Annotated in this window: 55 protein-coding genes and 1 pseudogene (1 of these 56 only partly in view); 20 read left to right on the plus strand and 36 right to left on the minus strand. The window is 71.4% G+C overall.

Features of this window, described 5'->3' with window-relative positions; translation table 11 throughout:
• Positions 1-120: 120 nt before the first annotated feature.
• From ABZ385_RS24130 to ABZ385_RS24200, 15 genes are all read right to left on the minus strand, one after another.
• Positions 121-792: a response regulator transcription factor gene (locus ABZ385_RS24130; protein ID WP_358913105.1), complete on the minus strand. Its 672-nt coding sequence runs from the start codon at positions 790-792 to the stop codon at positions 121-123.
• Positions 789-2,135: a histidine kinase gene (locus ABZ385_RS24135; RefSeq protein ID WP_358913107.1), complete on the minus strand. Its 1,347-nt coding sequence runs from the start codon at positions 2,133-2,135 to the stop codon at positions 789-791. Before ABZ385_RS24135 ends, ABZ385_RS24130 begins: the two co-directional genes overlap by 4 nt.
• Positions 2,136-2,196: 61 nt before the next feature.
• Positions 2,197-3,012, minus strand: coding sequence for an ABC transporter permease (locus ABZ385_RS24140; protein ID WP_358913108.1), 816 nt, complete (start codon positions 3,010-3,012; stop codon positions 2,197-2,199).
• Positions 3,009-3,956 carry an ATP-binding cassette domain-containing protein gene (locus ABZ385_RS24145; RefSeq protein WP_358585008.1) on the minus strand — a complete coding sequence of 316 codons (948 nt, stop codon included), beginning with the start codon at positions 3,954-3,956 and terminating at the stop codon, positions 3,009-3,011. Before ABZ385_RS24145 ends, ABZ385_RS24140 begins: the two co-directional genes overlap by 4 nt.
• A gap of 141 nt (positions 3,957-4,097) precedes the next feature.
• Positions 4,098-5,912 (minus strand): type VI secretion protein, encoded by a 1,815-nt coding sequence (locus ABZ385_RS24150; RefSeq protein WP_358913110.1) that lies wholly within the window; start codon positions 5,910-5,912, stop codon positions 4,098-4,100.
• The gene (locus ABZ385_RS24155) at positions 5,902-7,305 is read right to left on the minus strand and encodes an ATP-binding protein (protein ID WP_358913112.1); all 1,404 of its coding nucleotides are present in this window, start codon (positions 7,303-7,305) and stop codon (positions 5,902-5,904) included. The genes ABZ385_RS24150 and ABZ385_RS24155 overlap by 11 nt, the downstream gene beginning before the upstream one ends.
• A 46-nt stretch (positions 7,306-7,351) precedes the next feature.
• On the minus strand, positions 7,352-8,911 hold the full coding sequence (locus tag ABZ385_RS24160; RefSeq protein WP_358913113.1) for an SCO6880 family protein: 1,560 nt from the start codon (positions 8,909-8,911) through the stop codon (positions 7,352-7,354).
• Complete coding sequence (locus ABZ385_RS24165) at positions 8,908-10,278, minus strand: hypothetical protein (protein WP_358913115.1); 1,371 nt, start codon at positions 10,276-10,278, stop codon at positions 8,908-8,910. Before ABZ385_RS24165 ends, ABZ385_RS24160 begins: the two co-directional genes overlap by 4 nt.
• On the minus strand, positions 10,268-11,113 hold the full coding sequence (locus ABZ385_RS24170; protein ID WP_358913117.1) for a hypothetical protein: 846 nt from the start codon (positions 11,111-11,113) through the stop codon (positions 10,268-10,270). The genes ABZ385_RS24165 and ABZ385_RS24170 overlap by 11 nt, the downstream gene beginning before the upstream one ends.
• A gap of 233 nt (positions 11,114-11,346) precedes the next feature.
• Positions 11,347-11,655: a hypothetical protein gene (locus tag ABZ385_RS24175; RefSeq protein WP_055570172.1), complete on the minus strand. Its 309-nt coding sequence runs from the start codon at positions 11,653-11,655 to the stop codon at positions 11,347-11,349.
• A gap of 297 nt (positions 11,656-11,952) precedes the next feature.
• Positions 11,953-13,413: a hypothetical protein gene (locus tag ABZ385_RS24180; protein WP_358585017.1), complete on the minus strand. Its 1,461-nt coding sequence runs from the start codon at positions 13,411-13,413 to the stop codon at positions 11,953-11,955.
• 831 nt (positions 13,414-14,244) lie between these two features.
• On the minus strand, positions 14,245-14,937 hold the full coding sequence (locus tag ABZ385_RS24185; protein ID WP_358585019.1) for a DUF4232 domain-containing protein: 693 nt from the start codon (positions 14,935-14,937) through the stop codon (positions 14,245-14,247).
• 195 nt (positions 14,938-15,132) lie between these two features.
• Complete coding sequence (locus tag ABZ385_RS24190) at positions 15,133-15,813, minus strand: hypothetical protein (RefSeq protein WP_358913119.1); 681 nt, start codon at positions 15,811-15,813, stop codon at positions 15,133-15,135.
• A gap of 85 nt (positions 15,814-15,898) precedes the next feature.
• Positions 15,899-16,942, minus strand: coding sequence for a hypothetical protein (locus ABZ385_RS24195; protein WP_358913121.1), 1,044 nt, complete (start codon positions 16,940-16,942; stop codon positions 15,899-15,901).
• Positions 16,939-17,598: a hypothetical protein gene (locus ABZ385_RS24200; protein WP_358913123.1), complete on the minus strand. Its 660-nt coding sequence runs from the start codon at positions 17,596-17,598 to the stop codon at positions 16,939-16,941. Before ABZ385_RS24200 ends, ABZ385_RS24195 begins: the two co-directional genes overlap by 4 nt.
• Positions 17,599-17,890: 292 nt before the next feature.
• On the opposite strand from ABZ385_RS24200, the gene ABZ385_RS24205 reads away from it, so the two are divergent.
• Both ABZ385_RS24205 and ABZ385_RS24210 read left to right on the plus strand, forming a co-directional pair.
• Positions 17,891-18,880: a bifunctional lytic transglycosylase/C40 family peptidase gene (locus ABZ385_RS24205; RefSeq protein ID WP_358698731.1), complete on the plus strand. Its 990-nt coding sequence runs from the start codon at positions 17,891-17,893 to the stop codon at positions 18,878-18,880.
• 279 nt (positions 18,881-19,159) lie between these two features.
• On the plus strand, positions 19,160-19,873 hold the full coding sequence (locus ABZ385_RS24210; RefSeq protein WP_358913124.1) for a phosphatase PAP2 family protein: 714 nt from the start codon (positions 19,160-19,162) through the stop codon (positions 19,871-19,873).
• 100 nt (positions 19,874-19,973) lie between these two features.
• On the opposite strand, the gene ABZ385_RS24215 is transcribed toward ABZ385_RS24210, so the two are convergent.
• Positions 19,974-21,548, minus strand: coding sequence for an FAD-binding oxidoreductase (locus tag ABZ385_RS24215; protein WP_358913126.1), 1,575 nt, complete (start codon positions 21,546-21,548; stop codon positions 19,974-19,976).
• An 88-nt stretch (positions 21,549-21,636) separates the two neighbouring features.
• A complete protein-coding gene (locus ABZ385_RS24220) occupies positions 21,637-21,792 on the minus strand; it encodes a hypothetical protein (RefSeq protein WP_358585032.1) in 156 nt (51 codons plus the stop codon).
• A gap of 152 nt (positions 21,793-21,944) precedes the next feature.
• Here ABZ385_RS24220 and ABZ385_RS24225 point away from each other — a divergent pair, with 152 nt between their 5' ends.
• A complete protein-coding gene (locus ABZ385_RS24225) occupies positions 21,945-22,769 on the plus strand; it encodes a hypothetical protein (RefSeq protein ID WP_358585034.1) in 825 nt (274 codons plus the stop codon).
• Positions 22,770-22,864: 95 nt separating this feature from the next.
• Complete coding sequence (locus tag ABZ385_RS24230) at positions 22,865-23,056, plus strand: hypothetical protein (RefSeq protein WP_358585036.1); 192 nt, start codon at positions 22,865-22,867, stop codon at positions 23,054-23,056.
• A gap of 430 nt (positions 23,057-23,486) precedes the next feature.
• Here the strand turns inward: ABZ385_RS24230 and ABZ385_RS24235 are convergent, their stop codons facing one another.
• Positions 23,487-23,846 (minus strand): metal-sensitive transcriptional regulator, encoded by a 360-nt coding sequence (locus ABZ385_RS24235; RefSeq protein ID WP_358913128.1) that lies wholly within the window; start codon positions 23,844-23,846, stop codon positions 23,487-23,489.
• 198 nt (positions 23,847-24,044) lie between these two features.
• On the opposite strand from ABZ385_RS24235, the gene ABZ385_RS24240 reads away from it, so the two are divergent.
• Together ABZ385_RS24240 and ABZ385_RS24245 are read left to right on the plus strand one after the other, a co-directional pair.
• Positions 24,045-24,665: a DUF47 family protein gene (locus ABZ385_RS24240; protein ID WP_358585040.1), complete on the plus strand. Its 621-nt coding sequence runs from the start codon at positions 24,045-24,047 to the stop codon at positions 24,663-24,665.
• Positions 24,666-24,672: 7 nt separating this feature from the next.
• Complete coding sequence (locus tag ABZ385_RS24245) at positions 24,673-25,671, plus strand: inorganic phosphate transporter (RefSeq protein WP_358585042.1); 999 nt, start codon at positions 24,673-24,675, stop codon at positions 25,669-25,671.
• Between the two features lie 116 nt (positions 25,672-25,787).
• On the opposite strand, the gene pstB is transcribed toward ABZ385_RS24245, so the two are convergent.
• From pstB to mshD, 11 genes are all read right to left on the minus strand, one after another.
• Complete coding sequence (pstB, locus tag ABZ385_RS24250) at positions 25,788-26,564, minus strand: phosphate ABC transporter ATP-binding protein PstB (protein ID WP_358585043.1); 777 nt, start codon at positions 26,562-26,564, stop codon at positions 25,788-25,790.
• A gap of 54 nt (positions 26,565-26,618) precedes the next feature.
• Positions 26,619-27,692: a phosphate ABC transporter permease PstA gene (gene pstA, locus ABZ385_RS24255; protein WP_358585045.1), complete on the minus strand. Its 1,074-nt coding sequence runs from the start codon at positions 27,690-27,692 to the stop codon at positions 26,619-26,621.
• On the minus strand, positions 27,689-28,711 hold the full coding sequence (gene pstC, locus ABZ385_RS24260) for a phosphate ABC transporter permease subunit PstC (protein WP_358913130.1): 1,023 nt from the start codon (positions 28,709-28,711) through the stop codon (positions 27,689-27,691). Before pstC ends, pstA begins: the two co-directional genes overlap by 4 nt.
• A gap of 112 nt (positions 28,712-28,823) precedes the next feature.
• Positions 28,824-29,951 carry a phosphate ABC transporter substrate-binding protein PstS gene (gene pstS / locus ABZ385_RS24265; RefSeq protein ID WP_358585049.1) on the minus strand — a complete coding sequence of 376 codons (1,128 nt, stop codon included), beginning with the start codon at positions 29,949-29,951 and terminating at the stop codon, positions 28,824-28,826.
• Between the two features lie 177 nt (positions 29,952-30,128).
• Positions 30,129-30,584 (minus strand): NUDIX hydrolase, encoded by a 456-nt coding sequence (locus ABZ385_RS24270; protein ID WP_358913132.1) that lies wholly within the window; start codon positions 30,582-30,584, stop codon positions 30,129-30,131.
• The gene (locus tag ABZ385_RS24275; RefSeq protein WP_358913196.1) at positions 30,581-31,591 is read right to left on the minus strand and encodes a CHAD domain-containing protein; all 1,011 of its coding nucleotides are present in this window, start codon (positions 31,589-31,591) and stop codon (positions 30,581-30,583) included. Before ABZ385_RS24275 ends, ABZ385_RS24270 begins: the two co-directional genes overlap by 4 nt.
• Position 31,592: 1 nt before the next feature.
• Positions 31,593-33,839: an RNA degradosome polyphosphate kinase gene (locus ABZ385_RS24280; protein WP_358590177.1), complete on the minus strand. Its 2,247-nt coding sequence runs from the start codon at positions 33,837-33,839 to the stop codon at positions 31,593-31,595.
• 233 nt (positions 33,840-34,072) lie between these two features.
• On the minus strand, positions 34,073-35,086 hold the full coding sequence (locus ABZ385_RS24285) for a hypothetical protein (protein ID WP_358913133.1): 1,014 nt from the start codon (positions 35,084-35,086) through the stop codon (positions 34,073-34,075).
• Complete coding sequence (locus ABZ385_RS24290) at positions 35,083-35,982, minus strand: ABC transporter ATP-binding protein (RefSeq protein WP_358913135.1); 900 nt, start codon at positions 35,980-35,982, stop codon at positions 35,083-35,085. The genes ABZ385_RS24285 and ABZ385_RS24290 overlap by 4 nt, the downstream gene beginning before the upstream one ends.
• Positions 35,979-36,470 carry a GntR family transcriptional regulator gene (locus tag ABZ385_RS24295; RefSeq protein ID WP_358913137.1) on the minus strand — a complete coding sequence of 164 codons (492 nt, stop codon included), beginning with the start codon at positions 36,468-36,470 and terminating at the stop codon, positions 35,979-35,981. The genes ABZ385_RS24290 and ABZ385_RS24295 overlap by 4 nt, the downstream gene beginning before the upstream one ends.
• Positions 36,471-36,579: 109 nt before the next feature.
• Complete coding sequence (gene mshD / locus ABZ385_RS24300; protein ID WP_358913139.1) at positions 36,580-37,509, minus strand: mycothiol synthase; 930 nt, start codon at positions 37,507-37,509, stop codon at positions 36,580-36,582.
• Positions 37,510-37,755: 246 nt separating this feature from the next.
• Between mshD and ABZ385_RS24305 the strand changes: the two genes are divergently transcribed.
• Both ABZ385_RS24305 and ABZ385_RS24310 read left to right on the plus strand, forming a co-directional pair.
• Complete coding sequence (locus ABZ385_RS24305) at positions 37,756-39,594, plus strand: bifunctional metallophosphatase/5'-nucleotidase (RefSeq protein ID WP_358913140.1); 1,839 nt, start codon at positions 37,756-37,758, stop codon at positions 39,592-39,594.
• A 67-nt stretch (positions 39,595-39,661) separates the two neighbouring features.
• Positions 39,662-41,011, plus strand: a complete 1,350-nt coding sequence (locus tag ABZ385_RS24310) for a DUF2993 domain-containing protein (RefSeq protein ID WP_358699343.1) — start codon at positions 39,662-39,664, stop codon at positions 41,009-41,011.
• 73 nt (positions 41,012-41,084) lie between these two features.
• On the opposite strand, the gene ABZ385_RS24315 is transcribed toward ABZ385_RS24310, so the two are convergent.
• The 5 genes from ABZ385_RS24315 to ABZ385_RS24335 form a co-directional block, all read right to left on the minus strand.
• On the minus strand, positions 41,085-42,500 hold the full coding sequence (locus tag ABZ385_RS24315; RefSeq protein ID WP_358913142.1) for a HAMP domain-containing sensor histidine kinase: 1,416 nt from the start codon (positions 42,498-42,500) through the stop codon (positions 41,085-41,087).
• A complete protein-coding gene (locus ABZ385_RS24320) occupies positions 42,497-43,234 on the minus strand; it encodes a response regulator transcription factor (RefSeq protein ID WP_358584807.1) in 738 nt (245 codons plus the stop codon). The genes ABZ385_RS24315 and ABZ385_RS24320 overlap by 4 nt, the downstream gene beginning before the upstream one ends.
• Before the next feature lie 71 nt (positions 43,235-43,305).
• Positions 43,306-44,331 (minus strand): trypsin-like peptidase domain-containing protein, encoded by a 1,026-nt coding sequence (locus ABZ385_RS24325; RefSeq protein WP_358913143.1) that lies wholly within the window; start codon positions 44,329-44,331, stop codon positions 43,306-43,308.
• A gap of 146 nt (positions 44,332-44,477) precedes the next feature.
• Positions 44,478-45,500: a LacI family DNA-binding transcriptional regulator gene (locus ABZ385_RS24330; RefSeq protein ID WP_320590568.1), complete on the minus strand. Its 1,023-nt coding sequence runs from the start codon at positions 45,498-45,500 to the stop codon at positions 44,478-44,480.
• A 53-nt stretch (positions 45,501-45,553) separates the two neighbouring features.
• Positions 45,554-46,318, minus strand: coding sequence for a response regulator transcription factor (locus tag ABZ385_RS24335; protein ID WP_358584810.1), 765 nt, complete (start codon positions 46,316-46,318; stop codon positions 45,554-45,556).
• A 264-nt stretch (positions 46,319-46,582) separates the two neighbouring features.
• Between ABZ385_RS24335 and ABZ385_RS24340 the strand changes: the two are divergent.
• From ABZ385_RS24340 to ABZ385_RS24375, 8 genes and pseudogenes are all read left to right on the plus strand, one after another.
• Positions 46,583-47,427: pseudogene (locus ABZ385_RS24340) on the plus strand (alpha/beta fold hydrolase).
• Between the two features lie 13 nt (positions 47,428-47,440).
• Positions 47,441-47,695 carry a MoaD/ThiS family protein gene (locus ABZ385_RS24345; protein ID WP_358584814.1) on the plus strand — a complete coding sequence of 85 codons (255 nt, stop codon included), beginning with the start codon at positions 47,441-47,443 and terminating at the stop codon, positions 47,693-47,695.
• 5 nt (positions 47,696-47,700) lie between these two features.
• A complete protein-coding gene (locus ABZ385_RS24350) occupies positions 47,701-48,972 on the plus strand; it encodes a hypothetical protein (RefSeq protein WP_358913145.1) in 1,272 nt (423 codons plus the stop codon).
• 131 nt (positions 48,973-49,103) lie between these two features.
• Positions 49,104-49,856 (plus strand): DUF2993 domain-containing protein, encoded by a 753-nt coding sequence (locus ABZ385_RS24355; RefSeq protein ID WP_358698813.1) that lies wholly within the window; start codon positions 49,104-49,106, stop codon positions 49,854-49,856.
• A gap of 199 nt (positions 49,857-50,055) precedes the next feature.
• Positions 50,056-50,136 carry an Ms5788A family Cys-rich leader peptide gene (locus tag ABZ385_RS24360; protein ID WP_351229977.1) on the plus strand — a complete coding sequence of 27 codons (81 nt, stop codon included), beginning with the start codon at positions 50,056-50,058 and terminating at the stop codon, positions 50,134-50,136.
• A gap of 155 nt (positions 50,137-50,291) precedes the next feature.
• A complete protein-coding gene (locus ABZ385_RS24365) occupies positions 50,292-51,137 on the plus strand; it encodes a sulfurtransferase (RefSeq protein ID WP_358584820.1) in 846 nt (281 codons plus the stop codon).
• A gap of 65 nt (positions 51,138-51,202) precedes the next feature.
• Complete coding sequence (locus tag ABZ385_RS24370; RefSeq protein WP_358913147.1) at positions 51,203-51,490, plus strand: DUF1416 domain-containing protein; 288 nt, start codon at positions 51,203-51,205, stop codon at positions 51,488-51,490.
• Positions 51,491-51,592: 102 nt separating this feature from the next.
• Complete coding sequence (locus tag ABZ385_RS24375; RefSeq protein WP_205036447.1) at positions 51,593-51,853, plus strand: DUF3099 domain-containing protein; 261 nt, start codon at positions 51,593-51,595, stop codon at positions 51,851-51,853.
• 37 nt (positions 51,854-51,890) lie between these two features.
• Here ABZ385_RS24375 and ABZ385_RS24380 read toward each other — a convergent pair whose 3' ends face one another.
• A complete protein-coding gene (locus tag ABZ385_RS24380) occupies positions 51,891-52,253 on the minus strand; it encodes a DsrE family protein (protein ID WP_358584823.1) in 363 nt (120 codons plus the stop codon).
• 244 nt (positions 52,254-52,497) lie between these two features.
• On the opposite strand from ABZ385_RS24380, the gene ABZ385_RS24385 reads away from it, so the two are divergent.
• From ABZ385_RS24385 to ABZ385_RS24395, 3 genes are read left to right on the plus strand one after another with little or no spacing between them, the layout of a single operon-like run.
• On the plus strand, positions 52,498-53,070 hold the full coding sequence (locus tag ABZ385_RS24385; RefSeq protein WP_358913149.1) for an FABP family protein: 573 nt from the start codon (positions 52,498-52,500) through the stop codon (positions 53,068-53,070).
• 16 nt (positions 53,071-53,086) lie between these two features.
• Positions 53,087-53,512 (plus strand): transcriptional repressor, encoded by a 426-nt coding sequence (locus tag ABZ385_RS24390; protein WP_358584826.1) that lies wholly within the window; start codon positions 53,087-53,089, stop codon positions 53,510-53,512.
• Positions 53,513-53,568: 56 nt separating this feature from the next.
• Positions 53,569-54,534: a folate-binding protein gene (locus tag ABZ385_RS24395; RefSeq protein WP_358584828.1), complete on the plus strand. Its 966-nt coding sequence runs from the start codon at positions 53,569-53,571 to the stop codon at positions 54,532-54,534.
• A 54-nt stretch (positions 54,535-54,588) separates the two neighbouring features.
• Here the strand turns inward: ABZ385_RS24395 and dtd are convergent, their stop codons facing one another.
• Positions 54,589-55,026, minus strand: a complete 438-nt coding sequence (dtd, locus tag ABZ385_RS24400) for a D-aminoacyl-tRNA deacylase (RefSeq protein WP_358584830.1) — start codon at positions 55,024-55,026, stop codon at positions 54,589-54,591.
• Between the two features lie 171 nt (positions 55,027-55,197).
• On the opposite strand from dtd, the gene ABZ385_RS24405 reads away from it, so the two are divergent.
• Positions 55,198-55,656 carry the 5' portion of an ABC transporter substrate-binding protein gene (locus ABZ385_RS24405; RefSeq protein WP_358584832.1) on the plus strand. Its footprint extends 144 nt past the window's final position, so the window shows 459 of its 603 coding nt (coding positions 1-459); it begins with the start codon at positions 55,198-55,200; its stop codon lies beyond the right edge, outside the window.

The following is a 55,656-nucleotide window of genomic DNA, read 5'->3' on the forward strand; positions in this document are numbered from 1 at the left end:
CTGCAGGGGGGACCCTGTGGGAGAGTAGGACGCCGCCGAACTAATTTTGATAAAGCCTCAGGCCCTGGACATTGTCCGGGGCCTGAGGCTTTTTTTGCGTTCAAGGGGTTTCTCGTGTGCTCAGGCCGGGGTCACCAATTTCGTGTCGTACGCGAGAATCACCGCCTGCACTCTGTCCCGCGCGCCCGTTTTCGCGAGGATGCGGCCCACATGGGTCTTCACCGTGGATTCCGCGAGGTGCAGACGGACCGCTATTTCGGTGTTCGTCCAGCCCTGGCCGATGACAGTGAGGATCTCGCGTTCCCGATCCGTGAGAGAGATCAGCCGCGGATGGGACGCGGGATCCGCAGGCCCTGAGCCGGCTGCGGGGAGATGCTCCGCGAAGGTGTCCAGGAGGCGACGGGTCAGGCTGGGGGCGACCACCGCGTCGCCCGAGGCGACCGCGCGGATTCCGGAGAGGAGTTCCTCGGGCAGGGCGTCCTTGATGAGGAACCCCGAGGCGCCCGCGCGCAGACCGTCGTACGCGTACTCGTCGAGGTCGAACGTGGTGAGGATCAGGACGCGGGTGCGGTCGCCGGACGCGACGATGCGGCGCGTGGCCTCGATGCCGTCCAGGCCCGGCATGCGGATGTCCATCAGGACCACGTCGGGGTGGAGTTCGGCGGTCATGCGGACCGCCTCGCTGCCGTTGCCGGCCTCGCCCGCCACCGTCATGTCGTCCTGGCTCTCCAGGAGCATGCGGAAACCGAAGCGCTGCATGGGCTGGTCGTCCACGATGAGCACGTTCGTCACTGTGTGTCGCTGTCCTTCGGGAGACGGAGGTGGACCCGCCAGCCGCCCGGCGGGGAAGGGAGTGGACCTGCCTCAAGTGTGCCGTCGTACAACGCTGTTCGCTCCCGCATGCCGGTCAGGCCCCGGCCGCTGCCCGGGGACCGGGAAGGGGTGCCGCCCGTGCCGGTGTCCGTGACGGTCACCGTGACGGCGGTGTCGCTGCAGGAGACGTCGACGGTGGCGGTGGCGCCGGGGCCGGCGTGTTTCAGGGTGTTCGTGAGGGCTTCCTGCACCACGCGGTAGACGGTGAGCTGGCGGCCCGCGGTGATGGAGCCGGGGCGGCCGCGGACGGTGCTTCGTGTCGGCAGACCCGCGGCCCGTACGCCGTCGATGAGGCGGTCCAGGTCGGTGAGGGTGGGTTGCGGGGCGCGATCGGCCGCGGCGGGGGTGTCCTCGCGCAGGACGTCCAGGAGGCGCCGCAGCTCGGCGAGGGCCTGGCGGCTCGTGGTCCCGATGGCGTCGAGGGCCTGGGCGGCACGCTCGGGGGACTTGGCGGCCGCGTACGAACCGCCGTCCGCGAGGCCGGTGATGACGGACAGATTGTGTCCGATGATGTCGTGCATCTCGCGGGCGATACGGGTGCGTTCGGCCGCGGCGGCGAGCCGGGCCTGCTGGTCGCGTTCCACTTCGAGCCGCCGGGCGCGGTCGACGAGGGCCCGGGTGTGGTCCTGGCGGGAGCGGACGGCGACGCCCGCCAGTGAGACGAGGGCGAAGGACCAGACGTGCGGGACGACCAGCTCGTACCAGCCGCGGGACGGGTAGGTGAGGACGCAGACGGCCATGGGAAGCGCGATCATGGCGGCCGCTCGTCCGAGGGTCTTCAGGGGCAGGCGCAGGGCGATGTTGAAGACCACGACGAATTGGATCAGGGCTGCCTGGAGCCAGGCGCCCGTCCCATTGCTGACCAGCGTCGCCACCGTCATCACCGCGAGGGCGATCAGCGGACGGCGGCGGCGCCACAGCAGGGGGACGGAGAGGGCGAGGCTCATCAGGAGGACCTGGCCCTGCGGCACGTGCGGGTCGGCCGCGGTGGTGCGCCAGCCGCCCTGGCCGTCGGTGAGGGCGGCGATCACGAAGAACCCCGTCACCAGGAGGTCCCACACCAGAGGGCGGCGGCTGTCGAAGGCGCGCACCCGCTGGATGGAGCGCTGGACGAGCCGGGTGAGGGGATGCGGCTCGGTGGCGCTCTCCGGGTTGGTCACGCCCCCTGGCGCGGTCTCCGGGCCGGTCGCTGTCACCGGAGCGGTCGCGGGCGCCGTCTCGGTCGCGCCCGCCGGTTCAGTCGTCGGCTCGGCTTCGGGCATGCGCTCATCCTCGGGCACCGGCCTCATCCTCGTACACGGGTTTCTCGTGAGCCGGGTGCCGTCACACGTCCCGCCGCTTGAGCAGCGCCGTCGACGCCGCGAGGGCCACGGCGGACCAGAGGGCGAGGGTGAGCAGGGCGGTGCCGGGGGCGATGGTGTGCTCCACCCGGGAGACCGAGCCGAGGGCGCTCGCCGCCTGGGCCGGGAAGTACCGGATGGCGCTCTGGACGGCGTCGAAGGGCAGCATCGACAGCACCTCCGGCAGGATCAGCACGGAGCCGACGAACGCGCCGACGGCGCCGGGCACCGAGCGCAGCAGGGCGCCGAGGCAGAGGGCGAAGAGGCCGAGCAGGGTGAGGGCGGCCGCGCTGGTGGTGAGGGCGGCGAGGACGTCGTCATCGGTGAGGGCGAGTTCCTTGTCGGTGCCGGAGAGCCAGGTCTGGGCGGTGAGGAACGTGACGGTGTTCGTCGTCCAGGAGGCGGTGAAGGCGACGACGGTGAAGACCGCGGCCTTCGACCACAGGAGGGGCAGGCGCTGCGGGACGGCGGTGAGGGAGGCCCGGATCATGCCCGTCGCGTACTCGCCGGCGGTGACGAGGATGCCGAGGACGGCGAGGCAGATCTGGGAGAGCTGGGTGCCGAAGAGGGTGAAGACGACGGTGTCGATCTCGGCGTCGTCGCCGTCGTAGGTGCTGCCCATGACGATGCCGACCGACAGGACCAGGGCGCTCGCCGTGATGAGGGTGATCCAGGTGGAGCGGAGCGTCCAGAGCTTGTGCCACTCCGCGCGCAGGATGCCCTTGGCGCTCAGGCGGTACGCGGGGGCGGGGACGCCGGTTCCTGAGGTGGTCTCGGTGGGGTGCGTGAGGGTGTTCATGCCGCCGTTCCTTCCGGCTGGGGGGCGGTCGTCGGGGCGAGGTACTCGACGGAGTCGCGGGTGAGGTCCATGAACGCCTGCTCCAACGACGCGGTGTGCGGCGTGAGTTCGAAGAGCGGGATGCCGTGGGCTGCGGCGGTGCGGCCGATGTGCTCGGCGTCCGTGCCGCGTACGTCGAGGACGCCGGGGGCGTTGCCGGTGATCTGTACCGCGGGGGCGGCGAGCAGCTCGGTGAGGAGGCCGGCCTCGGGGGTGACGACCTTGACGGAGCCGGTGCCGGACTCGCGTACGAAGCGGTCGACGGTGGTGTCGGCGAGGAGCCGGCCGCGGCCGATGATGACGAGGTGGTCGGCGGTCAGCGCCATCTCGCTCATGAGGTGCGAGGAGACGAGGACCGTACGGCCCTCGGCGGCCAGGGATCTGAGGAGGTTGCGGATCCACAGGACGCCCTCGGGGTCGAGGCCGTTGACCGGTTCGTCGAGGATGAGGGTGGCGGGGTCGCCGAGCAGGGCGGCGGCGATGCCGAGGCGTTGGCCCATGCCGAGGGAGAAGCCCTTGACGCGCCTGCGGGCCACCTCGTGGATGCCGGCCAGCTCCAGGACCGCGGCCACGCGGCTCCTGGGGATGGAGTGCGTGTGGGCGAGCGCCATCAGGTGGTGGTAGGCGGAGCGGCCCGGGTGGACGGAGCGGGCCTCCAGCAGAGCGCCCACTTCGCGCAGGGGAGCGGGGTGCGCCGTGTAGGAGCGGTCGCCGATGGTGGCGCGGCCGCGGGTGGGGGCGTCCAGGCCGAGGAGCATCCGCATGGTCGTGGACTTGCCCGCGCCGTTGGGGCCGAGGAAGCCGGTGACGGTGCCGGGGAGGACCTCGAAGCTGAGGTCGTCGACGGCCTTCTTGGCGGGCTTGCCGCCGTAGTGTTTGGTCAGTCCGTATGCCCTGATCGTCATGTGTCCGATGCTGGCCGGTGCGGGGGCGCGGATCGTCGGACCGGGGGCGGGACGTGGCGGCCGGGGGTAGTACCGGGGTACGACGGCGACCCTGAGGCGTGCTTGCCGGGGTGCCGGGCTTCGAGTGTGGGAGCGCCGTCGTCAGAGGGGCAGGGCGCTGTCCGGCCAGCGGGATCTGGCCTGTTCTCGGGAGCGGAGCAGGACACGGGTGGGCATGCCCAGGTCGGTGCCGGAGGTGAGCAGCTCCGGGAGTTGGGGCAGGGGGGCCACCGCGGCGGCGTCGTCCAGGACGAGCGTCATTGGTGGGTCGAGCCGACCGGAGGATGACCGTTCGGCCATGCGCCGGCCGTGCTCGACCACGCTGGAGGCGAGTGCCGTCAGCAGCGGCATGGCACCCGGGCCTTGGCGGGACTTGGGATCTTCGATCGCCTCCCCCACCACGAAAAGCGTGCCCCCTTCACGGACAAAGGAATCCAGGGTGAGCGCATCAGTTCGGTTCGGGGTGCAGGATTCGCGGACGTGGACCGTGAAGAGGGCGGACAGGGCGCGGGCGGTCAACTCCTGGGCGACGTCCCGGCGTTCCGGGTACGCCGTGAGCGCCGCCTCCAGCTCGCCGGCGGCGCCGGGCGCGGCCTTGGGATGCGTACGGAGGATGCGGACCGCCTCTTGGACCTGCGTGCCCTGGGACCAGCGGTGGACGTTCCGCATCGGCTTGTCGGCCACGGCGGCGGCGTGCAGGAAGCTGCGCATCAGCAGTTCCGCCGTGTCGGCCACCGCCGCGTCCAGTCGGGCGGCCGGCCTTATCGGGGCGAGGAGGGCGACGGCGCGGCGGGTGGCCGTCGCCTTGTCCTGGCAGCCGGAGGTGGGGGACCAGTGCATGCGGGCGGGAGTGTCGCAGAGGTGGGAGGGGTCGTAGAGGAGGACGGGGCCCAGCTTGGCGCGGGCGTCCTTCGTCTCCTCCCACAGGGTGGGGTCGGAGGTCAGGACCAGGGCGGCGGCCTCGGCGTCCTGGATGGCCTGGAGGGCGTGGGGCCTTCTGGTCTCGGGGGTGCCGAGGATGAGGGGCCCTGCGAGGGGCGTAGGCGGGGTTTTTGTGTGGGGCCCTGCGAGGGGCGTGACCGGGATTTTTGTGCCGGGTCCTTCGAAGGGCGTGGGCGGGGTGGGTGTGATGGGGCTCGCGGCTTCGGTGCGGGGTTCTCGGCCGGTCGGCCTGGGCGGTTCGTGGGGTTCTGGTGCGCCTTCGGCGCCCGTTTCCCACCCACCCGCCCTTACAGGCCCGTATGTTCCTGGTGCGCCTTCGGCGCCCGGCTGCCAGGCGCCCGCCGTCGCAGGGCCGTGGGATCCTGGTGCGCCTTCGGCGCTTGTTTCCCATCCGCCCGCCCTTACAGGCCCGTTCGGCCCCAGTGGGACTTCTGCGCCCGGCTGCCAGCCGTCCGCCCTTACAGGCCCGCCCGGTCCCACCGCGCCTTCGGCGTGCCCCGGCCGGCGGACGTCCGGGGTCGCGGGGGCGGTCCTGCCCGGGGTGTCCTCGGTGATGTCCATGGGGCGGCCGGAGGGGCTCTCGGATCCGTGTCGTGCTCGGGTCGCCCTCCGTACCGCTCGCCACCTCGTCACCGTGCCCAGCGTGAAGATCGTCAGGACGAGCAGGGCCAGGAGCTGGCCGATGAACAGGCCCCAGAACAGGCCGTAGCCCGAGAGCTGCGGCGGCGGGGTGTCGGGCCAGGCGCCCGGGAGGTCCTGGGGGTGGCCGATCAAGTGGCGTACCGCCAGTGGCGTACGGCCGAACGTCACGCCGTCCGGCACGGCGCCCCGCGCGAACCACGCCGCGAGGCGCGTCGCCGACCACACCAGGACCGTGGAGATCAGCAGAAAGCCGAGGATCCCCAGCAGGAGGCCGTCCGGGACCCCCCGCTCGGCACCTGCGCCCCGGCGGCCCCGCTCCCAGTCATCCCGCATGCTGCTCCATGTACGCCGCCCGTTCCTCCGCCTCCAGCTCGGCCGCCCGCAGCGCGTCGTCGGCCGGCATGCCGGCGCTCGCCAGTTCGGCGGAGGACTCCGTCATGGCGCGGTCCGTGAAGACGAGGGGCCGTTCCGTCTCCGTGATGAGGTGCTTGACCACCTGGACGTTGCCGTTCACGTCCCACACCGCGATGCCCGGGGTGAGGGTGGGGATGATCTCCACGGCCCACCTGGGCAGGCCGAGGACCCGTCCCGTCGCCCGTGCCTCGTCGGCCTTCTGGGCGTAGATCGTGCGGGTGGAGGCCATCTTCAGGATCGCCGCCGCCTCCTTGGCCGCCGCGCCGTCGACCACGTCGCTCAGGTGGTGGACCACCGCCACGAACGACAGGCCGAGCCGCCGGCCGAACTTCAGCAGCCGCTGGAACAGCTGCGCCACGAACGGGGAGTTGATGATGTGCCAGGCCTCTTCCACCAGGAAGATGCGCTTCTTGCGGTCGGGCCGGATCCAGGTGTGCTCCAGCCACACGCCGACGATCGCCATCAGGATCGGCATCGCGATGGAGTTCCGGTCGATGTGGGACAGGTCGAAGACGGTCAGGGGCGCGTCGAGGTCGACGCCGACCGTCGTGGGGCCGTCGAACATGCCCCGCAGGTCACCGTCGACCAGGCGGTCCAGGACCAGCGCCACGTCCAGGCCCCACGCGCGTACGTCGTCTATGGCCACGTTCATCGCCTCGGCCGACTCCGGCTCGGGGTGGCGCAGCTGCTCGACGATGTCGGTCAGGACCGGCTGGCGCTCCACGATCGTCTCGTTGACGTAGGCGTGCGCGACCTTCAGGGCGAAGCCCGAGCGCTCGTCCAGGCCGTGGCCCATGGCGACCTCGATGATCGTGCGGAGCAGCGCGAGCTGGCCCGTCGTCGTGATCGCCGGATCGAGCGGGTTGAGCCGGATGCCCATGTCGAGGGCGGCCGTCGGGTCGAGCCGGATGGGCGTTATGCCCAGCTCCTGGGCGATCAGGTTCCATTCGCCCACCCCGTCCTCGCCCTGTGCGTCAAGGACGACGACCTGGCGGTCCTTGAACCGCAACTGCCGCAGGACGTACGTCTTCTCCAGCGCCGACTTGCCGTTGCCGGACTCGCCGAGCACCAGCCAGTGCGGTGCGGGCAGCTGCTGCCCGTACAGCTGGAAGGGGTCGTAGATGTACCCCTTGCCGGAATACACCTCACGCCCGATGATCACGCCCGAGTCGCCGAGCCCCGGCGCGGCCGTCGGGAGGTAGACCGCCTGGGCCTGCCCCGTCGACGTACGCACCGGAAGCCTGGTCGTCTCGACCTTCCCGAAGAGGAAGGACGTGAAGGCGTCCGTGAGGACGGTCAGCGGATCCCGCATCGCAACAGCCTGCCTCTACGTCGATACCGTCTAGCGCTCACGCGCTCTAGCGTCGGATGCCGGTCGCGAACGGCAGCGTGTTGACGAAGGCCCTGTGGTGCTCGCGGTCGCACCACTCCAGCTTCAGATACGACTTGCCGGCGGAGGCGCGGATGGTGCGCTTGTCGCGCGCGAGCGCCTCCGGGGAACGGGACGACACCGTGATGTAGCCCACGAGGTTGACGCCCGCCGCGCCGCTCGCCAGGTCCTCGCCGCGCTGGTCCAGGCGGGAGTTCGAGGCGACGTCGCGGGGGTCGACCGTGCGGTTCATCTTGGCCTGGCGGCTGGCCTCCGCCTCGTCGTTCGTCTTCTCGGTCAGCATCCGCTCGATGGCGACCTCGGTGGGTTCGAGGTCCATCGTCACGGCCACCGTGCGGATGACGTCCGGGGTGTGGACGAGCAGCGGGGCGAGGAAGTTGACGCCGACGGGGGTCATCGGCCACTCCTTCACCCAGGCCGTGGCGTGGCACCAGGGGGCGCGGGTGGAGGACTCGCGGGTCTTGGCCTGGAGGTAGGTGGGCTCCATGGCGTCCAGCTCGGCGGGCCAGGCGTTGCGCTTGGTCATCGCCTGGATGTGGTCGATGGGGTGGTCCGGGTCGTACATGGAGTGGACCAGGGAGGCGAGGCGGCCTTGGCCGAGCGGCTGCCGTACGCGGATGTCGGCCTCCTGGAGCCGCGAGCAGATGTCGGTCAGCTCGCGGGCCATGACCACGGCGAGACCGGCGTCCTTGTCGAGCTTGCGGCCGCCGTGCGGCCGCGCCGCGCGGGCCATCGCCTGCGCCTCGGCGGCCAGGTCGCGGGAGTAGTGCATGCAGGCGACGAGGTAGGCGCGGTGCTGCTCGCTGCTGGTCGACACCATCGACTGGAGCTGGTCGTACGACTCCTGGAGCCACGGCAGCGCCCGGTGGTCGCCGCGCTGGGCGACGTCCTTGGCGTGGGCGTCGGGGTCGGCGGGCAGGGTGCGGGCGAGCATCTGGAGGCGGGTGACGAAGCCGTCGCCGTTCGCCACGTGCTTCAGGAGGGTGCCGAAGCGGTCGACGAGGGCCTCCTGGTCCTCGCTGTCGCGCAGGCCCACGCCCGGGCCCTCGATCTCGATGGCGGCGGTGACAGTGCGCCGGTCGGCGTGCAGCAGTACGGCGATCTCGTCGGGGCCGAAGGGTGCGGCGAGCCAGTTGATGCGGCCGATGCCGGGCGGCGGCCCGACCTCGATCTCGCGCCCGTCGAGCCTGATCCCGGCCTCCGGGGCGGCGGAGCGGTAGGCGGTGCCGCGCTTCAGGGAGCGCTTGTAACTGCGGTTGATCTCGAACCACTTGTAGAACGTCCGGCCCTTGTACGGGACGTACACCGCGGCGACGGCGAGCATCGGCAGGCCGGAGAGCAGCACGATGCGCAGGGAGAGGACGGGGACGAGGAGCCCGCACATCATCCCGAGGAAGGCCCCCACGATGATCAGGGCGATCTCGCCGGTCTCGCGGTTCTTGCCGACGATCGCGTTCGGCCGGGCGCGGCCGATCAGATATGTGCGGCGGGGCGCGACCGGATGGGACACGTGGGACTGGGTCGTCAACGCCCTTCACCTCCCGTGCGGTTGGGACTGCTGTTGTTGCGGGCGCCGCCGCGGTTGCCCGCGTGCGGCGTGTTCGTCGCGCTGGAGCGCGGCGCGGGTGCGGCGGAGGGGACGGATCCGCCGCCGGTCGAGGAGCCGCCGGTCGCGGGGCCGCCGGCGGGCGTGCGGGCGCTGTGGGCGGCGACGCCGCCGCCGACGGGGTTGGCGGGCCGGGGCTGGCTGCTTCCGGCGCCGCCGCCGCCCGAGCCGTTGCCCCGGGCGCTGTGGGTCTTGATGCCCTGGGAGACGAGGGAGGCGGGGGAGCTGATCACGGCGGCGGCCTTGTTCTCGGCACCGCGCATGATGCGGTTGTTGCGGGAGCCGGCGATCTCGTCGCCGAAGCCGGGGACGAAGCGGTAGATCATGGCGCTCGCGAAGATGGCGAGCAGGATGATCGACAGGCCGGAGACGACGGCGGAGAACGCGTCGGGGCCGTCGTCGGCGGAGAGCGCGCCGGCGAGGCCGAGCACGATCACGATGATCGGTTTGACGAGGATGACGGCGATCATGATGCCCGCCCAGCGGCGGACGTGCGACCACAGGTTCTTGTCGACGAGGCCGGCGTAGACGACGGTGCCGAGGAGCGCTCCTACGTACAGGAGCGCCGCCCTGATCACCAGCTCCAGCCACAGGACGCCGGCGGCGAGGATCGACACCAGCGAGACGACGATCAGCATGATCGGGCCGCCGCCGATGTCCTCGCCCTTCTTCAGGGCGCCGGAGAACGTGCCGAAGAACTGGTCGGTCTGGCCGCCGGTGGCCTTCGCGATGACGTCGGAGACGCCGTCGGTCGCCGAGACGACGGTGTACAGGATCAGGGGGGTGAAGGCGGAGGCGAGCACGGTGAGCCACAGGAATCCGACGGCCTCGGAGATCGCGGTGGTCAGCGGCACGCCGCGGACGGCTCGCTTCGCCACGGCGAGCAGCCACAGCAGGAGCGTGAGGATCGTGGACGCGGCGAAGACGACGGCGTACTGCTGGAGGAACTTGGGGTTCGTGAAGTCGACGTTCGCCGTCTCCTTGACAGCGTCCGACAGCTTGTCGACGGTCCAGGAGGCGGCTTCGGCGCAGCCTTTGGCCAGGGAGCTGAGGGGGTCGGCGGAACCGTCCAGGGGTTCTTGGGTGGGGTACTTGCCGTCAAGGCTACGGGGGCTGCCGCCGCCGGACTCGCCTTTTTCGCAGTACTTTTTGGCGGGGCCATGGATGAGATCGCAGGCGTCGTCCTTGGGTTCCGGCGCGGCGAAGGCACGCGTCGCGAACAGGACCACCGTGGTCTGCGTGGCGACGACTGCGGTGCTGAGGCGGAGTACACGGCGGCTACCGGGCATACGTGAACCCTCCGTACCCTTCGACCGCCTTGGCGATCTCGTCGGAGTTGGACGCGCGGTCGTCGCCCGGCACGGGGGCGGGACCGCTCTTCTGGGTGTGCGTGACGGCCTTCCAGTCCCCGTCGATCCACGCCAATTCCATGGTCATCGTGAACCAGCTGTTGGTGACCGGCTTGGTGGACTTCTCACCGGCCAGGCCGAGCAGGCCACTGCACCACACCTCGACGGTCGCCTTGTCGTCCGAGAAGTCGGTGATCTTCGTGCCGATCGGGGTCGTCCGTGAGACGAACTGGTAGCCGTTCGGTGTGGAACCGTCCTCGTTCAGGCCGACGTTCTTGAAGAACGGCGCGGTGTACGCCTTGTCGAGCTCGGCCTGGAACTTGGGCACGCTCTGGGGTGCCATGACGGCCCTGAGGATGTCATCACGCTTGCTCTTGTCGAACATCTCCGCCGAGCCGAGCGGCACGGCGAAGTTCGCCGCGGCGCTCTGCGCGCCCTGCTCACTCTTGGCGAAGCCGGTCGCGATGCCCGCGGTTTTGCCGTCGACGGGCTTTTTCCCCGTGGGGGACGTCGATGTCGTGGTCGGTTTTTTGGGGTCGGCGGAGGCCGTGTCGTCCTCGCCGTCGCCGCGGTTGGCGAAGGCGATCGCGGCGATCAGGAGGACGACGACGCCGACCACCGTCACCAGGCCGCGCGAGGACGTCCGCCCGGACCGGGTGGATCTGCGCGGGACGCCGTAGACGTCGTCGCCTCCGCCCTCCCCCTCGGGGAGCCGCGTCCTGGTCTCTACCGAGCCGCCGAAGAGGCCGTCGTTCCGCTCGTCGCCGGGACTCATGCCGGGTTCGCCCCCTCAACCTCTCGCTGGACCGTCACGTAGGACACGTATGACGGTAGCCGTGCTGGTTCCCGCGTGGACGCGGTGTGGTGACTCGACATCAGGGAGTTGCAACCTCAGCCGGTGGGCACGACGGACGGGTGGGGGAGAGGGGACGGGGGGGACATGGGGGACGTGGGGACAGGGTGGGGACGTGGGCGCCTGGTGGCGGAGGCGTGGGGCGAGGGCGGGCGCTAGACCGCCATGCCATACACGATGGTGAACAGCGTGCCGAGCGAACCGATGATGAAGACGCCGGTCAGCCCCGCGATGATCAGGCCCTTGCCCTGTTCCGCGCTGAAGGTGTCGCGCAGCGCCGTCGCGCCGATGCGTTGCTTCGCCGCGCCCCAGATGGCAATGCCGAGACAGAGGAGGATGGCGATCGCCATCACGACCTCGATCATCACGCGTGCCTCGTTGCCCAGGCTCCCGAAGGGACCCCAGTCGGGGGCGATCCCGCCGATGATGGTGGTGATGTCGCCCTTTTCGGCTGCCATAAGCATGTGTAACTCACCGCCCCTAGTGGGTTGTTCTGCCACCTCTGCCTACCTAGGTGCAGAGGTCAGCTCATTCTCGCCGACAATCGGGCCCGCGAGTGTCGCCTTGGCGCCATTCGTTGGCCGACTTCGTACGTTTCCTCGTGGGTGAGGTCTGGTGACTCTGTGTATCACGCGGTAGGACGCCGGGCAATGAGGGACCGGCGTGCCTCTGACCTGGACTTCTGACCCGGAGTCCCGAGGGTGGCCGATGACCGGTGTTCTGAGTGGGGGTCAGGTGAGCGGGACTCAAGTGGCCGGGATTCAGGAGAGTCCGAGGCCGGCGGTCGCGCGGGTGACGAAGGAGCAGTCGGTGTAACGGTACGACGGGCTGAGCCTCGCGCCGTCGGCCCGGTCGTCGACGGTGGCCCGTTTGTAGAGGAAGTGGTACTCGCCGGCGGGCAGTCTGAGGGTGGTCCTGGGGTACTTCGTGACGCCGGCCCGGCAGGCCTTGTCGCCCTGGGACTTGGTGGCGTAGATCCGGCAGGACGCGCAGGGCTCGAGTGTGACGCGGCCGGTGGTGGGGCCGGTGTAGAGGACTTCCAGCTCGCCGGAGCCGAGGTTGGCGACGACGAACTCGACGCTCGCGCCGCCCGCGGAGCCGGACGGAGGCAGGTGGCGGCCCGCGCTCGGGCGTTCCTCGGCGATCTCGGCGGCGATGGCGACGTCCTTGGCGCGGTCGCGTTTCTCGCTCGCCGGGTAGGACGTGGCGAAGCCGTTCAGGGTGGCGGCGGCCTTCGCGAAGTGGGCGTCCTCGAACTCGTCCAGGCCGCAGGCGTAGACGCCGCTCTCCAGGGCGCGGTCGGTGTCGCCGCGCAGGGCGCCGGCGTCGACCGCGTCGCCGGGCAGGGCGGCGGTGGTGGTGGCGAGGGCGCGCAGCTCGTCGACGGCGGTGCAGGGGGCGGGGCCCTTGAGGGCGGCCGTGCGGGCGGCGATGGCGTCGCGCAGCGCGGGTTCGACCTTGCCGGCCTGGTCGGAGGCGGGGAAGGTGCGCAGCAGTTCCGTGAGGGGGCCGTCGGCGGAGGCCCGGCCGAGGTCTGCCGTACCGCATTCGTAGAGGGAGGTGGCGAGGTGGTCGTCGGGCCGGTCGGCGAGGGCGCCGAGGTGGTCCTTGCCGGGGGTGCCGAGGGTTTCGGGCACGGTACGCAGGTGTTTGAGCGGGGTGATGGCCTCGCAGTACCGCTTCGCGGTGTAGGGGGCGGCGACGGAGTCGTAGTAGGCGGCGAGGCTGGCGGACAGCCGGTCGGTGGCCTTCGATCCGGGGTGGTCCGCGGCGAGGTCGCGGTAGATGTGGAGGGCCTTCTTGTACCGGGTCTCGGTGGCGTCCTCGAAGGGGCGGCCGTCGAGGTCCGCGACGATGCGGTCGGCCTTGTGGAGGCGGTCGAGGAGCATCTGTTCGACGGCTTCGTCGCGTGCGCTCTCGTACGCGACGGCGGCGGCGGAGGGCACGGCGAGCAGGACGACGCCGAGGGCGGCGGCGAGCGGCGCGCGTACCGGCCAGGGGCGGTGGTCGCGGGTGGCCCGCAGGGCGCCGTGGACGGCGGCCAGGAGCAGGAGGGCGACGTAGCCGAGGAGGACGCCGCCGGGTACGCCGTCGACGTCGGCGGGCAGCGCGAGGACGAGCAGCGCGGCGCTCACGCCACAGCACAGGGCGGCGAGGACCCACCGGCGGAGCAGCGCGTAACCGAGCCCGAGTCCACTGAGATTGAGCAGCGCGACGGCCACGGCGTGTACGGGGCCGCCCCGGGGAGCGGCGTCGCGGTCCGGGGGCCGGGTGGGGAGGGGCGGTGGGGCCGGGGAGAAGGTGGGGGGTGGTGGGTTCGGGGGTGCGGTTGGGGGCCCGGGGGGTGGTGGTCCGAAGGGGGCGGCGGGGCGGAGGTTGCCCGTGGTGGGGTGGGGGGCTGGTCCGGGGGCGAGGGCAGGGGGGTGGTGGGCCCCTGTGTCGCCGGGTAATGGGGAGGCGGGCGGGGCCGCCGTGCCGTCGGAGCGGGTGGCCGGGGGGTTGCTGGTGGCCTCGGATGGGAGAGGGCGCCGGTTGCCGTCGGCGCCGGGGGTGTGGGCCGCGTCGGGGGGCGGGACTCTTGTGGTGTCGGGTTCGGTCCAGTCCTGGCCGGTCTGTTGCTGGCCGGTCTGGTACTGAGTGGTTTGGTGCTGGCCGGTCTGGTGCTGGCTGGTCTGGTCCTGGCCGGTCTGGCCTTGCGCTGCCTCGTCCGGGGCGGTTTGGCGCTGGGTGGCCTGGTCCCGGGCGGCTTGGCCTTGGGCGGTCTGGTCCCGGGCCGGCCGGTCCTGTGGCTCGGCGGTGGGCGGGACGCCCTTGTCCCCGGCCCCGCTGGGAGGCCGGTCGTCGTCGGGTGGGATGGCGCGTCGGTCTCTCGGGTCCATGGTCGGCTCCCCCCAGCCGTGGCACCGCGTCATGCCGTACCCGGCGGTCGCGTGTCGCACAACGCTCAATCCAGCAACCATCGGGGATGGCCGGGGGCACGTCAATCGGGCGTGGGGGCGGGGGCAAACCCCTGTGACCAGCGGTTTCTATGAGCACAGGGGGGAGCATGGGGCTCAGCCCGCAGGGGAGTCGCTGACCTTCCCGACGGGGCCGATGGCCAGCTTCGGGCCGTTGGAGGAGCCTTCGCCGGCCACGGGCAGGGACCCGGCGGGCCAGTCGACGGTGACGGTCTTCGTCTCGTTCGGCGGGGTCACCAGGATCTTGGTGATGCGGACTCCGCTGCCGCCGGAGGTGTTGGCCGGGAAGGTGATGTTGAACGCGGCGGTCTCGCCGTCCTTGAGGATCTCGGCGTGGGTCTGCTCGCCGTTGCGGTCGACGGACAGCGTGTCGCCGGCGGCGGTCTCGAGGTCGACTCCCGCGTAGCCGCTGATGGAGCAGTCGCGACCACCGCCGTTCTTGAAGGCGACCGTGACGATGCCTTCGGTCTTGTCGGTGCTGTTGTCGATGGCGGTCACCTCCAGCTCGTCGCTGCGGCAGATGCCGGTTTTCTTGTTCTCGGTGGAGTCGGTGCCGGTGCTGTCGTCGGGGCTGGTCTCGCCACCCTCGCTGCTGCTGCTGCTGCTGCCGCCGCCGCTGCCGCTGCCGCCACCGCCGTCCCTCCCGGACTCGGCGGACGCGGTCGGCTTTGACCCGCTCGGGGCGCCGACCGCGTCCGCGGTGCCGTCGTTGTCGCAGGCGGTGAGGGCGAGCGCGCCGGCCAGCGTGAGGCAGGCGAGCAGGGACTTCGAGAGGTGCGTGAGCTTCATGGGATCCCCCGTGAGGTGCGTGACTGGTGTCGGTACGGGCCGTGCTGCCCGGCCTGTCCACCAGCGAAGCCGTCCCCGGCGGGCGGGGGCAAGGAGCGCCGGTGGATCAGGGACGCTGGAACGCATACGAGGGTCCTGACCTGCGGAAACGTGGCCCGCGTGGAACACGGTCCTGGGACGGTTCCGCCGCGCCCGTCAGACCCTGGGAGCCCCGTACCACCGCCACTGGGTCAGTCGGGCGCGGCCGGGGAGTTCGCCGCGGCCCGTGGCCCACAGGAGGGTGGCCCAGGGGTCCGTGTCCGTCGGGGCGTCGGGGAAGAGGCGGTGCAGGACGCGGGCGCAGAGTTCGCCGGGCGGCGACCACGTGTCGCCGATGCCGAGCCCGTGCGCGATGTCGTACGTGTGGACGAGGGTCTCCACGACCCCCATCGCGGCGAAGCCCTCGGGATCCGAGGTGCCGAAGCCGTGGTGGGCCCGGACGGCCGGCGGCGTCGTGGCGACCATGGCGGTCAGCAGGGCGCCGCACGCCTCCACGACCATGAGCAGTCCCGCAGGGCCGGCGGCGGGGTCGGCGAGGGTGACGTTGGCGGGGCCGCCGGGCGTCCGGCTGACCCAGTGGAAGGGGACGACCTCGTCCTGCGGCGGGTGCTCCGGGCCGAGTTGGGCGGCGTACGCGAACAGGTCGTCCGCGAGGTGCTCACCGGTCTCCCAGCAGTCCCAGTCCAGACCGCCGGCCTTGGCGCCCCAGTCGGCGTCGTCCGGCGCCCGGCGCAGAACGGCGACGGCGAGCCGTACGGCCCGGGTGACGTCATCGGCGGTCACGGGGGCGAGGAGGTCGGGGTGGGCGGGGGCCGTGGTTTCTCCGGTGTCAGACATGGGCGGACCGTAGCAACTGCCGTGCGGCGCCGCCGCCGTCGCTGTCCTGGACGCAGACCCTGACGCCCCGGACGACGAACGGCGGTCAGCGGTTGACGGACTGGATCTCGCGGACCACGACGTCTTGGTCCGTGCCGAATTCGCCGGCGGGCAGCTTGCCGCCCTCGCCGGTGGTGCTCGTCCAGGTGACCTGCCATGTGAGAGTGGCGCGGAGCTTGTACGGAGCGTCGGCGGAGGACCGCAGATACCGCACGCCGCACGGCGGATCCGTGTCCGCGGGCGTGCCCTTCGCGCGGGGGTTGCCGATCCGGCCCTCCTCGAACGAGCACTCCCCGGAGGCCGGGTACGTCTCCGCGTCCGCCGTGCCCGGCTCGATCTTCAGGGAGAGCGGCTTGGCGGTCGTCGTCGCCGACAGGCCCGTGCCCGGCAGGCTCGCCGTCACCGAGACCGTCTTGAACCTGGCCCTGTCCAGCCATACCCAGGTCGGCAGATTGACCTTTGTCTCGCCCTGCGGTGCCATCTCGACCTCGGTGTCGGGCACCGGGAGCTGGCCGTAGGCGTACTCGGCGAGGATTTCGGGCGACACCGCGAGCGGCTCCCGCGGGGTCTGGCCGTCCGGGACCCAGAACGGCAGCTTGTCGCAGGCCTTCGCCTCCGGCTCGTCCTTGCGCTTCTCGTCGACCGCAGCCGCCCAGAACTTTCCCTCGCCCTGCTTGTCGAGGTTGTAGTCCTTGTACGGCTTGCCTTCCTTGAAGTACGAGTCGAAGACCCCGCCGACGACTTCACCGATACCGAGGAAACCGATTTTCCGGATCGCCTTGACGGTGGCCTCGATCTCCTTCGGGGAGTAAGCCGGTTCGTACCAGCAAGCCGGCGGGTCCCAGTCGCTGTCGGCAGGAGAGAGCGTGCCGGTCTTCGTGGATCGGGGGCTGCCCTTGACGGTCGTCTGGATCCTCGTCTCGACGCCGAGGTTCCTGCCTTGGCGCGTGCCTTTCGCGGACTGCCCGTCCCCCACGTTGTTCCCGCCCCCGGTGACGCCGCCGCCCGCGTGGGCGGTCCAGGGAATCAGCGCCACAGCTGCGCCGAGGGCGGCAGCGAACCGAAGGGCCGACGGCTTCCCCGGGCTCACATGCACTTCTTGGCTCCCGCCGTGGAGGTGACGGAATCCGTCTGCCAGACGCCCTTGTCGTTCTTCTTGACGCGGGTGTTGAAGAAGGAGTAATCGCTCGCGGAGCCCTTGATCGACCGGTCGACCTTCCCGGTCTTGAGATCCTTGGGATAGGTCTTGGTGCCGTCCTGGCAGTACGTCACCGCTGCGACCCCTTCCCTGAGGAAGGTGACCCGCCGGTCGTAGTACCGCGTGGTCCCGACGAAGCTCTTCTTCTTCTCCCGGAAGCCCTGGATGTACTCCGCCGACGACACCAGCGCCTCGCCCTTCGCGTAGAACTTGAGCGCCGGATGGTCTTCGGCGTCGACGGTCACCGCCTCGATCAGGGAGTTGACCCAACGCTCGTTGTCCGCGAGGACGGCGTCCTTCTTCGGGTCGCCGGTTTCGCCGCTCTCGAAGACGTTCTTCACGTCCTTCGGGAGCCTGATGTCCGGGCGGGTGATTCCGTCGTCCGCCGATGCCTTGGGGGACGCGGTCTTTCTCTGGTCGCCGACATCCGCGCCCGCGACCTTCTCGTTGTCCTTGGCCGCCCCGTCGCCTCCTCCGCAGGCGGAGAGCGAGAGGACGGCGGCCGCGGTGAACGCGGTCGCGGCGAGCAGGGCGGGGCGGCGGATCACGGACAACTCCCGGAGGGGTGAGGGTTCACTGGAGTGAACCAAGCTATCGATGAGGGCGGGGCGGGACCAGTGATGGGCGGGACGAGCGGGGCCCCATATCCGCTCAAACGCATCGCTTCCGGCCCGTGGCCGAGCGCGGTTGGCTCGTAATGAGCGAGCAAAGCGGTGAGTGGAAGGGGGAGGGTGCGCGGTTCGGCGGGTGGGTCCGATGCGCGCATGCTTCCTGCCACGGTCGTACGCGGCCTCTACACTGAGCGGCGGCGGACTCCCGGCGGGTGAGGGGTGGTTGACGGTGCGTAAGGCGTGGCTGGTCGCGGCCGTCGGGCTCGGGGGTGCCCTCAGCTTCATCGGCCTTCTCGTCGTCGGGACGTACATGGCGGCGGGCAGCCTCGCCGGCGGCGCGAGCGGCGGGTCCGTCGGGCTCGCCAAGGGCGCCGTGCCCGCGACGTATCAGCCCCTCGTCCAGAAGTGGGGCAATCTCTGCAAGGCCATCAACCCCGCGCTGCTCGCCGCCCAGCTCTATCAGGAGAGCGGGTGGAACCCGCGCGCGACGAGCCCGGCCAAGGCGATGGGCATAGCGCAGTTCATCCCGGGGACCTGGGCCACGCACGGCGTCGACGGCGACGGTGACGGCGACCGCGACATCTGGGACCCGCAGGACGCCATCCCGTCGGCGGCCTCGTACGACTGCAAGCTCGCCGGCTACGTGAAGGACGCCCCCGGGGACCCCACGAAGAACATGCTCGCGGCGTACAACGCGGGCGCGTACGCCGTGCTCAAGTACGGCGGCGTGCCGCCCTACCGCGAGACGCAGAACTACGTGAAGACGATCACCACCCTCTCCAAGAGCTTCGCCCGGCCCGTGGGACGCGTGCAGCCCTCGCAGCAGGCGGCGGGAGCGATCTACTTCGCGCAGAAGAAGCTCGGCACCCCCTACCTGTGGGGCGGCAACGGCACGCCCGAGCAGAATGGCCGCTTCGACTGCTCCGGTCTCACCCTGGCCGCCTACCGCTCCGTCGGCGTGACGCTGCCACGCGTGGCCAACGACCAGTACAACGCGGGGCCGCACCCCAAGCGGGACGAGCTGCTCCCCGGTGACCTGGTCTTCTTCTCGGACGACCTCACCAATTCGCGCGCCATCCGGCACGTCGGGATCTACGTCGGCGGGGGCTACATGATCAACGCCCCGCGTGCCGGTGCCGTCATCCGCTTCGACCCGATCGACACGCCGGATTATTTTGGCGCGACTCGTGTCACGGACGAGGGGGCGAAGGCGCTCTGAACCGGCCGCCCGAGGCCTCGGCAGGCAGGCGTACGGAGGCGAACGGGGGGCGTGCGGAGGCGCGCGCGAGGTGTGACGTGGCTTGAACTCTCCGTTAAAACACTCCCCTGAGCTGCGGTGATGTGTCTCTCTTCGGTAACGTCTGAGTGATCTTTCGGTGGAGAGTGGAACGTAGGGGTGGGGACCGAGCGTTCCCTTGACTGGACCGACCACGGGGGTTGATGGAAAGGGCGCCCAGAAGGTGCGCCCGTGGGCTAGGAGACAAGGGGCCGCAGCGCCATGGCTGGACTCGATGAATCCGGGTCGAACCCCGACGTCGGCCTGCTCTACGACATCAACGGCCTGACGCGGGAGACGCCGCACTGGCTCGACCGCGCCCTGGCGTTCGTCGGCGAGTACGGACTGCTGATCGCCCTCGTGCTGCTCGTGGTGTGGTGCTGGTGGGGCCAGCGCAGGAGGGGCGCCCTCGACGACGCCGCCTCGTCGGTCGCCGCCGTCGTCTGGGCGCCCCTGGCCGCGGGCATCGCGGTGCTGGTCAACGTCCCGATCAGAGGCTTCGTGGAGCGGCCGCGCCCCTTCCGCGACCACGCCGGAATCCACGTCCTGGCCGAGGGCAAGGACGACTTCTCCTTCGTCAGCGACCACGCGACGCTCGCCATGGCCATCGGCGCCGCGCTCTTCGTCGCGAACCGCAGGTTCGGCATCGTCGGGCTCGGTCTCGCGGCCCTGGAGGGCCTGTGCCGGGTCTTCATGGGCGTGCACTACCCGACGGACGTGGTCGGCGGCTTCGCGCTCGGCACGGCCGTCGCCCTCCTCCTGTCCCCGCTCGCCATGGCACTGCTCACGCCGCTCGCCAAGGCGGTCGGGCGGTCCCGGCACGTCGGATGGCTGGTGTGGGACCGCCGGGTCGGTCCGGTCGCCGCCCCGCTGAGCGAGCCGGCGCGGCCCTCCCGCCTCACGGCCGACCCCGACGAGCGGGACCTCGCCGCCTAGGGGGTCCCGCCGGCCCCTCGCCGCCTAGGGGGGTCCCGCCGGAACCTCGCCGCCTAGGCGGGCCCGCCGGTCCTCGCACGCACGAGAGGCCCCCGGGGCCTCACAGCGCCTGCGGGAAGTCGAAGAAGCGGCCCGGGTCGTACTGCTTCTTCAGCTTCTTCAGGCGCGGCGCCGCGTCACCGAAGTACGCCTCACGCCAGTTCGTCAGCGTCGGGTCCGTGTAGTTCTGGTACGCCGCACCGGACGCGTACCGCCCCATGGCCCCATGCGCCTTTTTCAGCCACGCTCGCGCCGGTGTCCCCGAGGTCCCCGCGCGCCACGACGCGATGTACTGCGCCAGCATTCGCGAGCGGCGGTGCACGAACGCCGTCGCCGTCGGGTCGACGCGGTTGATGGCGCCGCCGAGCGCGGTCAGCGCGATGCTGCCGGCGCTCGCGCCCGTCACGTTCTCGATCTGCGACAGCAGCGCGCGGATGCCCGCCGCCGACAGCGAGCGGTCGAAGAAGTCCGAACTCGCCGCGTACGTCTCCCGCTTCAGGGCGCCCTGCGGACTGCGCCCCGGCGTCGTGCCCGGCAGATGGCACTGGGCGTCGGTGGCGAACGACGAGCAGCCCGCGTACACCTCCATCGCGTCCTCGTACGACCGCCGCTTCAGGGAGACGCTGCGCGCCGGGGAGCCGATCTTGTCGGCGAGGCGGTCGACGGCGTTCTGCAGCTCGCCGTACGTGCCCAGCGAGAAGCAGGCGACGGAGACGGTCGGGGTGCCGCCCGGGGTGTTCGCCAGGTGCAGGGAGGACCAGATCTCGTCCGGCTGGTCCGGGCCCCACTGCTGCCAGGCCTTGACGACCGCCGCCGCCTTCGACCACGGCCAGGACATGTACGCGGAGACGCCCTGCGGCGCGGGACGCGTGCGGTACGACAGCTCGGTGACGATGCCGAACTGGCCGTTGCCCGCGCCACGCAGCGCCCAGAAGAGGTCCTTGTGCTCCGACGCGGAGGCGGTGAGCGTCTTGCCGTCCGCCGTGACGAGGGTGGCGGAGGTGAGGTTGTCGCAGGTCAGGCCGTACGCGCGGGAGACCACGCCGTGGCCGCCGCCGAGGGTGAGGCCCGAGATGCCGACGGTCGGGCAGGAGCCCGCCGGGATCGTGACGCCCTTCGCGGCGAGCGAGCGGTAGACGTCGATCAGCTTGGCGCCGCCGCTGATCGTGGCCGTCGTGCCGCTCGCCCGTATCTTGCTCAACTTCGATACGTCGATGACCAGGCGGCCGGTGCCGGAGGACCAACCCGCGTACGAGTGGCCGCCGTTGCGTATCGCGACCGGGGTGCGGTGGGCGCGGGCGTAGGCGAGGGCGGTGCGGATGTCGTCCTCGTGCGCGACGTACGCCACGGCCGTGGGCGACAGGTCGTCGAAGCGCGTGTTGTACAGCTGCCGGGCCGCCGCCCACTTGGCCTCGCCGGGCCGCACCAGGGTGCCGTCCAGGTCCCTGGCCAGCGCCTTGAGGGTGGCGGGCGAGGACGAGGCGGCGCTCGTCGTCCGCAGGGGCGTGGTGGCACCGCCGCCGCCACCGGTGCTCGGCGCCGCTCCCCCCGCCCGTGCGTCGCTTCCCGTGCAGCCGGCGACCGTGGCGGCGGCCAGCGTGGCGGCCGTCGTACCGATGAACGTACGTCGTTCCATGACACCTCCCGTTGCTTCCCGCAGAACCAGACGGCGCGGGGGGCGGGCGGGTTCCCCACGGCGGTCAGGGTCTTGGGTCGACAGGGACCTAGGGGGACGCCTCGTGTTCGGCGGCGTCCGTGCGGGCCTTGCTGCGGGCCCTGCGGGCCGGGCCGCGCCAGCCGCAGGAGCAGTGGGCCGCGGTGAACCGGCCCTTCTCGACCGTGGTCGTGCGATGGGATGCGGAGACTTCCTGATCGGCCACGCTGCCACGGTACCGAGCCAGGGTGAACCCGGTCGGTCGGGTTCGGGCGGGTTCGGTGCGGGGGCCGCCGCGTGACGGCTCCCCGTACCGGTCGTTAACCGGGAGAACGGGGGGATCGGCACAAGCGCGGAAACGCTTGGGGGTAACAGGCGATGGGGCAGCAGCACAGGCGCACCGGCCGAGCGGTCGCCGCGGTCGTGGCGGCGGGGCTGGCGGCCGTCGTCACCGGCTGCTCGGACGGTGCCGTCGCCGAGGGCGGCGGGGCCGGGGCCCCCGGGAAGCCCGCGGAGGTGGTGCGGCGCTCCGCCGACCTGCTCGTCCGGGCCGGCAGCGCCAGGGCGCACACGTCCATGGAGATGGCCAGCGGCGGGACGCGGGTGACCGTCCGGGGTGAGGGCGCCTACGACTTCCGGCGCCGGCTCGGGCAGTTCAAGGTGGTGCTCCCGCAGGACCCCGCCGGGGGTCCGGCGCGGCGGCCGATCACCGAGCTGATGGCCGGCGGGGCGCTCTACATGAAGAACCGCGGGGCGGGGGTGCCGGCCGACAAGTGGGTGCGGATCGAGACACGTTCGCTCTCCGACGGGAACCTCGTCACCGGCGGTGCCACGGATCCTCTCGCGGCCGCCGAACTGCTGCGCGGGGCGCGGCAGGTGACGTACGTGGGGGAGGGGCGGGTCGGGGGCGTCGAGGTGCGGCACTATCGCGGGGTCGTCGATCTGCGGGCCGCGGCGAAGGAGGCTTCCGCAGGTCAGCGGGGGGCGTTGGGGGCGGCGGCAGCGAAAGGGTTCAGCAAGGGGAGGGTGCCGTTCGACGTGTACGTCGACGGGGTGGGGCGGGTGAGGAAGCTGCGTCAGCGGTTCACCGTCTCCGACGCCGATGTGGCGTCGACCACGCTGCTCTACCGGTTCGGGGTCGCGGTGGGGGTGCGACTTCCGGCCGAGAAGGACATCTTCGCCGGGAAAATCGCCGGTCCCTAGTCGCGTACGGCTGGTGGAAATGGTCCGTCCGTGCCATGCGCGGTGTGTAGGCCGCTCCCTACTCTAGGAAGTCGGTACGGGTCCAGGAAGAGGTGATGAACGTGGCTCCTTTGCGTGGCGGTACGGCGGTTCAGGACCACGTCGCCCTCGCCGAGATCGAGCTGTGCGGGGAACTCATCATCGCGGCGAGTGCGGCGGGCGAGCGGTTGAGCTTTGACCGGATCGACGAGGTGCTGCGGGTCTACGACTCCCGCGAGGCGCTCTCCGACCAGGGTGACCCCGCCTGACCCTGCGGTGCCGTGCCCTGGCCCGCCGCCCGGCGGTGCTGTGCCCTGCAGGCCGCCCTGGCCCGCCGCTGCGCGGCGGATATCTCCCACCCACCCGCCCGTTTACCCCGCATCGGCCGGTGAACGAACAGACACGCGGCCACGGGCCATCGGGCGGATGGGCGGCCTCGCGGGGGATGCGGCGCAATCGGGCGGGTGGGTGGGAAAACTCCGTGCGGCGGGTGCCGGTCCAGGGGCCAGCGGCGCGTGGTGGAGGGGCTCCCGGCCTGCGGTTGACGCGGGGTGATCGGGTGGGTGGGTGGGAGAGGTTCTTGCGGTGTGTGTGGGGTGCTGGTTCAGGGGGAGGCAGCGGCGCTTAGGAGCGGTCCCCCCGCCCCGGCGAGCAGGGGTACGCCGCCCCCCCGACCCCCCGCCCCCCTAGCGGGAGCGGTTACGTGCGGAGCATCCGCGCGATGGCCTTCGTCGCCTCTTCCACCTTCGCGTCGATCTCCGCGCCGCCCTTGACCGCCGCGTCGGCCACGCAGTGCCGCAGGTGTTCCTCCAGGAGCTGGAGGGCGAAGGACTGGAGCGCCTTGGTGCTCGCCGAGACCTGCGTGAGTATGTCGATGCAGTAGACGTCCTCCTCGACCATGCGCTGCAGGCCGCGGATCTGCCCCTCGATGCGGCGCAGCCGCTTGAGGTGTTCGTCCTTCTGCTTGTGGTACCCGTGCACACCGTGAGCGTGATCACCGTGCTCGGAGGGCGCGTCGGTCGCCTCCGGGGTCACCGCTGCCGCGTCGGTGGTGGTCATCGCGTCCTCCTCCTGGAAGGGGCTGGGGGCATTTCTACTGATCCATATACCCCTGGTGGGTATATTCTAGCCGATGTGCCGGGGGGTGTGCCGACCACTGTGCCTGATGGGCGACACTGGGGAGCGGCCGGTTAGCCGTGGCCGGATGATGCGCCTAGCATCAGCCTGACCGCATCCAGAGCACCCCGAGGACCCCACGTGCGCTTTCGTCTGACCCCCAGGGAGACGAGCTTCTACGACATGTTCGCCGCATCCGCGGACAACATCGTCACGGGCTCGAAGCTCCTCATGGAACTGCTCGGAGCGGACTCTTCCGCGCGGGCCGAGATCGCAGAGCGTATGCGGGCCGCGGAACACGCGGGAGACGACGCGACGCATGCGATCTTCCACCAGTTGAACTCCTCGTTCATCACGCCGTTCGACCGCGAGGACATCTACAACCTCGCGTCGTGCCTGGACGACATCATGGACTTCATGGAGGAGGCCGTCGACCTGGTCGTCCTGTATCAGGTCGAGGAACTCCCCAAGGGCGTCGAGCAGCAGATCGAGGTCCTGGCACGGGCCGCCGAGCTGACGGCCGAGGCCATGCCGAACCTGCGGACGATGTCGAACCTGACCGAGTACTGGATCGAGGTCAACCGTCTGGAGAACCAGGCCGACCAGATCCACCGCAAGCTCCTCGCCCAGCTCTTCAACGGCAAGTACGACGCCATCGAGGTGTTGAAGCTCAAGCAGATCGTGGACGTCCTCGAAGAGGCCGCCGACGCCTTCGAGCACGTGGCGAACACCGTGGAGACCATCGCGGTCAAGGAGTCCTGACCCCTCCATGGACACCTTCGCTCTGATCGTGACCATCGGCGTCGCGCTCGGCTTCACGTACACGAATGGCTTTCACGACTCCGCGAACGCCATCGCCACCTCCGTCTCCACCCGCGCCCTGACGCCCCGCGCGGCGCTCGCCATGGCCGCGGTGATGAACCTCGCCGGTGCCTTCATGGGCAGCGGCGTCGCCAAGACCGTCAGTGAGGGGATCATCGAGACCCCGCACGGCGACAAGGGCATGTGGATCCTCTTCGCGGCCCTGATCGGCGCGATCGTGTGGAACCTCATCACCTGGTACTTCGGGCTGCCCTCCTCCTCCTCGCACGCGCTCTTCGGCGGCATGGTCGGCGCGGCGCTCGCCGGCGGGATCGGGGTCATCTGGTCCGGGGTCGTCGACAAGATCGTCATCCCGATGTTCCTGTCGCCGCTCGTCGGTCTGGTCGTCGGCTATCTGGTGATGTGCGCGATCATGTGGATGTTCCGCAGGTCCAACCCGCACAAGGCCAAGCGCGGCTTCCGCATCGCGCAGACGGTGTCGGCGGCCGGCATGGCGCTCGGCCACGGTCTCCAGGACGCGCAGAAGACGATGGGCATCGTGGTGATGGCCCTGGTCATCTCCGACGTGCAGAGCGCGGACGCGCCCATCCCGATCTGGGTCAAGATCGCCTGTGCGCTGATGCTGTCGCTCGGCACGTACGCGGGCGGCTGGCGCATCATGCGGACCCTCGGACGCAAGATCATCGAGCTGGACCCGCCGCAGGGCTTCGCCGCCGAGACGACCGGCGCGGGCATCATGTTCACCACCGCGTTCATGTTCCACGCGCCGATCTCGACCACCCACGTCATCACCTCCGCCATCATGGGCGTGGGCGCCACCAAGCGCGTCAACGCGGTGCGGTGGGGCGTCGCCAAGAACATCATCCTGGGCTGGTTCATCACCATGCCGGCGGCCGCGCTGGTCGCCGCGGTCAGCTTCTGGATCGTGAACCTCGCGTTCCTGTAGCACCGGCGACGCCAGGACAGTCGTACGAAAGGCCCGCCCCCGGGAGCCAGGGGCGGGCCTTTCTTGTTGCCCCCGCGGTGGCACCGCCATGCAGCACCGCGGGGAGTCCGTACGCCCTAGCCGAAGCGGCCCGAGATGTAGTCCTCGGTGGCCTGCACGGACGGGTTGGAGAAGATCCGTTCCGTCTCGTCGATCTCCACGAGCTTGCCGGGCTGGCCGACCGCGGAGAGGTTGAAGAAGGCGGTGCGGTCCGAGACGCGGGCCGCCTGCTGCATGTTGTGCGTGACGATGACGATGGTGAAGCGCTCCTTCAGCTCGCCGATCAGGTCCTCGATGGCGAGGGTGGAGATCGGGTCGAGCGCCGAGCAGGGCTCGTCCATCAGCAGCACCTGCGGCTCGACGGCGATGGCCCGCGCGATGCACAGCCGCTGCTGCTGGCCGCCGGAGAGGCCCGAGCCGGGCTTGTTGAGGCGGTCCTTGACCTCGTTCCAGAGGTTCGCGCCCTTGAGGGACTTCTCCACGACGTCGTTCAGCTCGGACTTCTTGTACGAGCCGTTGAGCCGCAGGCCCGCCGCGACGTTGTCGTAGATCGACATCGTGGGGAAGGGGTTGGGGCGCTGGAAGACCATGCCGATCGTGCGGCGCACGGACACCGGGTCCACGCCGCTGCCGTAGAGGTCCTCGTCGTCCAGGAGGACCTTGCCCTCGACGCGGCCGCCGGGCGTGACCTCGTGCATGCGGTTCAAGGTGCGCAGGAACGTGGACTTGCCGCAGCCGGACGGGCCGATGAAGGCCGTCACCGAGCGGGGCTCCACGGTCATCGAGATGTCGTCGATCGCCTTGTGGGAACCGTAGTAGGCGGTCAGGCCCGATACGTCGATTCGCTTGGCCATGGGGATCACTGCTTCTTTCGAGGGGGAGTGCGAGAGGGTCGCTGATATGGCCGCTCAGCGGCCCGTCTTGGGGGCCTTCCAGCGCGCTACGCCGCGGGCCGCCAGGTTGAGGATCATGATGAAGCCGATGAGGGCGAGCGCCGCCGCCCAGGCCCGGTCGTACGACGCGTCGGTGCCGGCCGCGTACTGCTGGTAGACGTACAGCGGCAGCGAGGCCTGCGAGCCCTCGAAGGGGTTCGTGTTGATCAGGGGGTTCACCCAGACCAGGAGCAGGACCGGCGCGGTCTCACCGGCGATGCGGGCCACCGAGAGCATGACGCCCGTGGTGATGCCGCCGATCGCGGTGGGCAGGACGACCTTGAGGATGGTCCGCCACTTCGGCACACCGAGGGCGAGCGAGGCTTCGCGCAGCTCGTTGGGGACGAGCTTGAGCATCTCCTCGGTGGAGCGGACGATCACCGGCATCATCAGGATGGCGAGCGCCATGGCGCCGGCCCAGCCGGAGTAGCCGAAGCCGAGGATCAGGATCCAGAAGCTGAGGACGAACAGGCCCGCGACGATCGAGGGGATGCCCGTCATGACGTCCACGAAGAACGTGATGACCTTGGAGAGCTTGCCCCGCCCGTACTCCACGAGGTAGATCGCGGTGAGCAGGCCGATCGGCACGGCGATGACGGAGGCCAGCAGCACCTGCTGGAGGGTGCCGATGAGGGCGTGGTAGATGCCGCCGCCGGTCTCGTCGTCGGACAGGACGCCCATGGAGTGCGTCAGGAAGTAGACGTCGAAGACCTCGCTGCCGCGCTGGACGGTCTCGTAGATCAGCGAGGCCAGCGGGACGATGGCCAGCAGGAACATGACCCACACCAGCGAGGTGGCGAGGCGGTCCTTGGCCTGGCGGGTGCCCTCGACGGTCATCGCGAGGACGTAGGACCCGACGATGAACAGCAGGGCGGCGATCAGCCCCCACTGGATGCGGCTGTCCAGGCCGGCCGCGACGCCGATGCCCACGGCGACGGCGATCGAGCCGAGGGCGACGGCGAGGGGGGACCAGCGCGGCAGGCTGGCCGCCCGGAGCGTCGAGGGGCGCTGGGTGAGCGGCCCGGCCGGGGTGGGTGTCGTGGTGCTCATGCGTTGGCCCCCGAGTACTCCTTGCGGCGCGCGATGATCAGGCGGGCCGCGCCGTTGACCAGCAGGGTGATGACGAACAGGACCAGGCCGGAGGCGATGAGCGCGTCCTGGCCGTACTCACTGGCCTCGTTGAACTTGCTGGCGATGTTCTGTGCGAAGGTGCCGCCGCCGTAGTCGAGCACGGAGGCGTTGATCAGGAAGGACGGGGAGAGCACGGTGGCGACGGCGATCGTCTCGCCGAGCGCGCGGCCGAGGCCCAGCATCGAGGCGGAGATGATGCCGGAGCGGCCGAAGGGCAGCACCGACATGCGGATGACCTCCCAGCGCGTCGCGCCGAGGGCCAGGGCGGCCTCCTCGTGCATCTTCGGGACCTGGAGGAAGACCTCGCGGCTCACGTTGGTGATGATCGGCAGGATCATGATCGCGAGGAGGATGCCGACGGTCATCAGGGAGCGCGGGGCGCCCCCGTTGTACTCCAGGACGCCGGTCCAGCCGAAGTAGTCGTCGAGCCAGCTGTAGAGCCCGGTGAGGTTGGGCGCGACCACGAGGGCGCCCCACAGGCCGTACACGATCGAGGGCACGGCGGCCAGCAGGTCGATCACGTAGGCGATGGGGGTGGCCAGCTTGCGCGGCGCGTAGTGCGAGATGAACAGCGCGATGCCGATGGCGACGGGGACGGCGATCACGAGGGCGATCAGCGAGCTGACCACGGTGCCGAAGACCAGGACGGCGATGCCGAAGTACGGCTTGCCCCCGGTGCTCGCGCCGGCCGGGTCCCACTCGAAGGTGGTGAGGAAGTTGCCCGTGTTGTCGGCGAGCGCGAGGGCCGTGCGGTAGGTGAGGAACGCGGCGATGGCGGCCATGACCGCGAGGAGCGCGATGCCTGAGCCCCGGGAGAACCCGAGGAAGATCCGGTCGCCCGGGCGGGTGGCGCCGCGTGCGGCGGCCTTGCTCACGGGGGCGACGGGCTGCACGTCGGCGACGGGAGGGGGTGCGGTCGTGTTGCTGGATATGTCCATGGGGTTCTCCGGTCTGCGGAGCCGGCCCGCGCCGGTGGCGGGCGCTCCGTGGCGGCGGTGCACCGGACGGTGCGGCCGGCCCGGTCCGTGGGGCCGGCCGCACTCGGTTCAGCTAGCTCAGGCTCGCGACGGTGGAGCGGACCTTGGTGATGATCTCGGCCGGGATCGGCGCGTAGTCGTTCTCCTTGAGGACGTTCTGGCCGTCCTCGCTCGCGATGTAGGTCAGGAAGGACTTGGTGGCGGCGAGCGTGTCGGCCTTGTTGCCCTTCTCGCAGACGACCTCGTACGTCACCAGGGTGATCGGGTAGGCGCCCTCGGCGGTGGGCTTGTAGTTCAGCTCGAGGGCGAGGTCCTTGCCCTTGCCGACGACCTTGGCCTCGGAGATCGCCTCGGAGGCGTTGTCGACGGTGGCCTTCACCGGCTCCTTGGCGCCCGTCTTCAGGTCGACGGTCTTGATGCCCTCGCCCGCGTAGGACAGCTCGAAGTAGGAGATGGCGCCCGGGGTCTGCTTGACCTGGCCCGCGACACCGGCGGAGCCGTTCGCGGACTGGCCGCCCTTGGGCTCCCACGACTTGCCCGGCTCGTAGGGCCAGGCGTCGGGGGCGGCGCCCTTGAGGTACTTGGTGAAGTTGTCGGTGGTGCCCGACTCGTCGGAGCGGTGGAAGGCCTGGACCTTCGTCTTGGGGAGCTTGGCGTCGGGGTTGAGCTTGGCGATCGCCTTGTCGTCCCAGGTCTTGATCTTGTCGTTGAAGATGTCGGCCACGGTCTTGGCGTCCAGGGTCAGCTTGTCGACGCCGGGGACGTTGAAACCGATGGCGATCGGGCCGCCGACCATCGGCAGGTCGATGGCCTGGCTGTCCTTGCAGACCTTCTTCGACTTGGCGATCTCGTCGGGCTTGAGCGCGGAGTCGGAACCGGCGAACGCCGTCTGGCCCTGGAGGAACGCGGTGATGCCGGCGCCCGAACCCGTCGGGTTGTAGTTCAGCTGCACGTCCTTGCAGTTGGTCGTGTAGACCTTCCGCCAGGCGTCGATCGCGTTCTTCTGCGCGGACGAACCGGAGGCCGCGAGGCGGCCCTTGGCGTCGTCGCACTTGATGTTGGCGTTGGCGTTGGTCTCCTTGCCGCCGTCGCCCGAGCCGCTGGTGTCGTCGGAGCCGCACGCCGTGAGGGCCAGGGCGCCGGAGACGGCGAGGGCGCCGAGGGAGAGGGCGCGGAGCCGGTTCTTGCGCTGAAGCTTCACTTTTCGGGTTTTTCCTTCCGGGAGCCGCCGGCCCGTTGCTGGCGGCGTGCGATGTCTGTCTTGGTAAGGCCGAAATTAGGCAGTACAGGTGAAGCCACCGAGCGGCCGGAGTGAACGGGGGGTGAACCTCGGCGGTCGGCCTGGTGCGACATCGCTCCACGGAACGTATCCGGTCGGCTACGGCAGGCTAAGTACCCTGAGCAGGGCGTCGACGAGCTCGCGATCCCGGGCCTGGGTGAGCCGGTCGCGGGCCGGCGCCGGGGGCAGCCAGATGATGCGGTCGACCTCGCGACGGGGCGTGAACTGACCGGTGCCGGCCCGCGCCGCCCAGTAGTCGACCTGCTTGGGGCGGCCCTGCGCGGCGTAGCGCACGGTGGGCAGCCGGGCGCCGGGCGTGCAGCGGTGCCCGGTCTCCTCCTCGACCTCGCGCAGGGCGGCGGCCAGCGGGGACTCGCCGGCCTTCAACTTGCCCTTGGGGTGCGACCAGTCGTCGTACTTGGGGCGGTGGACCAGGCAGATCTCCAGCGCGCCGTCGGCGGGGGAGCGGCGCCACAGCACGCAGCCCGCGGCCCGGACGGTACCCCCGCTCCCGCCGTCCCCGACGTCGTCCTCGCCCGCCGTCTCGTACGTCATCCCGCGCTCACCGGCTCGTGCTGCCAGGCCCGCTGGAAGCTGAACCTCGCCGCCTCGACCTCGTGGCGCTGATCGGCGTGGAGCACACCGAGGGCGTACGCCGTCGCCGGGGCGATGCGGGGGGTGCGGGCCGCCTGGGCCGCCGCCGACGCCGCGGCGGCCGCCTCGCGGTGGAGGTCGAGGGCCCGGCTCGCGTCGGCCAGACGGGGCTCCGGCGGTACGTGGCCCAGCAGCACCTCCTGGGCGTACCGGTGCAGGCGCAGCAGGGAGCGGACCGTCAGCCAGGGGGCGTCCTGGGTGTCGGGGGCGGTCTCCGCGGCCAGGCCGTGCGTGAGGGCCTCCGCGTTGTACGGGTGTCCGGCCTGGCCGAGGGGGAGCGCGGCGACCGCTTCCGCGAGGTCCGACTCGGCCTGGGCGGCCAGCGGCTTCAGGTCGTCCGCGCAGCCGCTGAGGGGCACTTCGCTGGCCAGTACGGCGACACTGTCGGCCACGGCGTGGAAGCGGGAGGAGCCGAGGGCCTGGAGGGCCGTGGAGTGGGCCCGGGTCCGCGCCAGGGTCAGCTGCCGCTCCAGCAGGGCGGCGGCCTTGGCGGCGCCGACGGTCAGGCCGCGGGGAGCGGTGCCCCGCTTGTCGCCTCGCGTGCCGCCCTCCGGCGCGGCGGGGCCCGGCAGCGCCGAAGGGCCCGAGAGGCGGTGCAGGGCGTCCAGGAGGCGGGTCAGGCGGCTCGCGTACGCGTGCTCCTGGGCCAGCGTCCCCGAGAGCCAGGCCAGTTCGGGCCGCAGGGCGGCCGCCCACTCCGCGTCCAGGAGCGGGCGGAAGGTGTGCAGCGCGGCGCTGAGGCGGCGGGCCGCGCGGCGCAGGGCGCGGGCTGCCGCCAGGGCCTCCTCGGCGCCCCGCGCGTCCGTCGTGGCCTCGCGGTGCAGCCGCAGCGAGCGGAGGAACTCCGTCGCCTGCTCCCGCAGATGGGCGGCGAGGACCTCGCTCTCGGTGCCGGGGGTGCCCGTCATCTCAGGGTTTCGCTGTGCCACGCCGGCGCCTCCGGGCGTCTATGAGCATCTCCTGCACGTTCCGCAGGGGCTGGCCGTCCTGGTCCACCGAGTGGCGGGTCCAGTTGCCGTCCGCGCCCAGGTGCCAGGAGGCGGTGGTGTCCGACATGCCGGTCTCCAGGAGCCGGCCGAGGGCCGCTCGGTGCGCCGGGTCCTGGACCCTGACCAGCGCCTCGATACGGCGGTCGAGATTGCGGTGCATCATGTCGGCGCTGCCGATCCACACCTCCGGTTCGCCGCCGTTGCCGAAGGCGAAGAGACGGGAGTGTTCCAGGAAGCGGCCGAGGACGGATCGGACGCGGATGTTCTCGGAGAGCCCCGCGACGCCGGGCCGGACCGCGCAGATGCCGCGCACCCACACGTCCACCTCGACGCCGGCCTGCGAGGCGCGGTACAGCGAGTCGATGATCGCCTCGTCGACCATGGAGTTGACCTTGATGCGGACGTAGGCGGGGCGGCCCGCGCGGTGGTGCTGGATCTCCTTGTCGATGCGCGAGACGAGGCCGTCGCGCAGGGACTTGGGGGCCACCAGCAGCCGGCGGTAGGTCTCGCGCCGCGAGTAGCCGGAGAGGCGGTTGAAGAGGTCGGAGAGGTCCGCGCCGACCTCCGCGTTGGAGGTGAGCAGGCCGAGGTCCTCGTAGAGGCGGGCGGTCTTCGGGTGGTAGTTGCCGGTGCCCACGTGCGAGTAGCGGACGAGGGTGTCGCCCTCCTGGCGTACGACGAGGGAGAGCTTGCAGTGGGTCTTCAGGCCGACGATGCCGTAGACGACGTGGCAGCCGGCCTCCTCCAGCTTCCGCGCCCACTTGATGTTGGCCTGCTCGTCGAAGCGGGCCTTGATCTCGACCAGGACGAGGACCTGCTTGCCGGACTCGGCGGCGTCGATGAGCGCGTCGACTATCGGGGAGTCGCCCGAGGTGCGGTACAGCGTCTGCTTGATGGCGAGGACGTCGGGGTCGGCCGCCGCCTGCTCCAAGAACGCCTGCACGGACGTGGAGAAGGAGTCGTACGGGTGGTGCAGGAGTACGTCGCGTTCGCGAAGGGCGGCGAAGATGTCGGGCGCGGACGCCGACTCGACCTCGGCGAGGTCGCGGTGGGTGCCGGCCACGAACTTGGGGTACTTCAGCTCGGGCCGGTCCAGCTTGGCGATGCTGAAGAGGCCGGTGAGGTCGAGCGGGCCGGGCAGCGGATAGACCTCGGCCTCGCTGATCTTCAGCTCGCGCACCAGCAGGCTCAGGACGTTCGGGGCGATGCTCTCCTCGACCTCCAGGCGCACCGGGGGCCCGAAGCGGCGCCGCATCAGCTCCTTCTCCAGGGCCTGGAGGAGGTTCTCCGCGTCGTCCTCCTCGACCTCCAGGTCCTCGTTCCTGGTGAGCCGGAACATGTGGTGCTCCTGGATCTCCATGCCCGGGAACAGCTCCTGGAGGTGCGCGGGAGCGGCGATGACGTCCTCTATGGGGACGTAGCGCTGGGGGGAGGCCTCCAGGAAGCGGGAGAGCAGTGGCGGGACCTTCACACGTGCGAAGTGGTGGTGACCGGACACCGGGTTGCGCACGACCACGGCGAGGTTCAGCGAGAGCCCCGAGATGTACGGGAAGGGGTGCGCGGGGTCGACGGCCAGCGGGGTCAGGACGGGGAAGATCTGCTGCCGGAAGAGGGTGAAGAGCCGGGACTGCTCCTTCTCGGTCAGCTCGTGCCAGCGCACCAGCTGGATGCCCTCGTCGGCGAGGCCGGGGGCCACGTCGTCGTGGTAGCAGGCGGCGTGCCGGGCCATGAGCTCGCGGGAGCGGTTCCAGATGAGTTCGAGGACCTCGCGGGGCTGGAGCCCGGAGGCGGAACGGGTGGCGACGCCGGTCGCGATGCGGCGCTTGAGGCCGGCGACGCGGACCATGAAGAACTCGTCGAGGTTCGAGGCGAAGATCGCGAGGAAGTTCGCCCGTTCGAGGAGGGGGGTCTGCGGGTCCTCGGCCAGTTCCAGGACGCGTTCGTTGAACGCGAGCCAACTGCGCTCCCGGTCCAGGAAGCGCCCCTGCGGCAGCTCGACGCCGTCATGCCCCACCTGGGAGTCCTCGTCGTACGCGTCGAGGTCGGCGTCGATGTCCGGGGCGAGGTCGGAGATGGTGGCGGCGATGGTGTGCGGCCTGTGCGCCGCGATGGATCCGACGGAAGGCTGGGCGTGCTGGACCTGTCCCTGCGGGTTCGGCTGGCTCATGTGCCCATTGTTCCGCGCGCTCACGCCGATGGGCGCGTCGGAGAGCGCGGGAGCGAGGCGCGGCCGGTCGTTCTCCGGCGCGTTCGCCGGTGGCGGGTCGGGCACGGCGGGCGTCATTGGGCGAGCGTCGCAAGCCTGTCTGAATCAGCGGTTACGGAGACATGACGTGCGAGACATCGACGGAAGGCCTCCGGGCATCCTCGCGGCACAGGGCCTTCCGCCGATCGTAGAGGTCAGGCCGTCCGGCGGCGGAGCAGACGGAAGGCGGCGTACGCGGCGGCGGCCGCGAGGGCGAGCAGAATGCCGGTTTCCATGAACTGCAGGGGCCAGAAGTGCGATGAGGGGTGGAAGTCGGTGTACCAGCCGGTGACCCCGTGCTCGGAGAAGCACTGCTCCGGGTCGCGCACCGGCCCCCAGCACAGGGACTCCGGCAGCCGGCTTCCGTCGGAGGCGAGCAGGCCTCGTGCCACCGGGTAACCGGACTCGGGGGTGACCGGGGGACGGGTGTGCAACCAGGTGATCGTCTCGGTGGCCCACAGATGGGGCCGCGCCAGCGGCAGCACGAAGACCGCGCCCGCCATCACGGCCACGGCGGCCGACATCGCGGGCAGCGTGCGGCGCAGCAGGATTCCGGCGACCGCTCCGACGGCGAGGCCGAGCAGGGCGTACCCGAGAGCGACCGGGCCCACCGAGCCGTACGTCGCCCGCTCGTACCAGGGCGCCCTGGCGTATTCCAGAGCCGGCCCGGTGCTCCACGCCCAGCGCTGCACCAGGGCGAGCAGGCTGACCCCGGCGACCACGACCGCGGCGCACAGGACGAGGCGGGTCGCGAGCCAGCGTGCGGGGGAGTGCGACTGGGACCAGGCCAGCTTGTACGTGCCCGTCTCCAGGTCCCTGGCGATGAGCGGGCCCGCGGCGAAGGCACCGATCAGGCAGGGCAGAGCGAGGATCGCCATCCCCATGCGGTCGAGGTTTCGTGCGAACTCGATCTCGGCGTCGAGGTAACCGCGGACCGGACCCCCGCACTCCACCGTGGTGTTCCTGATCGAGCAGTCGGACGACATGAAGACATCGGCCGCATGGGCTACCCACAGGCGGTCGGCGGTCAGCGCGGCGGCGCCGAGAGCGAACAGCGCGAGCGTGAGCCACAAGGCGGTCCGGTGCTGGCGCAGTGCCGCCCAGTACGCGCCGGGCAGAGTGAGGGCGCTGCGGAGCGGTTTGGCGGGGGCCGTGATCAGTGCGGTCACGCGGGCACCCCCGGACGGGACGTGGCGGTCGTGCTCGGGGTGAGCAGGGGTGGGGCGTCCGGGGTGCGGAGATGGGCGAGCAACAGTTCCTCCAGGGAAGGTTCTTCGACGGCCCAGCCGGGGTCGAGCGGGCCCTCGGGGCGGATCAGGGCGCTCACGCCGCGTCCCGTGGCGCGGGACTCGATGACGGTGTGCCGGGAGAGCTCGGTGGCCGGGCGCGCGCCTGTCACCAGGGCGTGCGCGGTGACGAGGTCGTCGATGCCGCCGCCGAGCCGGATGCGGCCCCCGGACACCAGGAGCAGGTGGTCGCAGGCGTCGGCCAGTTCGCCGACGATGTGCGAGGACATGACGACCGTCGTGCCGTGTTCGGCCGCCTCCGCCATGAGCGTGCCCATGAGTTGGTGGCGGGCCAGGGGGTCGAGGTCGGCCATCGGCTCGTCCAGGAGGAGCAGTTCGGCGCGTTTGGCGAGCGCCAGGGCGAGGGCGACGCGGGTGCGCTGGCCACCGGAGAGCGTGCGGACGCGGGCCCCCGGGTCGAGGTTCCCCGCGCCGACGACCCTCTCGGCGACGGACATGTCCCAGCGGCCCGGGTTCAGTTCGGCGCCCGTCCGCAGCGTGTCGGCGATGGTCAGCTGCGGGTACAGCGGCTTGTCCTGGGCGACGTACGCCACGCGGGGGCGGGCCAGCGCGGGACTCGTGCCGAGGACGGACAGGGCGCCACCGCTCGGGCGGTCGAGGCCGGCCGCGAGGGAGAGCAGCGTGGACTTGCCGGCGCCGTTGGGGCCGACGACCGCGCAGACGCGCCCGAGGGGCAGGCGGAACGCGCAGTCGTCCAGGGCCCGGCGGCGGCCGTAGCGTTTGGTCAGGCCGTGCGCCTCTATGGCGGTGTCGGTCATGCGGAGTCCCCCTTGGACGGTGCGGGTGTCGGTGCGGCGGTCGGTGCGTCGGTCCGTGCGTCGGTCCGTGTGTCGGTCCCTGCGTCGGTCCGTGCGAGCGGCGCCGCGTCGGTCGGTGCGAACTGCTCTTCGAGTACGGCGTTGAAGAGCGCCGCCAGGTCCTCCTTCTCCAGCCCCGCCGACCGGGCCCGCGCGGCCCACTGCGCGAGCTCCCCCCGCAGCGGTGAGTCGGCCGGCGCGCTGCCCAGCGACTTCCGGACGAACGTGCCGAGGCCCCGGCGGGCCTCGACGAGGCCCTCGCGCTCCAGTTCGCGGTACGCCTTGAGCACGGTGTTCGGGTTGATGGCCGTCGCCTCGACGACCTCGCGCGCCGTGGGCAGCTTGTCGCCGGGCTCCAACAGGCCAAGACGCAGGGCCTGTCGGGTCTGCTGGACGATCTGGAGGTAGGTGGCGACGCCGCTGCGCCGGTCGATGCGGTATTCGACCACTGCCTTGCACCACCCTTTCACTAAGTAAGTAGTGAAAGGGTGGTGCAAGAAAGGGGCGGCGTCAATGGGTGCCGCCCCTCGGGTCGTACGGTCTGGGGGAAAATGCTGGTCAGGACTCCGTGCGGTACATCAGATCCGTCTCGTGGGTCACGAAGCCGAGGCGCTCGTAGACGCTCACGGCCGCCTTGTTGTCCGCGTCCACGTACAGCATCGCGGTCGGCAGGCCGGCCTTCGCGAGGTGGCGCAGGCCCGTCGTCGTCAGGGCCTTGCCGAGGCCGCCGCCCTGGGCGCCGGGGCGCACCCCGACGACGTACACCTCGCCGAGGTTCTCCTGCGCGTGCACCTTCGTCCAGTGGAAGCCGATCAGCTCCCCGTCCTTCTCGGCGAGGAAGAAGCCGGCCGGGTCGAACCACGGCTCCGCCTTGCGGGCGTCCAGGTCGCGCTGGGTGAGGGAGCCCTGCTCGGGGTGGTGGGCGAAGGCCTCGGCGTTCACCGCGAGCCAGGCCGCGTCGTCCTGCCCGGGCACGAAGGCACGTACGGACACGCCCGCCGGGAAGACCGGATCCGGCAGGTCCAGGTCCGCCAACGGCCTGCGCATCTGCCGCAGTTCGCGGAAGAGGCTGAGGCCGAGGACCTGGGCCAGGTGCCGGGCGGCGGAGTGCCCGCCGTGCGCCCACACGCGCAGCCGCCGCCCGGACTCGCCGAGCAGCGCGCTGCCGAGCGCCCGGCCGTGACCGCGGCCGCGGCAGGAGGGGTGGACGACGAGTTCGGCGGCCGGGGCCTCCACCGGGTCGGTGTCCTCCAGCTGCGCGTACCCGACGAGTTCGTCGCCGACGCCGAGCAGCAGGTGCCGCACCCCCTCCCGTGCCCCGCCGCGGAGCTGCAACCGCCCCTGCTCGGACACCGCCTGCTGCCCGTCGGTGCGGGCGGCCTCCGCGAGCAGCGCGAGCACGGCGTCGGCCTGCGCGGGGTCGAGGGCGGCGAGAGTGTCGATCTTCCGGAGGGGGGCGGGAGCCTGGGCGGGCCGGTCGTCAGTCATGGGTCGAGGGTACGGCGAGCGGCGACGGGAGGGCGGCTGGAACGGTCCGGAACCGTGCCGTCCGGGGCGCCGGGTCACGCACCCCTCCGAGGGGGAAGAACCGGACATCGGGCGAAGTGCCCGTATCGCTCCCGATGGCAACCACCTCGTAACCCGTAACCCCCTGTTGCGCTACGCGCGTTGACTCTAGGCTGCGCTCGGCGGAATCGCCCTTCCAGTCGTCTCACACCATCCCCAGGGGGACACGTGTCAGCCACATCCCGGCCCCGCGGGCCACGGCCCGGACGCCGCGCCACGCGCGTACTCGCCGCGGCCGCCTCGCTCGCCACCATCGGCGCGCTGGCCGCCGCCCTTCCCGCGAGCGCGGGACAGGCCCACGCGGGCGGGGGCGAGGGCGGCGGGAAGCGCACGGTGGACGTGCAGCTCCTGTCGTTCAACGACTTCCACGGCAACCTCCAGCCGCCCGCCGGCTCGTCCGGCCAGGTCACGGAGAAGCAGCACGACGGCACCGAGAAGAAGATCGACGCCGGTGGCGTCGAGTACCTCGCCACGTCCCTGCGCACCGCCCGCAAGACGCACCCCTACAGCGTCACCGCGGCCGCCGGTGACCTCATAGGCGCCAGCCCGCTGCTCTCCGGCCTCTTCCACGACGAGCCCACGATCCAGGCGATGAACAAGCTGGACCTGGACGTCACCAGCGTCGGCAACCACGAGTTCGACGAGGGTGCCAAGGAACTGGCCCGCATGCAGTACGGCGGCTGCCACCCCAAGGACGGCTGCTTCGAGAAGGACAAGGCCGGCAGGCCCAAGGAGTTCGAGGGCGCCGACTACCCCTACCTCGCCGCGAACGTCACGGACGAGAAGACCGGCAAGCCCATCCTCAAGCCCTACTGGGTGTGGAAGCACAAGGGCGTGAAGGTCGGCTTCATCGGCGTCACCCTCGAAGGCACCCCGAACATCGTCTCCGCCGATGGCGTCAAGGGCCTGAAGTTCCACGACGAGATCGAGACCGTCAACAAGTACGCGAAGATCCTCGACCGGCAGGGCGTGAAGTCCATCGTCACGCTCATCCACGAGGGCGGCGCCCCCGCGAGCCAGACGTACAACTACGACTGCGACTCGCCGGGCGCGGGCGACGGCATCTCCGGGCCCATCACCGACATCGCCAAGGGCATCACGCCCAAGGTCGACGCGCTCGTCACCGGGCACACGCATGCCGCGTACGTCTGCACGATCCCGGACCCCTCGGGCAAGCCCCGCATGGTGACCTCGGCGTCCTCCTACGGGAAGCTCTACACGGACACCACGCTCACGTACGACCGCAGGACCAAGGACATCGTCCGGACGAGCGTGCGGTCCGCGAACCACGTGGTGAGCCGGGAGCAGGCCAAGGCCCCCGACATGACCTCGCTGATCAACCGCTGGGACAAGCTGGCCGCGCCCGTCGCGAACCGGCCCGTCGGTTACATCGCCGGTGACATCCCCGGCCGGGGCGCGGGCGTGCCCGAGTCCCCGCTGGGCGACCTGATCGCGGACGCGCAGCTCGCGCACGCCAAGTCCCTGGACCCCGAGGCCGACCTGGCGCTGATGAACCCCGGCGGCATCCGCTCCGACCTCGTCCACAAGGCGAGCGGCGGTGAGGGCGACGGCGTCGTCACCTACGGCGAGGCGTTCACCGTGCAGCCCTTCAGCAACACCGTCAACCTCGTCGACCTGACCGGCGCGCAGCTCGTCACCGCCCTGAAGCAGCAGGTCAGCGGCGCCAACGAGGCCTCCCCGAAGATCCTCCAGGTGTCGGACGGACTCACCTACACGCTGGACATGACGAAGACGGGGGCCGACCGGGTCGTCACCGACTCGATCAAGCTGAACGGCAAGGCGCTCGACCCGTCGGCCACCTACCGCGTCGCGCTGAACTCCTTCCTCGCGGGCGGCGGCGACGGCCTGCCCGAGCTGGGCAAGGGCGCGAAGCCGCTCGTCGGCGCCGACGACCTGAAGGCGTTCAACGACTATCTGACCGCCAACTCCTCGGCGGCCAAGCCGATCGCGCCGCCGAAGGCGGACCGGATCACGATCGTGAAGTAGCGCTCACCTCGGCGCTTACCGGAGGTAGAGCTTGGGGTGGGGTGTGAACGTATGGTGAGATCATCTGATGCGTTCCCCCCACCGCATAACCCCGCAACCGCCCCCGGACCAGCCCTACAGCACCCCCAACCAACCCGCCGGAACCCCGAGCCGGCCCGCCGGCGCCACGGATTGGCCCGCCGGATCCCCGAACCGGCCCGTCGAAACCCCGGTAAAGCCCTACCGCAACCCGTACGACGAGCTGGCCGACCTCGCTCCGAACCCCCTGGAGGAGTTCCTCCACGAGGACAAGTCGGCCGAGGCGGAAGCACCTTGGGAGCCGCCCAACCACCGGCGGGGCAGCCGCCGCCGGGGTCGCGGCCGGGGCAAGGGCCGGGGCAGGTCCCGCCGCCGTTTCGCCCGGCTGCCGCTCGCCGCGAAGGCCCTGGTGGCCGTCCTCGTCGCCACCGCGTTCCTCGCCCTCGGCGACCGCTGGGCGCTGCTCTACGCCGAGCACGAGGCGGCGGAGAAGTTCAAGCAGCAGCTGGACCTGAGCGCGGCGCCCGAGGTCGACATCGAGGGGTTCCCGTTCCTCACCCAGGTCCTCGACCAGCGCCTGGACCGGGTGAAGGTGACCGTCCCGGACGTCGCCGCCGACCGCGTCTCGCTCGCCAAGGTCTCCGCCACCGCCACGGACGTCACGCTCCTCGGGGACGGGCCCACCTCCATCAAGGGCGCCCGCATCGGCGCGATGGACGGCGAGGTGCTGCTCTCCTTCGACGACCTCAACCGCGAACTGGGCGCCTCCCAGGTCACGTTCACCGGCAAGGGCCGCGACCAGGTCCTCGCGCGCGGCACGCTGCCCGTCGCCGGGCACGACCTGAAGGTGCGCGCCGACGCCCGTATCCAGCGCAACGGCGAGCGCGGGATCTCCACGGACATCGGCGGCATGAGCCTGCAACTGGGCGACCTCGCGACGTACCGGCCGGGCACCCGCGAGAAGGAGGGCCTGCACCTGTCGCGCAGTTCCGCCGACCGGGTGGCCAAGGAGACGGCGAAGGCGAAGGCGCTGCTGTCCGTCCCCGCCATTGTGAAGCGGCTCGGCGTTCCCGACTCCGTCGTGCGCAAGGCCCTCAAGAGCGACGCCAAGCTGGGCGAACTCACCGGGTCACCGAAGTTCGTGGACGACGTGATGGGCCTGAACCTCATCGACGTGGCGATGGGCCACCCCGCGCTGCTGAAGAAGCTCGGCCTGGACCCCGCCCTGCTCAAGGGCCTCGCCCAGCTCACCCGCCCCGCCCTGGCCGACCGCCTCACCCTCGCGTTCCAACTGCCGAAGCTGCCGGGCGAGGGGACGGTGGCGCTGCGGGACGTGACCGTGGAGAAGGAGGGCATCCGCGTGCGGCTGACCGGGACGGGCCTCGGCTTCGCGCCGTAGGCCGGTAGGCCAGCAATCCCGTATGACCGCAGGCCCATCGGGCCGTTTCCCGGAGGCGTACGCACCGGCTCGCTCAGGGGAGTTCGCTGGGCGGGGGCGTCGACGCTCCCGGGAGGCGGACGGAGGCCACCGTGCCGCCGCCGTCCGCCGCGGCCAGCGTCACCTCGCCGCCGGACTGGCGCACCGTGCGGTCCACGATGGACAGGCCGAGGCCGGAGCCCGGCAGGCTGCGGGCGGACGGCGAGCGCCAGAAGCGGTCGAAGACGTGGGGGAGTTCGTCGGCGGCGATGCCGGGGCCGTGGTCGCGCACCGTCAGTTCGCCGCCCCGCAGGCCCACTTCGACGGTCGAGCCCGGCGGGCCGAACTTGACCGCGTTGTCCAGGAGGTTGACGACGGCGCGCTCCAGGGCGGCCGGTTCCGCGCGGACGTACCAGGGCGCGAGGTCGGCGGCGAAGGTCAGTTCGGGGCCGCGCAGGCGGGCCCGCTCCAGGGCGTTCTCCACCAGGTCGTGCAGGGCGATCACCTGCACCTTGCCGCCGCCGTGGCCCGCGTCCGGCCGGGACAGTTCCTGTAGATCGCCGATCAGTGAGGCCAGCTCCGTCATCTGGGCCTTGACGGAGGCGAGCAGGGCCCGGCGGTCGTCGGGCGGGATGGCCCGGCCGGTGTCCTCGCTGCGGGCGAGCAGCTCGATGTTGGTGCGCAGGGAGGTCAGCGGGGTGCGCAGCTCGTGGCCGGCGTCGGCGATGAGCTGCTGCTGGAGGTCGCGGGAGGAGGCCAGCGAGGCGGTCATGGAGTTGAAGGACTCCGACAGGCGGGCGATCTCGTCGTGGCCGTCCACGGGGATGCGCAGGTCGAGGTCCTCGGTGCGGGCCACGTGTTCCACGGCCTCGGTGAGCCGGTCCACCGGGCGCAGACCGGTGCGCGCCACCCAGAGGCCGGCGGCGCCCGCGCCGAGGATGCCGATGCCGCCGACGGCGGTGAGCAGCAGGGCCAGCTTGTTGAGGGGTTCGTCGATCTCGGAGAGCGGGCGGGCCAGGGACACCGTGTAGCGGCCGTCGGGGTCCACCTGGGTCAGGACGCGCACCGCCGCCCCGTCGTCGGTCCTGGCGTCGTGCAGGGCCTGGGGCCGCAGGTGCTGGGCCACTTCGACGTCGCTGTCCTGGACGACGACGGGGGTGGAGCCGCGGCCCACGCAGCGGGAGCCGTCCGCCTGGACGATCTGGACGAAGACGGTGGTGGTGCCGGGGGATGTCTCGGCGTTGGGGCGGGTGCGGTCGTCGTTGCACTCGGCGGCCGTGACGTCCAGGTAGACGCGGCCGACGTTCAGGCTGCGCAGCGAGTCGTCCAGCTGGCCGCGCAGCTGGGCGCGGGTCAGCACCCAGCAGGAGACGGCGACCGCCGCGACCGCGAGGGCCACGGCGACGGTGACGAGCAACGCCAGCCGCGAGCGCAGCGGCAGCCCCCGGAACCGCCGGACGGGCCCGCTCACTCGCCGCCCCTCAGGACATAGCCGACGCCCCGCACGGTGTGCACGAGGCGGGGCTCGCCGCCCGCCTCCGTCTTGCGGCGCAGGTACATGACGTAGACGTCCAGGGAGTTGGAGGTGGGCTCGAAGTCGAAGCCCCAGACGGCCTTGAGGATCTGCTCGCGGGTCAGGACCTGCCGGGGGTGGGCCAGGAACATCTCCAGGAGGGTGAACTCCGTGCGGGTCAGCTCCACGGTGCGCCCGCCCCGCGTGACCTCGCGCGTCGCCAGGTCCATGCGCAGGTCGGCGAAGGCGAGGGTGTCGCCCTCCTCGGCCCGCCCCGCGCCGGCGGCGTACGAGCTGCGCCGCAGGAGCGCGCGGATGCGGGCGAACAGCTCGTCCAGTTCGAACGGCTTGACCAGGTAGTCGTCGGCGCCCGCGTCGAGCCCGGTGACGCGGTCGCCGACCGTGTCGCGCGCGGTCAGCATCAGGATCGGCGTGGTCGATCCGCCGGCGCGGAGCCTGCGGGCGGCGGTCAGGCCGTCCATGCGGGGCATCTGGATGTCGAGTACGACGAGGTCGGGGCGGTGCGCGGCGGCCTTCTCCAGCGCGTCGGCGCCGTCCACGGCGACCTGCGTGCCGTACCCCTCGAAGGCGAGACTGCGTTGCAGCGCCTCCCGCACGGCGGGCTCGTCGTCCACGATCAGGATGCGCTGCTGCTCGCGGTCACCGGCGCGGTCGCCTTCGGCGGGGCTCATGGGCTTCGGACTTCCTCGGGTAAGGGGCGGAAACGGGGCCGTATCAGCCTCGCACGCGGAGGTGGCCGGGGTCAGTCCGTGGCGCCGGAGCGGAGGGTGTCGAGGTCGGCCTTGACCGTGTTGACCGGGATGGCGAAGCCGAGGCCGACGCTGCCGGACGCGGCGTCGCCGCCGGCCTGCGCGGACGAAGCGGGCGAGTACATCGCGGAGTTGATGCCGATGACGTTGCCGTTCATGTCGATGAGGGCGCCGCCGGAGTTGCCGGGGTTGAGCGAGGCGTCGGTCTGGAGGGCCTTGTACGTGGTCTTGGACGACCCGGTGTCGCCGTTGAACTCCTGCCCGCCGAACTCGAAGGGCCAGCCGCCCCGGGGCCCCTGCTGCTGTTCCTGGCCCTCACCGGTGGGGACGGTCACGTCCCGGTCGAGCGCGGAGACGATGCCGCTGGTGACGGTGCCGGTCAGGCCCTCGGGGGAGCCGATGGCGACGACCTCGTCACCGACCTTGACGCCGTCGGAGTCGCCGAAGGTCGCCGGCTTCAGCCCGGAGGCGTTCTTCAGCTGGATGAGCGCGAGGTCCTTCTTGCTGTCGGTGCCGACGACCTCGGCGTCGTACGTCTTGCCGTCGTTCGTCCGCACCTTGATCGAGGTGGCGCCGGAGACGACGTGGTTGTTGGTGACGATCTCGCCGTCGCTCCTGGTGATGACCCCGGAGCCGGTGGACTTGCCCTGGGCGGTGGTGGCGCTGATCTCCACGATGCTGGGCGCGACGGCCTGCGCGACCCCGGAGACGGTGCCCCGCTTGCCGGCCGGCACGACGGCGGTGCTGGTCGCGGAGGTGGTGGTGGCGCCCTGGTCCGTCAGGGTCTGCACGGCGTACGCGGTGCCGCCGCCGACGGCCGCGGCCGCGATGGCCACCGCGGCGAGCAGGGCCGCGGGGCGCTTGGCGCGGCGGTTCCTCGGGAGGGTGGGGATGGTCCGGGTCGCCTCCGGCGCGTAGGCGGGCGGGGGCGGGTACGCGCCCTGCGTACCGCCGTGGTGCACCGGCGCGGACGGCTGCTGCGTGGGGTACTCGCCGCTGTGGCGGAAGGTCTCGGTCATGCCTTCGAGAGTGACCGGCGCACATGAGAGCTGCCTGAGTACGTCCTGAGAAGCCCGGCAGAAGTGCGTATGCCCCATATAAAGTCCGGGGCGCCGCTTGCCGGGCCCGGGGCGATGCGGCTACGCGGGCGTACCCGCCGGAGTGCTCACCGGCAGCCGCAGGACTGGCGTACGACCAGCCGCGAGGGGAACAGTTTCAGGCGCTCCCGGCGGGAGCCGGCCACGCGCAGGCCGTCGTCCAGGACGAGGTCCACCGCGGCGCGGGCCATCGCGGGCCGGTCGGAGGCCACCGTGGTCAGCGGCGGATCGGTCAGGCCCGCCTCCTTGACGTCGTCGAAGCCGGCGACGGCCAGCTCGCCGGGCACGTCGATGCGCAGCTCCCGCGCGGCCCGCAGCACGCCGATCGCCTGGTCGTCCGTGGAGCAGAAGATGGCGGTGGGCCGGTCGGGCCCGGCGAGCAGCTCCAGGCCGACCTGGTAGGCGTCGTAGCGGTTGTACGGGGCTTCGAAGAGGCGCCCCTCCACCGACCGGCCGGCCTCGCGCATGGCGCGCCGCCAGCCCTCGACGTGGTCGGAGACGGGGTCGCCGACGGTCGGGGTCCCGGCCATGCCGCCGAGGCAGGCGACGTACTCGTGGCCGTGTTCCAGCAGGTGCCGGGTGGCGAGCTGCGCGCCGCCCACGTCGTCCGTGACCACCGCGACGTCGTCGATGGCCTCGGGCCGCTCGTGCAGCAGCACCACGCGCGCGTCCCAGGCGTCTATCTCGGCGGCGGCCTGGTCGGTCAGGCCGTGGCTGACGAGGATGAGGCCGGAGACCCGCATGCCGAGGAAGGCGCGCAGATAGTGGGTCTCGCGCTCCTCCACGTAGTCGGAGTTGCCGACGAGGACCATCTTTCCGCGCTCGGACGCCGCCTGCTCGACCGCGTGCGTCATCTCCGCGAAGAACGGCTGGCGCGCGTCCGGCACGATCATGCCTATGAGGTCCGTGCGCCGGGACGCCATGGCCTGCGCGACCCGGTCCGGGCGGTAGCCCAGCTCCTTGATCGCGGCGAGTACACGCTCGCGCGTGGCCGGGGCGACCGGCCGGGGTCCGTTGTTGATGACATAGCTGACGACGGCGGTCGAAGTACCCGCCAGTCGCGCCACGTCATCCCGAGTCACCTTGGCCACGCGCGGAGTCTACGCGGATGGAACTCCCGCTGGGCAGGCCGTACGGCGGCTTCCTACGAACCGGCCTTCGCGGCCGACCGCGCCTTCTCCCGCGCCTTCTCCTCGGCCTCCTTCTTGGCCTTCTCCTCCTCGGCCGCCCGCTCGACCTTCTCCGGCACCACGAAGCGGTAGCCGACGTTGCGGACGGTGCCGATGAGCGACTCGTGCTCGACGCCGAGTTTCGCGCGCAGCCGCCGCACGTGGACGTCGACCGTGCGCGTGCCGCCGAAGTAGTCGTAGCCCCAGACCTCCTGGAGCAGCTGGGCGCGCGTGAAGACCCGGCCCGGGTGCTGCGCCAGGTACTTCAGCAGCTCGAACTCCTTGAAGGTCAGGTCGAGGACCCGGCCCTTCAGCTTCGCGCTGTACGTCGCCTCGTCCACGGAGAGGTCGCCGTTGCGGATCTCCATGGGGGAGTCGTCGGAGGTGATCTGCTGGCGGCCCATCGCGAGCCGCAGCCGCGCCTCGACCTCGGCGGGCCCGGCGGTGTCCAGGAGCACGTCGTCGATGCCCCACTCCGCGGTGACGGCCGCGAGGCCGCCCTCCGTGACCACGAGGACCAGCGGGCAGCCCGGTCCGGTGGAGCGCAGCAGCTGGCAGAGGCTGCGCACCTGGGGAAGGTCCCGGCGGCCGTCGACGAGGATGACGTCGGCGCCCGGGGTGTCGACGAGGGCGGGCCCCTCCGCCGGGGCGACGCGCACGTTGTGGAGGAGCAGGCCGAGGGCGGGGAGCACCTCCGTCGACGGCTGGAGGGCATTGGTCAGGAGCAGCAGAGAGCTCATCGCGTCTCGCCCCCGAGCTGTCGGGCCCGCTCGGGCAGGGGGGAGCCCCACCCCGGCTCTGTCCTGCGGTCGTGCACGGTTCGCTCGCCCATAACGTCGGTTCCTCCTCGGTCCCTGCGGAGGGCTCCCCCCGGCTCCTGCGAGCCGGCGGGCGTTCACGGCACTGCTTCGTACGTGTTCTCGGTGGCTCGGTGACGCGCCTGAAAGCACAAAAGGACCCGGGGGCTGCGTCGCCCGGATCCTCTGCCCAGCACAATAGCTCACATGAGTTCCGGTCCGGCAGGTCAAGCGGCGCGATCCTCTGTGCCGCCGATCACTCCAGCGTCGTCCCGCGTTCCGCGGCGCGCCATGCTCCGTACGCCGGACGGGGTCGCCGTCGACGCCGCGTACGACCCGGGTCCCGGGGGCGCGGACGAGGTCGCGATCGTCGTCGCGCACGGCTTCACCGGTGACCTCGCGCGGCCCCACGTGCGCCGCATCGCGGGCGTGTTCGCCCTGCGTGCGGCCGTGATCACCTTTCCTTCCGGGGCCACGGGGCCTCCGGCGGGCACTCCACGGTGGGCGACCGCGAGGTGCTCGACCTGGCGGCGGCGGTGGAGTGGGCGCGCTCGCTGGGCCACGCGCGCGTGGTGACCGTCGGCTTCTCGATGGGCGGTTCCGTCGTCCTGCGGCACGCCGCGTCGCACCGGGGGCGCACGGAAGCGCGGACGGACGCGGTGGTCGCGGTGAGCGCCCCGGCGCGCTGGTACTACCGGGGCACCGCGCCCATGCGCCGGCTGCACTGGGTCGTCACGCGCCCCGCCGGGCGCGCGCTCGGCCGCCTCGGGCTGCGCACCCGGATCCACCCGCACGAGTGGGACCCCGTCCCCCTTTCGCCGGTCGAGTCCGTCCCCCTCATCGGCGCGACCCCGCTGCTCGTCGTGCACGGCACCCGGGACCCGTACTTCCCCCTCGACCACCCCCGGACGCTGGCCGCCGCCGCGCCGCACGGGGCCGAGCTGTGGCTGGAAGAAGGCATGGGGCACGCGGAGCACGCGGTCTCGGACGAGCTGGCCGGGCGGATCGCGGCGTGGGCCACGGCATCATGGACGTCGGCAACCGCCGACTGAGAGGAGAGGTCGCATGGTGAACGGCACCATTCGTTACTGGGCCGCCGCCAAGGCGGCCGCGGGCGTCGCCGAGGAGCCGTACGCGGCGACGACGCTCGCCGAGGCGCTGGACGGCGCCCGCGAGCGGCACCCCGGCGAACTGGCCCGGGTGCTGCGGCGCTGCTCCTTCCTGATCGACGGTGCCCCCGTAGGCACCCGCGGGCATGAGACCGTACGGCTGGCCGAGGGCGGCACGGTCGAGGTGCTCCCGCCGTTCGCAGGAGGATGAGCGCCATGTCCGATCAGCCGTACGAGGGGTATGAGGGGTACGAGGGCCACGACCCGTACTCCGGGCAGCGCCACCCCCACCCCCACTCCCCGTATCCCGAGCAGCAGCAGTACCCGCAGCAGCCCTACCCGGAGCAGCAGCAGTACCAGCAGCAGCCCTATCCGCAGCAGCCTCACCCCGGGCAGCAGCCGTACGCCCAGCAGCCGTATCCGGAGCAGCAGCCGTATCCGGAGCAGCAGCAGTACCCGCAGCAGCCGTATCCGCAGCAGTCCTACCCCCAGGAGCGGTACCCGCAGGCGCACGGCCATGAGCAGCACGCCGCCCAGGACCAGTACCTCCAGCAGTGGGAGGGGCAGACCTGGGAGACGCAGGCGCAGCCGCCCGTGGCGGTGGACGTGACGGAGACGGCGTACCTGCCCCTCCAGGGCGAGGCGCCGGCACCGGTCGCCGCGCGAAGTGCCGCGCAGGCCCCGGAGGAGGGGCCCACCTACGGCCGCGCCACCACCACCGGCAACGCCCGCGTCACCGACGCCCAGCGGGCCCGCGCCGAGGGGCGCTCGCCCGTCATAGAGCCGGGGATGCAGCCCGCCGCCCTGACCGCGGTCCTCGGGCTGCTGCTCGCCGCGGGGGCCGCCGTCGGGCAGTACGCGCTGCTCGTGCCGCTGGTCATCCTCCAGGCCGTGACCGCCGCCGGCTGGTTCCGCCTCAACGGCATGTGGCCGGCCCGCCAGGGCATCGCGCTCGCCTTCCTGGGCGGGGTCGCCGCCGACGCCGCGCTGCTGGCCGTGGGCAAGGAGCACGCGCCCGCCGCCATCCTCGGCACGCTCGGGGTGTGGGTGCTGCTGGTGCTGGTCCTCCAGCTGCGCAGCCGCGCGGGCGCCGACGAGCGGATGTACGGGCTGATGGCCACTGTCGTGTCGGCCGCCCTCGCGATCATCGCGGCCGGGCACCTCGCGGCCGCCGCCGACGCCGTCACCGTGGGCTGTGTCGCGGTCGCCGCGGCGATCATCGCCCGCGCGCTGCCGCTGCCCACGCCCGCCTCCGTCGTCGTCGCGCTGCTCGCGGCGACCGGGGCCGGTCTCGCCGCCGGCGGGATGACGGACCTCGGCACCAAGGGCGCGCTGCTCGCCCTCGGCGCGGGCGTCTGCGCGCTGGTCGGACACCGGGTGGCCAGTTACGACTACCCGTCGAGATTCGTGCACATGACGGCGGGCGTCGCGCTGCCGCTGGCGGCCGCCGCGCCGGCCGTCTACGTCCTCGGGCGCGCCATCGGCTGACCCGCGCCCGCGGCGCAGCGTTCGTCACAGCTGTACGACAGGTCCCCGGCCGCCCCCATCGGCCGGGGACCTGTCCTTTAGGCTCGCGGGGGACAGCCGACACGGGGGATCAAGGTGGGGGAACGCCGGACATGAGCAAGCGCGCCGTACGAATACTGCTGATCGTCGTCGTGGTCCTCGGGGGTCTGTTCGTGGCGGCCGACCGGCTCGCCGTGAACTTCGCCGAGGGCGAGGCGGCGGAGAAGCTGCGCACCAACGAGGGCCTTGCCGAGGAACCCGACGTCTCCATCAAGGGCTTCCCCTTCCTGACCCAGGTCGCGGGCGGCGAGCTGGACGAGGTGGAGGTCGGCATCAAGGACTACGACGCGAAGTCCGGCGCCGACTCGATCCGCATCGCCGACCTGGAGGCCCGCATGAAGGGCGTGAAGTTCTCCGGCGACTACAGCTCGGCGACCGCCGCGACCGCCTCGGGGACGGCCCGCGTCAGCTACGACGAGCTGCTGAAGGCGAGCAAGTCCGAGCCCGTGGACCTGCCGCTCGGCGCCCAGGGCAAGGTCATCGGCCTCTCCGACGGCGGCAACGGCAAGATCAAGGTCGAGGTCGAGGTCAGCAAGGGCGGCGCGAAGCTCCCCAAGCCCGTCCACGTGCTCAGCTCGGTCCGCGTCGAGGGCGACCACATCAAGGTGCACGCCGACGAGATCCCGAAGAAGCTGGACGTCCTCGGCATCTCCATCCCGCTGCCCGAGGGCATGGTCCGGGACGTCACCGACTTCGACCAGAAGATCGACGACCTGCCGGCCGGGATCAAGCTGAAGAGCGTCGAGGCCGCGCCGGACGGCGTGGACATGTCGGTGACCGGCTCGAACGTGAGCCTCACCGGCTGATTCCCGCCGCCCTCCCGGGGCCCCTGTCCGCAGTGCGAGACGGGGCCGTCCGGCGGGCGGATGTGACGCGAGCTACAGGGAGCCCGCGACCCCACCGGGGCGGTCGCGGGCTTCAACCATTCTCAGATGGTGGACGATCGTGTCTCACTATGCGGAGCGCCGGTGACACAGCCGCCCCGGCATCCCTACGATCGGCACCATGAAGCGACAGGCGGACCTCACGAAGCGGCGGGCAGTAGACCTGTGCCGCGTCGCCGCCATGCTCTGTCGCCCCGTCTAGCGGGAGCCGTCACTCCCGTATTCCCCCGGCCCGACGACGACTTCGGTCAGGGCCGCCCCCCGTGCACGTACGCCGCGCCTCCCCGCGTTTTGCAGGCGTACCCGCACGTCCCCTCGCACAACCGTACCGCCGTAACTGCCCCGGAGGAGAGAAGCATGAGCCGCAGCGACGTCCTGGTAGACGCCGACTGGGTCGAGGCCCACATCGACGACCCGAAGGTCGTCATCGTCGAGGTCGACGAGGACACCTCCGCCTACGACAAGAACCACATCAAGAACGCGGTCCGCATCGACTGGACCAAGGACCTCCAGGACCCGGTCCGCCGCGACTTCGTCGACCAGGAGGGCTTCGAGAAGCTCCTGTCGGCGAAGGGCATCGCGAACGACTCCACCGTCGTCCTCTACGGCGGCAACAACAACTGGTTCGCGTCGTACGCCTTCTGGTACTTCAAGCTCTACGGCCACCAGGACGTGAAGCTCCTCGACGGCGGCCGCAAGAAGTGGGAGCTGGACTCCCGCGACCTGGTCGACGGCTCCGAGGTCCCGAACCGTCCGGCCACCCAGTACAAGGCCAAGCCGCAGGACACCTCGATCCGCGCCTTCCGCGACGACGTCGTGGCGGCCATCGGCGCCAAGAACCTGGTCGACGTGCGCTCGCCCGACGAGTTCAGCGGCAAGCTGCTCGCCCCGGCCCACCTCCCGCAGGAGCAGTCGCAGCGCCCCGGCCACGTGCCGAGCGCCCGCAACATCCCGTGGTCGAAGAACGCCAACGACGACGGCACCTTCAAGTCCGACGAGGAGCTGAAGGCGCTCTACGAGGCCGAGCAGGTCGACCTCGCCAAGGACACCATCGCGTACTGCCGCATCGGTGAGCGCTCGGCCCTGACCTGGTTCGTCCTGCACGAGCTGCTCGGCCAGACCAACGTCAAGAACTACGACGGCTCCTGGACCGAGTACGGCTCGCTCGTCGGCGTGCCGATCGAGCTCGGCGCCAACAAGTAGCGCTCCCGACCTCCCCCCTCCCCCTCCTCCCCTCCCTCTCATCTCAGGACCCTCAGGAGTACGACATGTGTGGAGCAAAGGTCGGCGGCCCCGACGCTTCGACGATCAAGCCCGGTGAGACCACCATCCAGGGCCAGGTGACCCGCGACGGCGAGCCCGTCACCGGGTACGTGCGCCTGCTCGACTCGACCGGCGAGTTCACCGCCGAGGTCCCCACCTCGGCGACCGGCCAGTTCCGTTTCTACGCCGCCGAGGGCACCTGGACCGTCCGGGCGCTGATCCCCGGCGGCACGGCCGACCGCACGGTCGTCGCGCAGCAGGGCGGCCTCGCGGAGGTCGCGATCGCGGTCTGATCCGCCTCGCGCCGAGAACGGCCGAGGGGCCGCACCCCAGGGGGTTGGACGCCACTGGAACGGGGTGCGGCCCTTCGGCGTGTCCGGGCCTAGTCTGGAGACATGTACGCGCGACGGCGCCGCAGCTACTTCGTCATGATGGGCACGTGCATCGCCCTGTTCGTCCTGGCCTGGGGCGTCGTGCGGCTCTGGTCGATCCCCGTCGCGGTCGGCATGTGCGTCGTGGCGATGGTGATACCGCCGCTCGCCGCCATGGTCGCCAACCGGCGGGGACCCGACGACCGCTGGTGGGACGACCCGTCGGGCGACCCGAAGTCCGACGAGTGGTGGGACGAGCTGGACGGCCGGCGCCCCCGTCAGTAACGGTCGGCGCCCCCGTCAGTAACGGCCGGCGCCCCCGTCAGTAGACGAGCGCCTGGACGCCGTCCGTCGTCGCCTCCTGGACGAAGACCTGCGCGCCCGCGATCCGCACGCCGGGGATGACGTCCTGCTCGGAGATCTCACGGCGCGCCGCGCACTGCGTGCAGAGCGTGATCCGGCCCGCCGCCATGATCGAGCCGATCAGATCCGGCAGCGGCGCGGCATGCGGAAGATCGAACTCCGCCGCGCGGCCCGGCAGCGCGAACCACGAGGACTCACCGGTCAGCCACAGCGACACCTCCACCCCGCTGGCCACGGCCACGGCCGCCACCGTGAAGGCCTGGGAGCAGCGCTCGGGGGCGTCGGCCCCGGCGGTCACCTTGATCACGAGCTTCTTCGCCATGGCCGCATCGTAAGGCCCCTCACAGAGAGGGACGGGCTTCGCCCGACTACAGTGGGACCGGCTCTGATACCTGCCCCAACAGCTCACCGAGGAGCACCCCGTGCTTGAGGCCTTCTTCTCCGCCCTGCTGGTTCTTGTCTGCGTCGGCGTTCTCGCCTTCGCCGGGCTCACCGTGAAGAAGCTGTACCAGGGCCAGCGCTGACCCCCACCCGTCGCCCGACCACACAGATCGCCTGAGCTTCCCATGATCGAGATTCCGTCCGACCTGAACCCCTCCCTCGTCCCCCTCGCCTTCCTCCTCGGCAACTGGGCGGGCGCGGGCGTCACCGACTTCCCCGGCGCCGAGAAGGCGAACTTCGGCCAGGAGGTCTCCTTCACGCACGACGGGCGGGACTTCATCGAGTACCGCTCGTACACCTGGGTGCTCGACGCCGAGGGCAACAAGGTGAAGCCGCTGGAGACCGAGTCCGGCTTCTGGCGTGTCGACAAGGACCGGAAGGTCGAGGTCGTCATGGTCCGCGACGACGGTGTCGTCGAGGTCTGGTACGGCGAGCTGGCCGACAAGAAGCCGCAGATCGACCTGGTCACGGACGCCGTCGCGCGCACCCCGGCCGCGGGCCCCTACACCGGCGGCAAGCGGCTCTACGGCTATGTGAAGGGCGACCTGATGTGGGTCGGCGAGAAGCAGACCCCCGAGGTGCCGCTGCGCCCCTACATGTCGGCGCAGCTCAAGAAGGTCGTCACGCCCGAGGAGGTCGCCGACATGGCGCGCAATCTCGGCGATCTCCCCGACGACGGCATCGCTTTCTTCAAGTAGACCTAGACTTGGCGGCGTGGCGAGCACCGACTCCGACTGGAAGAGCGACCTGCGGCAGCGCGGCTACCGGCTGACACCGCAGCGCCAGCTTGTCCTCGAAGCCGTCGACGCCCTGGAGCACGCGACCCCCGACGACATCCTGAGCGAAGTGCGCAGGACGGCGTCGGGGGTCAACATCTCCACGGTCTACCGCACCCTGGAGCTCCTGGAGGAGCTGGGCCTGGTCAGCCACGCCCACCTCGGGCACGGCGCGCCGACGTACCACCTCGCGGACCGCCACCACCACCTGCACCTGGTCTGCCGGGACTGCACGGACGTCATCGAGGCCGACACCTCCGTGGCCGCGGAGTTCACCGCCAAGCTGCGGGACACCTTCGGCTTCGACACCGACCTGAAGCACTTCGCGATCTTCGGGCAGTGCGGGAAGTGCCGCCAGGAGTAGCGCGGAGCCCGGCCAGAAATAAAAGCCGGCGCCCGCTGGTCGTACTCTTTGTGAACATGAAGAGCCCCCTGTTGTCCCTGCCCGGCGCCGTCCCCGCCGAGGGCGTGGACGAAGGCGTCGCCGCCCACTACGGCGAACTGTTCCGCGAGCAGCGTTCCCTCGCCGACGGCGCCGGTTTCGTCGACCTCTCCCACCGCGGGGTGGTCACCGTCACCGGCTCCGACCGGCTGAGCTGGCTGCACCTGCTGCTCACCCAGCACGTCAGCGAGCTGCCCGCCGGCCAGGCCACCGAAGCGCTGATCCTCTCCGCCAACGGCCACATCGAGCACGCCCTGTATCTCGTGGACGACGGCGAGACCATCTGGGCGCATGTCGAGCCCGGCACCCAGGGCGCCCTCATCGCGTACCTGGAGAGCATGAAGTTCTTCTACCGCGTCGAAGTCGCCGACCGCACCGACGAGTTCGCCGTCGTGCACCTGCCCGCCGGTTCCATCGCCCCGGCCCCCGAGGGTGTAGTCGTACGCGAGACGGCGTTCGGGCGCGATCTGTTCCTGCCGCGCGCCGGCCTGGAGGCGTACGCGGCGGACAACGGCCCGGCGGCCGGGCTCCTCGCGTACGAGGCGCTGCGGGTGGAGGCCCACCGGCCCCGTCTCGGCTTCGAGACCGACCACCGCACGATCCCGCACGAGCTGGGCTGGATCGGCACGGCCGTGCACCTCCAGAAGGGCTGCTACCGGGGGCAGGAGACCGTCGCCCGCGTCCACAACCTCGGCAAGCCGCCGCGGCGGCTCGTCTTCCTCCACCTGGACGGGAGCGAGGTGCACCTGCCGGTGGCCGGTACGCCGCTGCAGCTTGCCGCCGAGGGGGCGGAGGGGCGGAAGCTGGGGTTCGTCACGACCGCCGTACGCCATCACGAGCTGGGGCCCATCGCGCTGGGGCTGCTCAAGCGGAACGTGCCGGTGGACGCGGAGCTTCTCGCCGGGGGCGTTGCTGCGGCCCAGGAAGTCGTCGTCCAGCCTTAACTGAACCGCCGCTGCGCGGCGGATGTTTCCCACCCACCCGTCTCGGCCCGTCGGTCACATCTCCAGCAGCACCGTGAACGGGCCGTCGTTCGTCAGGGTCACCCGCATCTGCGCCCCGAACCGGCCCGTCGCCACCGTCGCGCCCAGGGCGCGCAGCCGGGTCACCACCTCGTCCACCAGGGGTTCGGCCACGTCGCCGGGGGCCGCCGCGTTCCAGGTGGGGCGGCGGCCCTTGCGGGCGTCGCCGTAGAGCGTGAACTGGCTGACGACGAGCAGCGGCGCGTCGATGTCGCTGCACGACTTCTCGTCGGCCAGCACGCGCAGCGTCCACAGCTTGCGGGCCAGTTGCGCCGCCTTCTCCGCGGTGTCGTCGTGCGTGACGCCCACCAGGACGCACAGGCCCTCGCCGCTGATCTCGCCCACCGTCTCGGGCCCGTCCTCGCCGTCGACGACCACGCTCGCGCCGTCGACCCTCTGCACCACTGCTCGCATGCGGCCATCATGCCGTGCCGGCCCGGGCGGTCGGAGGCGGCCCGTCCGGCGCTGCGGATCCCCCCATCTGGGGCTGATTCCGGGCACTCATTCACATAGCGGCCACTTGGGGTGGCACCATGCTCACACGCGGTGTACCGCGTAGGCCGGTCGAGGGGACGGGTAGAGGACATGAACACACCGAGCACAGGGCACTCGCCCGGCCGCGTCTCGCTGCGGCGTCCACAGGTTCCGCGGCCTCCCACGCAGCGCACGGGCAGCCCGCTGCTGCCCGCCGTGCCCCAGCACGACCTGATGGCGCGGCGCCTGCCCGAGCTGCGCGAGCTGCGCCGGGCCGCGCAGCAGGACGAGGCCGACCTCAGCTATGTGCGGCGGCTGCTGCAAGGGCGCATCGACATCCTGCGGGCCGAGATCGCGCGCCGCAGGGACCGGCCGGCGCCCCGGCCCAAGGGCGCGGTCGTCGACCGGCTCTCGGAGATCCTCGCGGACGCCCCGGCCCGGCACCGCTCCTCCGCCCGGCACGTCACGCTCGGCACTCCGCACAGCGAGGAGTACCGCCTGCTGGCCACGGAGATGCTCGCCGAGGTCGAGCTGTCCGACCTGGCCGCCCGCACGGACGAGGAGCTGCAC

This window comes from Streptomyces sp. NPDC005898, assembly GCF_040629635.1.
Classification (GTDB): Bacteria; Actinomycetota; Actinomycetes; order Streptomycetales; family Streptomycetaceae; genus Streptomyces.

Excerpts from the sequence above, each read along its gene's own strand:
- ABZ385_RS24135 (WP_358913107.1), bottom strand. The coding sequence starts at position 2,135 with ATGCCCGAAGCCGAGCCGACGACTGAACCGGCGGGCGCGACCGAGACG.
- ABZ385_RS24140 (WP_358913108.1), bottom strand. The coding sequence starts at position 3,012 with ATGAACACCCTCACGCACCCCACCGAGACCACCTCAGGAACCGGCGTC.
- ABZ385_RS24145 (WP_358585008.1), bottom strand. The coding sequence starts at position 3,956 with ATGACGATCAGGGCATACGGACTGACCAAACACTACGGCGGCAAGCCC.
- ABZ385_RS24150 (WP_358913110.1), bottom strand. The coding sequence starts at position 5,912 with ATGCGGGATGACTGGGAGCGGGGCCGCCGGGGCGCAGGTGCCGAGCGG.
- ABZ385_RS24155 (WP_358913112.1), bottom strand. The coding sequence starts at position 7,305 with ATGCGGGATCCGCTGACCGTCCTCACGGACGCCTTCACGTCCTTCCTC.
- ABZ385_RS24165 (WP_358913115.1), bottom strand. The coding sequence starts at position 10,278 with ATGCCCGGTAGCCGCCGTGTACTCCGCCTCAGCACCGCAGTCGTCGCC.
- ABZ385_RS24170 (WP_358913117.1), bottom strand. The coding sequence starts at position 11,113 with ATGAGTCCCGGCGACGAGCGGAACGACGGCCTCTTCGGCGGCTCGGTA.
- ABZ385_RS24175 (WP_055570172.1), bottom strand. The coding sequence starts at position 11,655 with ATGCTTATGGCAGCCGAAAAGGGCGACATCACCACCATCATCGGCGGG.
- ABZ385_RS24185 (WP_358585019.1), bottom strand. The coding sequence starts at position 14,937 with ATGAAGCTCACGCACCTCTCGAAGTCCCTGCTCGCCTGCCTCACGCTG.
- ABZ385_RS24190 (WP_358913119.1), bottom strand. The coding sequence starts at position 15,813 with ATGTCTGACACCGGAGAAACCACGGCCCCCGCCCACCCCGACCTCCTC.
- ABZ385_RS24210 (WP_358913124.1), top strand. The coding sequence starts at position 19,160 with ATGGCTGGACTCGATGAATCCGGGTCGAACCCCGACGTCGGCCTGCTC.
- ABZ385_RS24215 (WP_358913126.1), bottom strand. The coding sequence starts at position 21,548 with ATGGAACGACGTACGTTCATCGGTACGACGGCCGCCACGCTGGCCGCC.
- ABZ385_RS24225 (WP_358585034.1), top strand. The coding sequence starts at position 21,945 with ATGGGGCAGCAGCACAGGCGCACCGGCCGAGCGGTCGCCGCGGTCGTG.
- ABZ385_RS24230 (WP_358585036.1), top strand. The coding sequence starts at position 22,865 with ATGAACGTGGCTCCTTTGCGTGGCGGTACGGCGGTTCAGGACCACGTC.
- ABZ385_RS24235 (WP_358913128.1), bottom strand. The coding sequence starts at position 23,846 with ATGACCACCACCGACGCGGCAGCGGTGACCCCGGAGGCGACCGACGCG.
- ABZ385_RS24245 (WP_358585042.1), top strand. The coding sequence starts at position 24,673 with ATGGACACCTTCGCTCTGATCGTGACCATCGGCGTCGCGCTCGGCTTC.
- pstB (WP_358585043.1), bottom strand. The coding sequence starts at position 26,564 with ATGGCCAAGCGAATCGACGTATCGGGCCTGACCGCCTACTACGGTTCC.
- pstA (WP_358585045.1), bottom strand. The coding sequence starts at position 27,692 with ATGAGCACCACGACACCCACCCCGGCCGGGCCGCTCACCCAGCGCCCC.
- pstC (WP_358913130.1), bottom strand. The coding sequence starts at position 28,711 with ATGGACATATCCAGCAACACGACCGCACCCCCTCCCGTCGCCGACGTG.
- ABZ385_RS24270 (WP_358913132.1), bottom strand. The coding sequence starts at position 30,584 with ATGACGTACGAGACGGCGGGCGAGGACGACGTCGGGGACGGCGGGAGC.
- ABZ385_RS24275 (WP_358913196.1), bottom strand. The coding sequence starts at position 31,591 with ATGACGGGCACCCCCGGCACCGAGAGCGAGGTCCTCGCCGCCCATCTG.
- ABZ385_RS24280 (WP_358590177.1), bottom strand. The coding sequence starts at position 33,839 with ATGAGCCAGCCGAACCCGCAGGGACAGGTCCAGCACGCCCAGCCTTCC.
- ABZ385_RS24290 (WP_358913135.1), bottom strand. The coding sequence starts at position 35,982 with ATGACCGACACCGCCATAGAGGCGCACGGCCTGACCAAACGCTACGGC.
- mshD (WP_358913139.1), bottom strand. The coding sequence starts at position 37,509 with ATGACTGACGACCGGCCCGCCCAGGCTCCCGCCCCCCTCCGGAAGATC.
- ABZ385_RS24310 (WP_358699343.1), top strand. The coding sequence starts at position 39,662 with ATGCGTTCCCCCCACCGCATAACCCCGCAACCGCCCCCGGACCAGCCC.
- ABZ385_RS24320 (WP_358584807.1), bottom strand. The coding sequence starts at position 43,234 with ATGAGCCCCGCCGAAGGCGACCGCGCCGGTGACCGCGAGCAGCAGCGC.
- ABZ385_RS24325 (WP_358913143.1), bottom strand. The coding sequence starts at position 44,331 with ATGACCGAGACCTTCCGCCACAGCGGCGAGTACCCCACGCAGCAGCCG.
- ABZ385_RS24335 (WP_358584810.1), bottom strand. The coding sequence starts at position 46,318 with ATGAGCTCTCTGCTGCTCCTGACCAATGCCCTCCAGCCGTCGACGGAG.
- ABZ385_RS24345 (WP_358584814.1), top strand. The coding sequence starts at position 47,441 with ATGGTGAACGGCACCATTCGTTACTGGGCCGCCGCCAAGGCGGCCGCG.
- ABZ385_RS24350 (WP_358913145.1), top strand. The coding sequence starts at position 47,701 with ATGTCCGATCAGCCGTACGAGGGGTATGAGGGGTACGAGGGCCACGAC.
- ABZ385_RS24355 (WP_358698813.1), top strand. The coding sequence starts at position 49,104 with ATGAGCAAGCGCGCCGTACGAATACTGCTGATCGTCGTCGTGGTCCTC.
- ABZ385_RS24360 (WP_351229977.1), top strand. The coding sequence starts at position 50,056 with ATGAAGCGACAGGCGGACCTCACGAAGCGGCGGGCAGTAGACCTGTGC.
- ABZ385_RS24365 (WP_358584820.1), top strand. The coding sequence starts at position 50,292 with ATGAGCCGCAGCGACGTCCTGGTAGACGCCGACTGGGTCGAGGCCCAC.
- ABZ385_RS24370 (WP_358913147.1), top strand. The coding sequence starts at position 51,203 with ATGTGTGGAGCAAAGGTCGGCGGCCCCGACGCTTCGACGATCAAGCCC.
- ABZ385_RS24375 (WP_205036447.1), top strand. The coding sequence starts at position 51,593 with ATGTACGCGCGACGGCGCCGCAGCTACTTCGTCATGATGGGCACGTGC.
- ABZ385_RS24380 (WP_358584823.1), bottom strand. The coding sequence starts at position 52,253 with ATGGCGAAGAAGCTCGTGATCAAGGTGACCGCCGGGGCCGACGCCCCC.
- ABZ385_RS24385 (WP_358913149.1), top strand. The coding sequence starts at position 52,498 with ATGATCGAGATTCCGTCCGACCTGAACCCCTCCCTCGTCCCCCTCGCC.
- ABZ385_RS24395 (WP_358584828.1), top strand. The coding sequence starts at position 53,569 with ATGAAGAGCCCCCTGTTGTCCCTGCCCGGCGCCGTCCCCGCCGAGGGC.
- dtd (WP_358584830.1), bottom strand. The coding sequence starts at position 55,026 with ATGCGAGCAGTGGTGCAGAGGGTCGACGGCGCGAGCGTGGTCGTCGAC.